Origin of the sequence: Paenibacillus sp. (assembly GCF_035645195.1) — a bacterium.
Taxonomy (GTDB): Bacteria; Bacillota; Bacilli; order Paenibacillales; family YIM-B00363; genus Paenibacillus_AE.
Genome location: NZ_DASQNA010000008.1, coordinates 56,793 through 114,463, shown reverse-complemented (window position 1 = coordinate 114,463; position 57,671 = coordinate 56,793). Strand labels below are relative to the sequence as shown.

The following is a 57,671-nucleotide window of genomic DNA, read 5'->3' as shown; positions in this document are numbered from 1 at the left end:
CTGCCATCACAAGGAAACTCTTTTTCAATTTCATAGGGAACACCTCTCTTAGTAGTAGTTATTGGATCCGTGGATTTTTTTCGTCTATAAAGCGCTTCCATTCCAGTCGATAAAAACCGCCATGGAAGCAATGCCAATACAAGCGGAAGCAGCATCCCCTTTCTTTTTCATGTCGTAACCCCTCCGTATTTACGTATTTAGCGTAACAAAGCCGAAAGAAATGAAGAAGGGAATTCCTTGGCTTGCTTCTAGAATTATTTGTCCGATTTCAACGGAAAACTGCGTTGGAAAAAGCCGGTGTTGTACACTGCTATATCCTACTGCGTGAAGCGATAATAAATGGAAAAAAGTCGAGCTACCTTTATGGTAACCCGACTTTTCCTTTATCCGTTACTGGATGATTTGAACGAGGTCCCTTCCGATAAAGACGCTACCGTCGTTTAAGTAGACAAAGAATTCTACCTCGATGACCCCGTTCGTGCCGGCAAGCGCCGTATTCGCTTGCTGCCGATCAAATTTCGCAGTGATGGATTTTCCAGTGATATTGGCTTCCGTCGCCGAAATGGGTCGGCCATTCACGACCATGGTAATGTTCGCGATGCTATCCTTCATTAAATCGTCAGAAGCGATTTCAATTTTGGCCGTTAATGCTTTGTCGCCTCCTTTGGAGTTTGCATTCCATGTTGTCGGTTGAATGTCTACAACCGCGTTGATGGAATCATCCTTCTCAACAACCAATTCTAATGTTTTATCGGAGTCTGTAATCTCGATATGTCTGGCCGTAGTAAAGATTTCTCCATCATGTATTCCACTGATGATTACGGCGTATTGGCCCGGCACAAATTTTCTCGGGATAAAGTTGTCCACGTCCATGGCCGAACCCCTGTATCCGGTTTCAAATTTGAATCTACCGTCTGTTCTTACCAGTGTTTCAGCAAGCGGGTGATCCCCTATGACGCCATCAGTAATCGTGAAAATCTTAACTACAGTATTGAGAGAAAAAAGGCTAGAGTCGCCGAACGAATAACCTTCGATGTCGACAGTCACCGTCCCGCTCAGCGTGTGGCCGTCGACCACTTCCAATGTTACAGGCACAGACGTCACGCTCCCAACCTGGTTAAATACCTCGACTGTATAGGTGCCCTCATCGGCTTTTGTAACGTCCTGCATACGGAACGAAGGTGCGGACGCCTCAGAGCCCAAAGCGGAGTTGGCGGAGTAGATGATTTCACCGTCCTTCTTCCACTGGTATCCAAGGCCAACGCCATCGGCAATCACATAGAAACCTATGGTATTGCCTTCCGTGACGGTAAGACTCTTGGGCTGAACCTTGATTACCGGGGCAGACAGGGGTTCGGATGATATCCGCATCAAAAATTCTACTCCGGGCCGGTCGACCCATCCGCCCTCGGCCTCATTATATGTTCTGTACAAGCTATTACGTAAGCGGTAACGTTCATTCCCTTCCTTCATGCCGACAGCAACTCCATATCCGCCATTGGTCGCCTCTGTACTCAACGTCAGTGTTGCGCGACCGCTTCCTGTGAATACCTCCGGAAGATTGAGCGCAACCTGCGTAGGCGCCCATTTGACAGTTTGCGGGGCAATCTCCCATTCATAGGTAATGTCCCCCGGCAGCTCGAGTTTTGCAACGAGCGGCGCATTGACAAATGGATCTTGAGCAGGGATATATGCATTTGGTCTTGAAGTCCCTACTTGGCTGTAGTCGGGGGTTCGCTGGAACACTGCGGGCATGATGGCCGCAAGGGGTTCGCCGGCTTGGATATCCCAGGACTGCTCAACGTATCTGATGTTTGACTGAATCGTTTCGTCAAACCAAGCGTCGTATTCGCCGTTATTTTCCGCCTTGTTGCTGTTGCTGTGATAGAAGATGTCATTTGAAGTGATGATCAATTGTGCTTCATAGGCGGGCGGGACGGAGTATTCCACGGCCTTCGCCAGTGGGAATTCCTCAGCGTCCTGGAGGTCTAGATCGTAGATTTTGCCGTCTGCTGTGTATTTGAGCGGGAAATAGAAGTGTCCGGCTAGGGCCATGCTGTTGTCGCCGCTGGCGGTAGGAGCTGCCATATCCCTGCGGTAATGGGTTGCGGGAATGAGAACGTGCATATTGCCATCGCTGTCCGGCAACATTTTGGAGCTGTGTACCTGGGACCGTTCCACATTAGCGGCCAGAGTGTATGGCGTTATTTGCCCTTCTTCTGTAGTCTTTCCGTCTACGGGGCTGATCCACGTTCCCATCGGGTCGTCTTTCGCATAAATGTAATGGAAGCCTGCCGATACGCAATTACCGCAGCCTTCGCTACCAGTGACATACCACCACAGTTGCCCATTTTTGTCGTACCGCCAATGGAGACCGATTCCGCCGGCGATCGTACTGACAGGAATGTTGATTGTCTCCTCGATCCCGGTCATCTCCGGATTGAGTCTGGAGACACTTACGCCATTGTGAGAGTTGACCAGATATCCGGTGCCATCAGGCGCGACGACGATCTCATAGTCGTTGCCAATGGCGTTTCCGGTCGGATCAGTTGCATGGTATGGCCTACCTATATACTTAAAGGGGCCAGTAGGTGAGGTTGACTGGGCGATTCTAGTGCGCTGGCTGGCTATGGGAATTCCAGAGACGCCGACAAGAGCTTCCCTTAGGTGCCACATGGTGTACAGACCCGTCTTTTCGGAATAAACTACACGCGGTTTCTTGATTGTTATGATATCCCCTATATCATCCTGCAGGAAGACAGTCGTCTCGAGCTTCCAGTTCATAAGGTCATCGGAGCTGTAGATGTCCATACCACCATAGCGGTAAAACGACTCCGGGCTAGTTGGAGTAATCGGCCAATTCCGAGTACCTCCCGCATAGTGAAATGTTCCGTGGATAAAAGATTGGCCGTAGAGATAGTATTTGCCTTCGTAATATCTCAGGTCTTGTTCATCTATTGCGGTGAGGGCGTTGCCGTCAATATCTACCCCGATATTGATGGCGCGGTCCATCGAGGCACTCTCAGGAGCTGGAAGCCCGTTGTCCCCTGTCAACTCCCACAAACCGGAGATGAAGTTTCGCAGCACCGCAGTATCAGTAGTGCTCTTTTCTTCAGTTGCTGATGCAACGGCTGGTGTGACAAGGGAAAACGTCATACCAATGGTTAGCGCAAAAGTTAGGATTGTTCGTATATGTCCCGATTTTTTCATTTTCATCCTCCCATTTTCCTGTTAGGCGGCGTTCTGTAAATCAGAAAATGATCATCTCAACAACCTCTAGCCCCTTTATTTGAAGCGTTTTCATTATTCTTTAATAGTAGCTATTGGATCCCTCGGATTTTCTCAATCAGTTCCTCATAGCCTTCACCGTATTTTTTGTACAGGGGTTGGACTGATTCCCACCATTGCTCGGGATCCTCGATTTCCGAAAACTGAACTCCCGCTGCCTTAAGCTCCTCCATAGCCTTCGCATCCTGCTCCGCGGAGATGCGCTTGAAAAATTCGACGCTGGATGCCGTGGCATCGAGAATGAGCCTGCGATCCTCCATGCTGAGCTTGCTCCAGGTCATCTCGGAAATCAAGATGACGCTCGGATCCGCAATATGCTGGTCAACCGTATAATAACCCGCGATCTCGTAATACTTTCCACTGTGATAGCCTTTGATCGGCTGCTCTGCACCGTCCACTTCCCCGGTTTGCAGAGCGCTGTACAATTCATCGAACTCGATCGGGACGGGATCGGCTCCGAATGCATGGACCATGTCATTGTAAATTTGTCCGCTGGGAACACGCACCTTAAGCCCCTTCATGTCGCTCAGCCGAGTCACCTGCTTGCTCCTGAAGAAGAAGTCGCGCGGACTCGTCGCGTAATACCCGATGCCGACAAGGCGGCTGCCTGAAGCCTGAATATCGTTAAGCAATTGGCTGCCGACTTCACCCTCCAGCGTCTTCCACACATGATCGACATCCCGGAACAAATAAGGCAGGGAGTAAATGTGCATTCCCTTGACCCCCGCATCTGCCAAATAGGAAGGCTGCGTCCGGGTCAAATCGACCGCCCCCATCCGAAGCGACTGTATCACTTGCAGATGATCTCCCAATTGCCCGCTCGTGAACACGTCGACAACGATCCGTCCCTCGCTGATTTCCTGGAGAGTGTCTGCGAGATGACGAATCGCGGACACGATCGGATCGGATTCCGAATTTACTTCGGCAAAGCGCAGTACGATCTTGTCCTGAACCTCTTTACCACCCCCGTTTGAAGCGCTTTCATTCCGATCGATACAACCCGTCGTTGGAAATAGAAACAAAGCCACCAGAAGCGGAAGCAGCATCTCCTTTCCGTTCATGTGATAACACCTCCGTATTTGCGTATTTAGCATAACAAGGCCGAAAAAAAAGAAACAGGGAATTCCTTGTCCTGCTTCTGGAATTATTTGTCCGTTATAGACGTAAATTGCGTTGGAGAAAAACCGGTATATTTCTTGAACGCTTTGCTGAAGTAATTCGGATCTTGATAACCGACAGCAAGCGCCGCTTCCTGCACCGTCTTGTTCTGAAACAGGATGAGCGCCTTTGCTCTTTCCATGCGCAGTTGAATAACGTATTCCTTAAAATTAACGCCCGTTGCCCGCTTGAAGTACTTGCTCAAATAAAACGTGCTAAGACCTATCTCTTTGGAAACTGACTCCAGGGACAAATCATCGCTAACATGCTCTTCTAAGTACGCCTTGATGAGACGGATCAATTCGTCACGGTTCGATTTTCGTTTCTCGCCGACGACCGCGATCAGTTCCGGGAGCCATCTTCTCAGCGAAGCTGCCAACTCCTGTGGAAGGGACAAAAGCTCCAACTCAGCTGTCATCTCCTCCACCTCCGAACTCTCGAAGGAACCGAAATGCTGCAGCAGGCTGCGGTGGATTTGCGCGCACAGTTGGCGCACATCCTGTCGCAAAAATTCAGCGCGCTTGGCCGTGAAATGGTGAAAGATATCTGCAACGAGCTCAGCAGAGCCTTGCACATCCTCCAATAAAATTCGGTCGCATAATTGTTCCTCGAGAGCATAGGGATAACCGGCTTCCTCTTTCCGCAACGGAACTGCCGTTCGGCGCTTGTCCAATTCCGCTGCCGCTTCCCGGTATGCATACGGTAAATGGTTCAGATCGCAGAAGACACGACTGAGACCAATATGACAAGCAATACCGGTATTCTTTCGGACCATTGACTCCGTCTCCGTCAATGCAGTTCGGAAAGAATGCGAACCTACCGACTCGTCGGAAAGCTTTCCAAGGAGGAGGAGCACTATTCTTTTCCCAAGCGCAGTACCGATCACATGCTCAGTATGATAAGCCAACCGGGTTCGGATCGCGTTCAGCATCGAGGGAGCTTGCGCTTGGCCCGACTCCAAATCAATCGCCATACAGACAAAGAGACGACTTTCTACTTCCAACCAGGACAGATATTCCTCAAGCTGGCGCTTAGCATGATTGGACGTATATAACGCCTCCAAAAAAAATTCCCGCTCCAGCAAATAGCGCCAATGCGCGAACTGATCCTCCATTTTTTTGCTGCGCTCCGCGGACGCCTTCCTTTTCAGAATTACATCGGATAACCGGTCGATCGCATCGAATAAATTACGGTTGGAAATCGGCTTTAGTAAATAATCTCTTGCTCCGAAGGAGATCGCTTTCTTAGCATACTCGAATTGACCGTACGCCGTAAGAATGAGGATCTCGCACTCGGGCAAATGTTTCCGAATTGTCTCCGAGGCCGTTAAACCGTCCATTTCCGGCATTTGAATATCGATAAGAATCATATCCGGCTTTAACTCCATTGCTTTCTCGACCGCTTCTTTCCCTGTTGCGGCCTCATCGACGATCCGAATGGACGAAGGGTACTGCTGCTGGATCAAGTATCGGAGGGATTCCCTCTCGATCAATTCATCCTCCGCTATAAGCAAGGTTAACATCTCCCTGTTCCCCCTCCTTCGGTATAATGATAGCTACGGTTGTTCCTTGACCGGGGCGGCTCACAACCGTCATCAAGTCAGATCGGTTGAATTGGATTTCCAGCCTCCTCCTTACGTTATCAAGACCAATGCTGTTCTTCCCGGACTCCCCTTGACGTTGGAACAGCTGTTCCAGCTGTTCTTCAGTCATTCCCTTCCCGTTGTCTTCGATACGTATTTCGAAATGGCTACCCTCTTCAGCAACCTCGATCACGATGCGGCCTCCCTGGACGCTATTTTGAAGACCATGGATGATAGCGTTTTCCACAATCGGCTGCAAGGTCATCGGAGGAATGAACGCCAAGCCTTCCTTCAAGGTCTGCCGCAAATCGATAGTCATCCGTCCCTGAAAACGCATCTGCTGGATGGTTAGGTAAGATTTTAGCACTCTAATTTCCTCTCGCAGTTCAACGGGTCTTCCCTCATTATCAAGATTGTATCTTAAGATTTCGGAAATCGATTGGATCAACTCAACAGCGCTGTCCGCTTGCCTGAGCATCGCCTTGCGGGAGATCATGTTCAGGGTATTAAACAGGAAGTGAGGATTCATTTGCATCTGCAACGAACGCAGCTGAGTTTCCTTCAGGAGGCGGTCAATTTCCAGATTCTTCAGTTTCTCCTTGCTCAGTTCAAGCTCGATACTCGCTTTTTCCTGCAAGTCATTAATATACTGACGCATATTCCTTTTCATCAGATTGAAGGCATCGGCCACCACATTCAATTCGATGTACTTGCTCGGCTTCAAGTCCGGTATATGCCATTGGGCGTCGATGGCCAAAAGCTTTGCAAATCGGGCCAGCGTCTTGATCGTTTGAAACAGCCCGCGGGTCAACAAGGCGGCGAATCCGATAGACATCATGGTGATGACCGCAAGCAGTATATAAGTCGTGTTCGTAACTTGCTTTTCTTTCTCCAGAATTTCACTATAACGCAAGCTTCCGTAATTTAAATAAGATGCTGTGAGCGAATGCGATTGTTGCGTCATGTAATCATATAAATCGCGCAAGTAGATGATTTCCGTAAAATTCGGATATTTTAAAGTCTCACCTGCTAAATCCCTATGGTAATCCATCATATTCGTTAAGCTGCGAGAATAAAAGGTGAGATCATCGTCCACCCCGGGTTCGTCCTGAATCAGAGCTATGATAGACTTCATTTGCCGATAAGCCTCTTCGTAATGCGCAAGCGATTCATCGTTCCGCTCCCGAAGGTACAATTCGAAATGGGTCGACGATTTTTCCAGTATGCCGGGCAGCCTGCTGAGGTTGAAGTAGTTTTGAGCGAAATGGTCGTATTCACGGGACACCACATTTTGCCTGTGTAATATTATAATAAAGCTGATCACCATGATCGCAATGATAAATAGTAAAATCCCGGCCATTGTGGCTCTTATTGATCGATGATGGATAAACATCTTGGACAAATCTAATTCACCACCTGTAAGCGCTTATAATTTGACGCGCGGGGATATTCAATTACTCAGACACTTAAGCCATTTCGCATTGCTAATATTATAACAAATATTATATTTACGCTAGATTTGTCCCCTCGATCCAAAAGCCATGTACTCTCTTTACTTTAAAGAGGAATCATCGTTATTGCAGGGAATTTGCCGTTCTACCCCGTGCCGTTAGCCAAAAGAAAACCACAAAGCGACGGCTAGTCGCATTGTGGTTTTCTTTAACGATTCAAATTTCCTGCGGAGCCAACAGCGAGGACAAAAACACTAGGGTTAACCCCTGTCCCCACCCCTGAACTCTTTGACACGGCACGTTTTTGTAGCCTTCCGCGTCGCGCATGACAGCCGTACCCGCAGACACGCCATGAACGGAACCGTCCGAAGCGATCCGTGACAAAATTCCGGAGATCGAGCGATTTACAACCTTATTGTATAACTTCCCCCTCGAGAGCAGCGCGGCAGCGATGCCCGCCGAAGCGGAGGTTTCCGTATAAGCGTCGGAGTCAGTCAAGACGGTTCTCCATAATCCATCCTCAGCTTGCAAACGAACCAAAGCGCTTAATTGATCCCGAAGCGAGCCGTCGATGACCATAAATGAAGGATGCGTAACCTGGATCAACCGTAACGCCCTCGCCATCGTGATGGCCGCCCAAGCGTTCCCTCTTCCCCAAAAAACAGCGGACATGTTCGTCTGCGATACATGATCCCAGCCGTGGTAATATAGATTGGTCCGGGGACATTGTAAGAACTTCTCGTGACCGTGGTACTGAAGAATGCCATCTTCCAAATAATCGTCCCGCTCCAGCAAATGCCCGATGCGCACAAGGAAATAACCGGCCATGAACATCGTGTCGACCCAAGCCTGTTGGGGGAAGTTGTACGCGGCTGAATTGACGGTGTGTTGGAAGATCCCGTCCGCGAACCTTTCGGCATCATGCTTTAGAAACTCCGCCATCTGCACCGCGTAATCCTTATAGACCTCGTCACCGGTAGCTTTGTACAGAGTAAGCAGAGTATGCCCGATGGATACCGCATTGACCGTAAGACGGGGCAAGCCGTCCTCCAACTGCTCGTCCGCCCATTCTTTCAGTCGGGCTGCATACTCCTCTTTGCCGGTAGCTTCGTATGCTTCGGAGACACCATAAAACGCCACTCCTCCGGGCCAATCCCAATCAAAGTCCATCTGGAACGTCCGGTGTACCACTCGATCGATGCGGTCACGGATTTCTTGCTCGTCGAGTTGCAAAGCAGGCATCTCTCTTCTCCTCCCCATGGATGCGGCGCGCGCATTACCCTTTCACCGCGCCGATCATAACGCCTTTCACGAAATACTTTTGCACGAACGGATACACACATAAAATCGGCACCGTCGCCACCATGATCGTTGCGTATTTGATCGTTTCGCCGATCTGGAACTGATCCGCTGTACTAGCCCCGCTCGTCATCGAATCCGTCGAGTTGGCGATCAATATTTCCCGGAGCACCAGTTGCAATGGGAACAGATCGCGATCTTTTAAGAAGATGGAGGCATAAAACCAAGCATTCCATTTTTCCACGGCGTAATACAAAATCATGACGGCTACGACGGGCATCGACAGCGGCAAAATAATCCGAAGCAAAATCGTCAGGTGATTCGCTCCGTCGATTTTCGCGGATTCCTCCAAGCTCTCTGGAATGGCCTGGAAAGCGGTCCGCATGATGATCAGGTTGAAGGTGTTAACCGAGAACGGGATGATCGTCGCCCACAAGGAATCGATCAAACCTACGCCCTTGACGATTAGGTACAGCGGAACTAATCCGCCTTGGAAGAACATTGTGAACACGATGAGGAAAGTAAAGGCGTTATTCCACATGACATTCCTGCGGGAGAGCACATAAGCGGCCACCGCGGTCAACGCCAAATTGACGGTAACCCCCGCAACCAAAATGAACAGCGTATTCCCGTACCCCTTCATGATTGCCGGATTGTTAAACACGCTCTTATACGCCTCGAGACTAAAACCCAGCGGTTTGTAAAGGATCCCTTGATGGGCGACCAAGCGGGAAGCGTCGCTGAACGATGCGAACGTGACATAGAGCAGCGGGTACAACGTAATTAAAACAAGCATGGATAGTAGGGAAACGACCAAAATGTCGAACCCTCGATCCGCAACGTCGGTTTTCGTTTTCATCGTTCCCCTCCTACCACAGACTGTTGTTATTGACTCTACGGCTGAAATAATTGGCCGCAACTAGCAGCATCAGATTAACTAACGAATTGAACAGCCCCACGGCGGAACTGTAACTCCAGCCGAACTCTAGCAGCCCCTTGCGGTATACGAAAGAAGAAATGACGTCGGCCGTTTCGTAAGTAATAGGGTTGTACAACAGAATAATTTTTTCAAAGCCTACGTCGAGCATGTTGCCCATCCGAAGAATGAACATGATCGTGATGGTTGGCAACAGTCCCGGCAGCGTAATATGCAGCATCTGCTTCAGGCGGCTGGCGCCGTCGATGCGGGCGGCCTCGTACTGCTCCTGATCGATGCTCATCAAAGCCGCGATGTATATAATGGATTCCCATCCGACCTTCTGCCAAATTTCCGACAAAATGTAGATAGGACGGAACAGTCCGGGGTTCTGCAGCATGGCGGTCCCGTCGTAGCCGAAATAAGTGAAAAGTATGTTAATGATGCCGTTGCTGCTGGTAAAGTCCGTAATCATGCCGCAAATGACGACGAGCGAGATGAAGTAAGGCATATAGGAAACGGTCTGAACGACGCGCCGAAAGCCTTGATTTCGAACTTCATTAATGAGCAGCGCCAAAATGATCGGAGCCGGAAACACGAACAAAAGCGCAAAAAGGCTGATAATGACGGTATTTTTTAAAATGCGCCAAAAATAGTAGCTGGAGAAAAAATCCTGGAAATGCTGAAATCCTACCCATTCGCTGCCCAGAATCCCCTTCATGGGGGAGAAATCTTTGAAAGCGATGATCGCCCCATACATCGGCAGGTACTGAAATACGACGTAATAAGCGAGCACGGGAATCATCATCAAGTACAACAACTTATTGATCTTGAAATCGCGAATGAACCTGTATCTAAAGCTGTTTCTGTCGACAGAGTTTGTATTTCCGATCATGTGTCTCCACTCCTTCCCGCTGCAGTCGGCGCCTTCTATAATGTGTACCGCCGGGAGGAGTGGCGCTTTTCTCCGCCCGGACGGTCTGTCGACCGATTAACGGCTCATGTAACGATCCAGCGCCGCTTTTTTAATTTCGATCGCGCGGTCGAGCTTTACCGACTTCAGTTTTTCCACATAAGATTCGAAGGCATCCAGCGGCTCGGCCCCAAGGATGATCTTCAGCGTCATTTCGTCCACCAGCGTATTGACGTCCGCCATAATTTTCGCGTATTCCGCGCTCTCCTCCGGCGTCGGAGTGACAGGCGGAAGCTGGTGCTTGGCCATATCCGTTCCTTTCCAAATAGCGACGGCTTCCTGCTGTTCCGGCAAGTTCAAATACTGCTCGATGACGCGTTTGTCGAGAACGAACGGGCCGGTCGTATTGCCCCGAATGTAGAGAGACATCGCTTGCGCGGGAGCGAGTTTTTCAGGATTTTTCATCAAGAGATCGGTAAATTTCGGATAACCGTTTTCCATTGTGTAACTGACGCCTTCAGTACCGAAGTTGAAGAACATATTCCCTTCCTCGCTGTAACCGTAATCCAGCATTCTCACGGCCAACTCAACGTTTTGGGACGTTCCGGAGATCGCCACCATGCCGCCGGGAGAGAACGCATAGTCCCGTTGTCCGAATTTCGGCGTAGTTCCCTTCTCCAACACCGGGTACGGCGCAGCGACGACGGAAGCGTCCGGATTTTGATCCTTAAGAAGCGGCAACCATTTGCCGATCCCGCCGCCTGCATTTCCCCAAGTGGCTCCGGTTGCGCCGGATGCGATGTTGGCATCCATCAACTTCGAATCTACCGTTGCAATGTCCTTGTCCAACAATCCGGCAGCATACCATTCGCGGAATTGCGCCAGGAACTCCTTGTAGCCCGGTTCCGCCGGCCCAAATTTGATCGTTCCGTCTTCGAGATAAAAATCGCGGGTCACTCCGAAGGCGCCGACGAACGCGCCGTTCCCTAATTCGTTGAATACTCTCGGCTTGGCTACGAACGAAAGCGGCGCCGCGGCCCCCTTCTGTTCTCTAAACGCCGTCAACACGGTCGTCCACTCGTCAATTGTTTCCGGAATCGGCAGCCCCAGCTCGTCGAGCCAATCTTTTCTGATCACAGGTCCTTGGAACGTGAGAAGCGACTCATCCCCGCGGATAAAAGGGAATGCGAAATAGCTGCCGCTGTCCGTCTTCACCATTTTGTCGACTTCCGGATGTTCCTCGAGGTATTTCTTTAAATTTGGCGCGTAGTTGTCGATCAAGTCGTTGAGCTTTAAAATGTAGCCGTCCTGGATCGCTTTCTCGGGACCGCCAGGGAAGTTCATAAAGTTGTACTCGATCAGATCCGGTAATTCTCCGGAAGCCAGCATGACGTTAAACGATTCCTCTACCTGGTTGGCAGGCGGGGCCGTGAAATCGACTTTCACGCCGGTACGCTTTTGCCACTCCTGATAAAAAGGTACTTCGGCATGTTCGGATTTCACTCCGGTTAAGCTGTTCGGAAGCGCTCCCCAATAGGTGAGGGTCCTGTCCGTCTGGATGGGATACGTTCCCGTCGTTGGGGCTGCCGCAGGCGGTTCGGACGAAGGAGCCGTTTCCGATTCGTTAGCCCCTCCTCCATTGCTCGTACACGCCGCAAGGGCGCTTCCTGTTAACAGGACTGTCAAGAGCGCGGACATTGTTTTTTTTCTGTTTGTCATTCTCACTCTAGCAACCTCCTTGAATCATTGTTCGTTTGGCACATTCGATGAGGGCGCTTTACGCCGCTCATGTCTTCACTATAGGACGCTTAGGTACGTTAAGTATATCTTCACTTCATCCAATTCGATTGAAAAAGACGCCGTTCGCATCGGCAAAATCTCCAAAGCCATATGCAATTCATGAAAATTCCGCGGAAGTTCAGCGAAAATCAACGAATCAGGGCCGAAAACAAAATAACCTTCAGCGCGTGAAGGTTATGAACAAGAATTCATTTACTTATTGGGTAAGTATATCGATTGGGTTTTGGGATCATACAAAGAAGGCTCTTTCCCTGTAAGGACATGGAAGGCAGCGTTCATCCCCGCCTCGGCGCCGACAATGTTGTACGCCTTTTGCACATAGTGGAATTCGTCCTTCATGAGTCCATCCGCAGCCATGCTTGCGAATTTCGTGGACACAAGCACCGCATGTTTGTATGTTTTGCAAAGCTCAGTCTGCGCATCGATAATGTCGTTATATAGCGATGCGCGATCCCGATGATTGCCGATCCGCACGACATAGCAGGTCTCAAGTCCCTCCTCGATCATCGCATCGATCAATGCCTTCAATTTCTCGGCATACTCCGCCTTCGTCATGCCGCGGTCGCCGTCCGTCTCGCCTTGGCACCATACCATAAACCGATTCCGAACGACGAACCCGTTGCCGGTTAACCAATCGCTGGCAGACCGGTAACGCGCTATCGCATCTCGAAGGAACGTCCCGTTCGGCTGCCAACGGTTGATCGAAGTGCCTCCCTTCGAGCAGGAAACGCCCACGACCGGTCTCCCCGCGAGCCGATGGTATTCGATAGCAAACGCAGACACCATCGATCCGGTTTTCGTCATCTCGGCGATTCCGCTCGCCTCGTTGTTTTCATGGGCGCCGAACGGTTCGGCCAGATGGTAAAGCTTCGTCGGGTCGGAGATCGCGCGAAATTCGTACGCCGCGCCCGGAGGTACGGCAGGAGCATCCTCGGCCGTCCCCCGGCCAGCCATATTCGATTGTCCCATAAACAAAACTAAGTCAACTTCATGGCTTAGGGTATTCGCCATCCTCTACGATCTCCTTGTATTTTCCGGGGGTAATGCCCTCGATTTTCTTGAACGTTCGGATGAACGTGCCGACATCGTTATAACCGGAGCGCTCCGCCGCTTCGTTCACCGTCACGCGCGATTCCGTCATAAGCCGTTTGGCATGCCCGATTCTTCGCTTGTTAATCGCGTCGAGCAGTCCATCACCAGTCTGCTCCTTAAACAATTTGGATAAATACGTAGGCTTCATATCGAACCGGTGTCCCAGCACGGAGACATTTAACCCCGGGTCCGTGTAGTGTTCATCGATGTACGCGATCACCCCGCGGATGAATCCGTCCAGAGCTTGCAGACGGGCCGCTTGGATATTGTGCTGGCGTTTGGCTCCGGCATATTCGCAAGCTTCATGAAGCAGCCCCATCAATTGATCCCGCATCTCCGCAAGCGTCTCCGACGAGGAGAGCTTTTCGATTCGTCTCGGGTTTTGCGTTAACAGGTTTTCCCGTCCAACCCCGAGCTCGCCTATGCTTTTGATTAGTGCGCCGACCAGATCGAACATTAGGCATCTGGCTACCGGGACGGACAACGGATGTTTGGAGAAGTTCATTTCCAGGATTTCTTCCAGAACGGCTTTGCCGGATTCGAAGTCCCCTACTTTCACGAAGTTCATCAGCTGCTGTTCATGCTGCAAAGGAAAGTAATACCCGGTATCGTTCTCCGTCCGCGTATGGTATTTTTCGATTTCTTCGTACGGGAGAATCTCCTGCTTCCCCATAACCAGCTTGTACTCCATCGCGTATAGCGCCTCTTGGTACGCATGGTGAACCTGTTCCAAGCCGCTGCGAATTCCGCTGATGGATACTGTGATATAAATGCTGTACTTGTCTTTCAGGAATTGTTGGGCCGAACGCGCGACGTGCAGCAGCTCGTCCATCCGCGACTCCGGCGACGTCTCGGACAGGGTAACGAGGCACGCCAATGCGTCGCCCGTCTCGGTCATATACCCGCGGTGCCGCCTATTGACGAGCTCTTCCACCACATTCGTTACGATAAAATGCAGCAAACGCAGCTTCTCGCCCTCGGTTTTCCCCTGCACCCGTTCCAAAAAGACGTCATGGTCTTCGATGATAAAAAGCATGACCGCGAAATCGTTCGACAACAGCCGCATATCGAACGTGGCCAACGTTTCTTCCATCGGAAGTTCGTAATCCAGCTTCCCCGTCAGCATCCGCATCAGAAAGTTGGAGCGAAGCGTATAATGCTGCCGTTTCATCTGAAGCATCATGTTGTCCATCTCGCTGAGTGTAGTATCCAGCGCCCGCTGAATGAAATGAAACTCGTTCGCCCCTTTCTCCTTGCTTACGGGTTTGTCTTTGAAAGCGCGCACTAGCTGCCTCACGGGGTTATAATTTTTGCGCAGAAAGAAATACGTCAATCCCCCTCCCCCGAGGAGGCTTGCCGCGATGCTCAACGCCGTCAGCCTGCGGACGAGTTCCGCCTTCCGCCAGTACAGCTCGCTTGGAATCATAGAAATATACTTTAAGCCGGAAACTTCCGATTCCATGCTGAACACCTCGTACCGGTTCCCGTCCGATTCCCAGAAGAAAATGCCGTCGCTTTTCTCCAGTTCCTCGAACGGCAGCCGGGCCGGCAGCTCCGAATTCGAGCTTGAGACGAGCACCCGATTGTCGGCATCCGCAATAAGCACATGTCCTTCGCTGAACACCTCGAAATGGTCGATCGCCGTCAGCATATTCGGTTGGTCGATCATGATGACGTTCGCGCCGGTAGGTTTCCCGTTCTCGTAAGCATATGTGTTGACGTAAGCTAGCGTAGCGACCGGGCTTCCGTTTTCGTCCGTACGCACCATCGGGATAAATCCTTTGAATTTTTCCCTCCGCAGAATATTCATCCAATCCTCGTAGCTGAATTGCACCGACTTATGATGCTCCGCATAAGCGAAGTCCGCGTCCCGGTATACCCCCGGAAGCATGACGACGTCTCTCGAGGCCAAATAAACATAAAACAAGTCCGCACCGGTGTATGCAGATTGGTACATCACCAGATCTTTGGTCGCGTTGTGCAGATCATATAAAAACTCTTCCGGGTAAATCGAATACTTATGTTGGTCGATCAGCTCCCGCACTTTCGGATTCCAGGAAAGCTCGAAGTTTAACCGGTCGACCGCTTCGATTTGCTTGTCGATCATCTCTCTCAGCTGTTTCAGAAGCGAGTCGTTCGCCGCGTGAATTTCGTCGACCAACATTTTGCTGGACTGTATATACACGACCGCGCTTAGGACGGTTGGAAGCAAAAGAACGGCAGCGTAGGAAATCGCCCAGGTAAGTAGAACGCTTCGGCTGTTGAACCATAATGTTCGAGCTTTCCTCATCCGAATTCTCCTGTCGTGGCAATGAATCCCGCTTAGTAGTATTCTTCATTTTACAGAGGAGCACCGACGAGTACAACAAGGAAAGCGGAGCCCGAACATGCCGGCGGCTCCGCTCTGCGCTCCTACGGGTATTAAGCGAATCCTACCCGTTTCAAATTCTCGTAACTGATCCGCAAGCTGTCGAATGCGTCCGTCGGTCCGTTGTCCCGTTCCACCAAATACCATCGGACTCCCGCTTCCTCGCACGCGCGGAACATGTCCGGCCACGGCAGGTTGCCCTCCATCACTTCGGTCATGACTTGACTCTCGCCAATGATCGTCATATCCTTCAAGTGAATGGCTTCGATTCTTCCCGCCAGCTTGCGGATCCATGCGCTCGGGTCGGCTCCCCCCGCCTGCACCCAATACGTGTCCAACGTAAAGAGGAACGTTTCCGGATTCGTGTTTTCCATAAGGATTTCCAACCCGAGCTTGCCGCCGAATTTTTGAAACTCGAAATGATGGTTATGATAGCTGAATTTCAGCCCGTTTTTCCCGAGCTCGTCGGCGATGTTCGAAAACTTTTTGGCGAAAGCGAAATACCCTTCCGCATTCCTGTACTGTTGGGGCAATCCGCCGATCCCCGCTAATCCGCATCCGAGCGTATGATGATCCTGGATCACCCCGTCCAAATCTTCCGTAAATCGCGCGTAAGGCGTATGCGTCAGCACGATCTTCAAGCCGTGAGCGCGCGCGATGGCGGCCAGTTCGTCCGCCGGAATGGGACCGAGTCCCGAAGCTTGAACGGTCGTATACCCGATTTCCTTCAATTTCCGGAACGATTCGTCGATCGCCTCCGGCGTTTTCACGAATTCACGGACCGTGTACAGCTGCGCTCCCGCAATCTTAGCCATAATAGCGTCTCCTCCTTAATGGGTGCCCGCGACGTCGGCGACTTGTTGAACCACGTTCTTCTTCGCCTTGGAATTAGCGATTTTATCCTGCAGCAGTTCGTAAAAACGATCATGGTCGAACTTCTCCACATCCACGAGGCTGTCCGTCCAGCTCGAGTAATGGATGGCGTTCGAAATCAGTAGACCGTTGATGCCTTCTTCTCCCGGCGCCAGCAGCTGTTCCCCGCGGAGAATGGCATTCGTGAAGTTTTTCATGATGCCGATATGCTGCTCGCCGCTGTTTTTGTCCACGGGGATCGCGCATTTCCAGCATTCCACTCTGCCGAAAGGCTTGGTATTAGTCCGATTGTGCTCCCGCTCGGAGATCCGGTTCCGATAGAAGGCGATCTCGTTATGCTCGACGACGATTTTGCCCATGTCTCCGGAAATTTCGAGTCTATTCGTGCCCGGCAGCTCTCCGGTCGATGTAATATAGACGCCGCTCGCTCCGTTCGCGAACTCCATATATGCGGTGACATCGTCTTCGACTTCGATATCGTAGTACTTGCCGTAGCCGACGAAGGAACGGATCGTCTTCGGCATGCCTAAAATCCACTGCCACAAATCCAGATTGTGCGGATTCTGATTGATGAGCGTGCCGCCGCCTTCGCCCGCCCACGTCGACCGCCAAGAGCCTGAGTCGTGATATGCTTGAGAGCGGTACCAATCGGTAACGATCCAAACCGCGCGTTTGATGCCGCCCAATTCTCCGCTATGGACCAAGTCTCTCACCTTTTGGTACACCGGGTTCGTCCGCTGGTTGTACATGATGCCGAATACGGCATCGGACCGCTCGGCGGCGGCGTTCATTTCGAGGACTTGCTTGGTGTACACTCCCGCGGGTTTTTCGACCAAAACGTGAAGTCCGTAGGCGAAGGCCTCGATTGCAAGGGAAGGATGGTCGTAATGCGGTACCGCGATCAAGACGGCATCGATCAACCCGCTCTTGTACATGTCCGTCGCGTTCTCGAAAACCGGAACCCCCGGCAAGCTGCCGGACGCCCACTCCCTGCGTTCCGCGCTCGTGTCGCACACGGCGCCCAGCTCGAGCCCCGGCACCTTCTTATGAATGTGGATTTGTAAGCAATGGCTGGAGCCCATATTGCCGAGCCCGATGACGCCCATTCGTACATGGTCCCTTTGCAATGTAGTCACCTGTATCCCACCTTATGGTTGATGATGTACTATCTTTACATGGTAACAGTAATATTTTCGAAGATCTTCGCGGTATTTGATTGAAAGATTGCAAATCTTGCTTTATTATGGGGGCGAGGTGCTGCGGATGGAACTTGCCGAACAACAAAATATCCGTTACGCGGCTGCGGACGGTTCGTTCCGCTTCAGCCACGTCCGAGACGAAAAACCTAACCCACTGGATTATAAGCCCCATTATGAGAGCGGTTACGAAATCTATATGTTCATTAGCGGCGCCGGAAGCTTCACGATCGAAGGCGGGCGGTACGAGCTGGAGCCATATTCCATTCTCATGTTGAATTCGAGCGAGCTGCATGTCGTCAACATTTCCGACCGACTGCCTTACGAGAGAGCCGTCTTAACGCTAACCGAAACGCTGCTGCCCCCGTTTCTGCTGAACGGAATCGATTTTTACCGCTCCATCAAATACCGCAAACCGGGCCATGACAATCAAATCAAAGCCGAGACGGCCGCAAGCGCCGGCTTGCTCGATTTATTCGATACGCTGCGGCGACATCTTACGCGGCGGAGCGCCGAAGACGAATTTATCGCGAAATGCGTCATTGCCCAAATACTGCACGCGATCAACCGCATCTCCGAAACGGAACGCCCCGCCCCCGCGAAAAAGGTCCACCACCAAATCAACGAGGTGCTGGAATATATCAACTCCAACCTCGCTGACAACCTGGACCTCGATTCGTTGACGCGAAAATTTTATATAAACAAATATCATTTGTGCCGCGCCTTCAAAGAGGCGACAGGCTACTCAATTAACCAATATATTATTTACAAACGGGTACGCCTGGCGGATGAACTCATGCTGCGCGGGCATCCCCCAACGCAGGCTTGCTTCCTGTCGGGGTTCAACAGCTATTCGAATTTTTTCCGCTCCTACCGCAAGCTTACCGGGCGTTCGCCGAAAACCGCGAAGACGCGGTGACGCGATACCCCCTAAACGCAGAAGACCTCGACGAATCATCCGTGCCTGTTCGCGATCCGGTCACGGAATGACGGCTGCTTCACGTATAAAGCCAAAGGGCGGAGATCGAGTTCCTCAATCCCTTGAACGACCAGTTCGGCCATGCGAAGACTGCCCCGCTCCTGAAAATGCGTGTTGTCTTGGATGCCTTCCGGATAATTCGTCCACTCGCCGGGCTCGCCCCAGAGGAAGATAGATTTCGTACCTTCGGGACCGAGTTCCTCGAGAAGCTGCTTGCTCTTCTCGGCGAGGTCGATTAAGGGCACTCCCTCCTCGACCGCTAGTCGTCTCGCCGCGTCGAGATATTCGCCGTGGGTATTCCGCAGCTCTCCCGACGGTTCGAAATAACGCCGGTGTACGGGCGTGACGAGTATGGGTACGCCCCCCTTCGTTCGCGCCGCATCGATGTACTTGCGCAGATGCTCGGGGTACGTCGTGGAAGGTTCCGTACTTCGTTCCTCGTCCTTCTTTTGGTCATTGTGACCGAATTGGACGAACAAGTAATCCCCGGGCTTCATGACTTTCTGTATCTCATCAAGAAGCCCCTCCGCCAGAAAGCTCTTGGAGCTTCGGCCGCTCTTCGCATGGTTCGCGACCGCCACGCGATCCGTGAAGAAGATCGGAAGCACTTGGCCCCATCCCGATTCAGGGTATTTCCCCGCGCTCCAATCCGACACGGTGGAATCCCCGGCGAGGAAAAGCGTCGTCTGATCCTCCCCCTTTGCGATTTCCAGCGCCCGAATACGCGGCGCGGGCCCGCCGAACGTAAGGCGAAGCCTGCCGCCGCGCACGTTCACGGCGAACGATTCGCGGGCGAATTGTCCGGCTTCAGTGCGAAGATTCAAGACGACGAGACGTTCGCCGTTCGTTCGAACCGTGGTGCAGGCCGGCTCCTTCGCGTCGCCGATCGTCGCCGTCACTCGGTAGTTGCCGTCCCCGATATCCACGAGGAACGTACTATCCGACATCCGAGATCGCTCGCTGAAACCGTAGCCCTGCTCTTTGTCGTACACATCCGCATCGGTTACCTTTACGTGCCCGGCTTCCGCGCTTCCTCCGGGACTGAAATCGAAACGCAACGCCATATCCATCTCTCCCATATGAGTAGGTTACGACTGACGCTTCCGAGGGACGCTTGGATCAAACCTGTCCCCTTGCCCGCTCAAGCGTCTCCGGCAATTGGTCGCCGATAAATTCCAAGCACATCATCGCGTTAATGCTCCATTGCGACGCCGCGTTGGTCGAAATCTCCGGAATTTCCCGAGCAATCGGCCTGACGTAATCTCGTTCGTTAACCGCGCTTTCCATCGCGGAAAGCGGCGCGTCCCCGAGCCCAGAACTCAGTAAAATTTGCCATGCCAGCTGTGCCAAGTCGCGGCGCTCCATGCGCTTAGCGGCATAGGCGACAAGACCGCAGGAGAAATAAGGATAGCTCCAATTGCCCTTATTGCCGATCGCTCCGCCGGTTCGCTCCAGCTTCTCTTCCTTCGTCAAGTTGTAGAACTCGCCGACCTCGGCGATCATATCCTCCCACTCCGGATCTTTCAGCATCAGGGAGAGCTCGAGCCAGGTTTGCGGACCGCCCATGCAAATCATCAGCGTTCGTCCCCAGTTATCGTCGCTCAGATGGTGCAGTTCCCCTGTATTCGGATCGTACCCCATTACGGGTCCGGTGTTCATTCGGAAGGGCAGCCGCTTGAGCGAATCGATGCCGACCAGCAGTTTGTCGCGGTATGCGGTATCTTCGAACCGTTCCCAGCGAGTCAACCAGTTGGAGGCGAACGCCGCCCAATCGGGTCCGATCCTTACATGCGTCGGATATTCGTCCTTCGCCAGATACGAACGCATCGGATCGAGATCCCCCGCCGCATAATCGGAATCCTTCACCTCGTCGAGAATGTCGCCGAGACGTTCGTCGCCGGTCAAGTAATAGTAATAACGGTGCAAGCCCGCCATACTGATCCTTGCTTCCTTGCAGCCGCAGCCCCAATGGATCACATTGTGTCTGGAGCCGAGTCCCGCGTATTCGCCGAGATGGTAGACGTCTACCTCGCTCGTGTGCCTCGTCATCGCTTCCGCGAGACGAAAGATGTCTTCGCGGCCGGAACGCAGAAACATGTACCATAGCCAAATGTTCGGCGCCAACTCCGTATTTTGCCAAGCGCAGCCGCCGATATCGTATCTCCATTCATGTCTAGAAGGGTCGTAACTGTGCATGACATCCCCGTAATCCCAGAAGCCATACCATTTGCGCAGTTCGATTTCTTCCTTGTAAAAGGCGATTACGGCATCCAATTGGTCTTCGATCCATGCCTTGGCCGGCGTGCTTCGGTCCGGAAGGCTCCAATAACCGAACGCTCTAGCGCGATGGTAATATCCTGGCTCGCAAACCAACAACGGAGGGCGATCGGCCAGTTCGACCATGCTCAGAAGCGTGTCACTGTTCGGCATGCGATCCGTGCACCAGACAGTCATTTCGCTCGTATTGGCGATGCCGTGCGGGGTGCTGCGCAGCTCTTCGAATCCCTCGTAAGACGATATCAGGTGCGTCTCGGTGTCATAGTGTCGCAAATCCATGGCGCGGACGTCGGGCGACCAGAACCACGCCGTCAAGACAGCGGCATCCTTGCTCGCGCCATGCATCTCCAACGCGGAAGGGTGCTTCCGCCAGAAGTTTCTGCAGCCGAGCGCCAGTCCTCCCCGCTCCCCGCCGAAGTACATCATCCCGCCGGAGCGGCGGCCTTCGGCGGCCTTCAACCAACTGCAGCCCTCTTTCGTCCGTTTCCAGATCGAATAGTGATCCGCGGAATCCTGGACAAGTTTAAAGCTGTCCCATACGGCGGAATCGTCGAGTAGTTCGAGGAAGCGTTCGTCTTCCGCAGGATCGAACGTTACGCTTTCCCCTTCCAACTGACGCTCGAACAGTTCTCGATACTTCCCCTTCGTACGGAATGTCATAAGCGTCTTCGGCGATTCGCGGAACAAGCCGGAATCCCCCGCGAATCGGACATGTCGATGGTAAAGCGGCCCTTCCGTCGGGACCGTGAACTGCAGCCCAAGCCCTTTAATAAAATCCTGATGAGGATCTCCTTCATATACGAAGGTATGTACCGCGCGGAACGATTGTTCGCCGGCGAAGAAATACAGCCGCAGCGTGAACGGGAGGAACGACGACTCCCCATGCTCGCTTCGATGCCAGCCTTCGATTCGCACAACGGCGCGGACCGGGCCGGTCTGCTCTACGAATACGCGAAGCGTTTCCCCTACGAACCGCTCTTCTTTGGTGACGCGGCAGCTCATCGACTCGGTCGATTGTTCGCGCAGGCAGACCAGCTTGCCGTCCGTAACGCTCTCTCTCTCTCCTCTGCGAATCGAACGGATGATCGACGTCCCCGAACGATTCAACGTGCAGCGAATCGCCCCCGTATCGACCGTTACCGAGTCTTCCTGTTCCCGTACGACGATTTCCGGTGCTGCGCCGACCTGCGGAGCTGCGCTCCTACGCAGGAGATACGTTCCTGTCCCCGTTTCGTCCTGCGGCACGACAGCCGCATGCGCGCTCCATTTAACGCTGCCGTCCGGCCAATAAGCGGTTGCCCAGCTTTGTACCGGAATGTCCCGGCCCGACGGCGAGATGAGCGTGAACGTTTCGCCTCGCGGCATTTCGCCTTCCGTCCACGGCACGCCCCACGTGACCCCGACCGACGCCTTAGGCACCTTCCCGCCCAGCCACTGCAGTCGGATCGGCACTTCGTTTGTTTTCATTCGTCTAATTCCTCCCGTAAATATAATGCTTAGCGCCCGCTGCTTTCGTGTCTCCGCTTCCCTTTGCCGCTAATTGTTCCTTGGCCGCATCGCCAGTAACAAGATCAGATCCGCCCCTTCATAAGCCGCAGCCACTTTCGGTCGTCTATCCCTTCGCTCCGTTCCCCCATCTCTTTCCATGCCGCTATTCCACTAGTCCGGTGCGGTCGACCGACTCGACGAACCAACGCTGCGCAAAAATGTAAATCAGCAGCGTCGGCAAAATGATTAGAAACGCCGTCGCCATCTTTAGCGGATCTTGGTAAAGCGAAGGCCCGAACATCTCGGCCTCGGCGGCGAGCGCTTCGTTCATGCGCGTAATGCCGACCGACAAGGGCAGATGCTCGGCTCCGCGCATAAACACCGAAGGGTTGTAGGAATCGTTCCAATTCCAAACGAAGGAGAACAAGAACACGACGATAATGGCCGGTTTCGCCAAGGGCAGCATTACTTTGTAGAACACCTTGAACGCCCCCGCTCCATCCATCTTCGCCGCCTCCTCCAGCTCCTTCGGCTGCGTCGAGAAAAATTGCCGATAAATGATGACGAACAGCGCCCCTTTAAGCCCTAACCCGAACGCCGCGGGCAGCACGAACGGAAGCGCCGTGCCGAAGAGTCCGAACTGGCTGGCGGCCAAAATTTTCGGCAGCACCGTCAATTGCGGGGGAACGATGAACGTAAGCAGCAAACAGAAAAACCAAAAATTTTTGAGCGGTACATTCAGCCTTGCGAACGCATAGCCCGCTACCGCGCAGGAGACGGTTTGCAGCACGGCGATCGTTCCCGAGATCGTTAGGCTCGTAACGAACGCCTTTGGATAATCGAGTTTTTCCCATGCCTCCTGCAGCACACCTACGTAAATCGTTCGCGGAATCCAGTTCACCGCGGGATCCATCAAATCCGCCGCATTTTTCACCATCGTCGTAATCATGTACAGAAGCGGATTCAGATAGATGTACGCCGTGTCGATCAACACGACGTACAGGAAGCATTTGAACAGCAGCCCGCTGTCCGCTTCCAACCCCAGAACCGTTTTCTTCAAATTGTGTAGGGGAGCCCGAATCAAGGGCAGCTTCTCCCGTTTCCCCTTATTGACGATCCATGGCTTTAGCATGAAACGGATTCCTCCTCTAGTTACGCAGCTTCCCTGTAGGTTTTGGTCATGCGCGCAAAAATGAAATACATGGCGAGCAGGAAAAGGAAGATGACGCCGAAATACACCCAAGCGAGGGCGCTGGACGTTCCGTAATCCTCCGTCGTCACCCTGCTGATCACGGGATTCGTCGGGAACGTAAACAAGTCGACGATCGTATAGATCGCGTTCAACAGGATAAACGGGATCATCCCCGGCAGTGTAATTTTCCAGAACGTCTCCCAAGGCGTCGCTCCGTCGATGCGGGCCGCCTCGTAGACGGAATTTGAAATCGTCTGCCTGCCCGCTAGGAACAATAGAATTTGCACCCCGGAATACCATAAAACAAGCACGATCGAATTCATGACCGCCATAATCGAGCTCGCCCATTCGCCCGGAAAGATGTCGTGAATATACGAGGCGATGTTATACCTTTCCAGAAACCCAACGCTGCCTTCGCCTTGGCTAATGAATTCATAGATGACTTCGCCGGTCGTAAAGATGACGGGCAGAAAAAAGACGACCCGGAAAAACAATCGCCCGGCGAACTTGCGGTTCAGCATGATCGCGACAAGCAAAGAAAACACGAGAATGATAGGGATCATAAATAACGCCTGCTGCAGGAACGGGATCAAATTGTCGTAAAACACGCTCCCGTCCGTGAACAAGATAAATTTGTAATTCTCTAACCCCCTGTACTTCACTTCGATGCCCGTCGCCAGCACTCGTACCTGATGAAAGCTCATATAGAAAGAGTACAGAATCGGGAACGCCATAAATAAAAGGAACCCGAGTATCCAAGGCGCGAGGAACAATCCTCCCTCCACCCGGCTGATCGTCTCGGCGCTGAGCCGCGGAAACCGCCTCATCTCGACTTCTCCCCTTCCACGACCGCGAAGTCCTTGGCCGGTACGACGATGTCTCCGACGCGGTAGTCGTTGTCATTATAATTGACCACAATGCGCTTTCCGCCCGAATACGTCGTTTCGCGCACGCCGGGCGCAAGCTCTCGGTGATTGACGATAAATTCGTCCTGCACGTCCCCAAGCGCCTCGTTGTATCTCGAGTACTCCTCCGCGGCTTGCCCTTTCCAATCTTCGAACGTAGTGCTCATAAGCTCCAGCCCGTAGACGGACGTCAATTCCCGGGTCGGCGTATGCGTCAGCAAATACGACGGAGCTGCGCCGTATTCGATATCTTTAAGAAACTCGTTGCGGAATTGCCCCCGTTGGTTCTCGTACCCTGAGGTATACGATTTAAGCCCGTGCAGCGCGATTTGAGCGAACGGAACGGCGCGTTCCGCGAATAAGTCGTACGAATAGTCATCGTAAAGATCATGGATGTGATCGACCGTGTTCACGACATATAGATTCGGGTTGGTCCCGTGAACGGCGCCGACGGTCTCTTTCGCCTCGCGGAACATCGACAGTTGACGCTCCGCCGCCTCGGTTCGGCTAGCGCCGTATGTTTCGTTGAAGTCGCTGTTCAAGAACTGCGCACCCCACTGCAGCAGCAGGCCGTCCGCGCCGAGCGCCTTCAAACGCTGCAAGTCTTCCAGGAAGACGCGCTTCGTAAAACCGTAGCTGACCAACGTGGTATCGCGCGAAGAACGCCAAATATTGGCCTCCAGCAGGGTGCCCGCCAGATCCCGCATGCCGTGATACGCCGGCTTAAAGCCATGGATCCCCGTACTGTTCGCCTCGTAATTTAACGCAAGCTGTACCGGAATGTTCGCGGCGTCGGCGCGTTCGATCAGCGCTTTCAATCCTTCCGTGCCGCCGAGCCGCTCGTCCGGAGGGGCGTATCCGCCAAACGATGTATACCCGTCCTGCTGCCAGCCCAATAACGTAAGATTGATTTCGCGGACGCCTTGCGCCTTGAGCGACTCCACCATCTCGGCCGCTCGATCGAACGGCGTAATGGGGACGAACCGCTCTCCGAGCACACCCTTCTTCTGACCTCCGCCGATCACCGAAACGTACAACGGCAAGTGTTCCGTGGCCGGAACGAGCCGGGTCATCCCCGCCTCATCCATTAAATATTGCCGGTATCGCTTCGCCATGCCGACGTAATCCGCATCCTCCGCACCCAGCAAGAAATACTTCACGGTCCGATCGGTGCCGAACCGCTCCTCCTTGTTGTACGTAATGAAGCCGGCGTTTTTGTTCCGATTCGTCACTTGGTAATACGTGGATCTGTACAGCATCTGTCCCGCGATCCAGTTGTATTGGCTGTAGATCCCCGCCGGAGAAGCATACACCTTGGCGTACTCCGCGCCTTCCTCCATAACCGCGAGGAACGCTTTGGCGCCGGATTTCATGCCGAACACGGGCATCGTGACCGGGAGCCGCGAGCTGGGGTCGTTGTCGAACGACCGATCCGCCCCGAATACGCGCTCTTCGTACACGCGGCGGGACGCGGAAGTGTGAGCATCGAAGGTTATCAACGCGCCGGATCCGTCAGGAACCAACATATACCCTTCCTGCCCCGTCGACTGCTCCGCGCCGAAGAACGGATACAGCCGAAGCCACGTCATGCTGTAACGGCCTTCAGCAAGCCCCTCGTCTAGAATTTTCGTCTCCACGTAATCGTCCACGATGCGAAGTTGCACCGCAATCGACAGCTCCAGCGCAGGCATGTCGTATACCAAACGCACGCCGCCCGGTATTTCAGTTATCTCCTTCACGGTGCCGCCGAGGGCGAGGAAATTCGTCAACTTCGGCTTCGTGTTATAGACATGGAAATCCGTGTATTCGAACATCAGCGGCGACGCCAGATGCTGCTTCCACAGGCCGCCGACCGTCTCGTTCTCCCATTGTTCCGGATTTGGATAAGAACGCCATACGGTCCCTTCCCGTTTATCCTCGACGAGAAAATGCCCGGTTGCGTCGTCCAATTTGAGCCGCAGCGCGTCCGTCTCGGAGACGAGCCGAAAGCGGCTTTCGTCCGGCAGCGCCGGCTCCGCCTTCGGCACGCTCGCGGCGGACGGCGGATCGCTTGAAGCGCCCGCCTCTTGACGAAAGCTAACGTCCACGCGGGACGCCGCCCAAAGAAGGATAAGCAGGAACAGCAGCGCCGCCGCGGATTTTCTGAATTGCCATAGCTTCATCACCGGAGCATCGCCTCCTGATACACTTCATAAACGAAAATCGCGAGTTCATTCGTTAACCCGAATAAAATAAAAAGCAGCGCTCCCAAAGTGGCCATCGTTAGCACAGACATGACGATGCTGTACACCGTTTCGCCGAAGTCGTAATTTTGAACCGAATGCACCTTCCAGAAGAACATGAGGCCGACCCACGCGTACATGGCGTTCTCCAAGTATATATAGATCGTGCCTTCCGACTCCGTCATGAAATTCGAAACAAACGTAAGCGGCATCCCGATGGCGATCAGCGGCGCCAACGCATACGCGCTGCTAATGAAGACGTCCCGAAACCGCGCTTCCCCCCGATAAATCGAACCGACGAGGTAATGGCAAACGACCCAGCCGCACCATATCGCCAGAAACCGAATGAGGGTCGGCAGCGCGTCGATGTCGTCGACCAGCCCTTTGCTAAAAACGAATCCCGTATACAGCTGCGACAGCAACACCGTTGCGTAAGCGCCAAAGAGCAGCAGCACGGCTCCGAAATAACCGCCCTTCCGCTCGGCGCGGAGCGCGCTGAAGCCGTCGATCGGATGCTTCATGACGTATACCGCCTGCTTCAGCTGTACGATCCATGCCCTGCGGGACGCGGGCCGTCTCGCGACGCGGCGGCGGAACGGCGCGTTTTTCGTAAATTTATCGACAAGCAAGAAACCTGCGATCGCCGTCACGGCAGCCGTCGCGACCGTCGAGAAGTGCTTCTGGAACCATTGCAGACGAATTTGCCAGAACGCCTCCGAGTATCCCTTCTTGTTGCCCGCCATGCGGAACAATTCTGCCGCTTCCTCGAAATCGCCCTTCTTATAAGCGGCGCGCGCCAGACCCATGACGGCGGGGTTGTATTGGGCGTTCAGCCGGATCACTTCCCGCCACAGCCCTTCGCTCTCCTCATACCTTCCCGACAGCGTCAATCGGTTCGCCTCGTACACCTTGGCGCCGAATTCCGACATTGCGAACGATTGGAGCACGCCTTCCTCCGAGTCTAAAATGAACAGTTCGTTTCGCGAGTTCAATTCGACCGCGACCGGGTTTTTCACGAGGCCGAGCTGCGTCGCGCCGGAGGAAAAATCGCCGCCCCAGAAAAACAAAAGATTCCCGTTAGCGTCGTAGTGACTGACATAGTTGAAGTTGGTGTCTACCACCGTGAAGTTCCCTGCAGCGTCGACGGCCACGTCCGTCAGTTGGGGAGCGGCTTCCGTTCCAAACCTTCTGTCGAACGGATTGCGCTCGCCGAAGCTTTGATTCGCGCTGCCGAATTTATCGAATTGAGAAAGGATGTTGGCCCCTCGGAAATTCAGCTTTTTGACCTGCTCGCTGGACGCTGTGCTCGTGACGGTGTAAATAAATCCGCGCTCGTCCAACGTCGCATTCGTGATCGGCGGAGGCAGCTTGCTCATCTCGTTTTCGTACATCTCCCGGGTGTAAAGCGCCTTCTTGATCGTGTCGATGAACGTATAGGGCGCTTTGTTCGTGCCGTAAAATTTCTGAAATTCGCCGTCCGGATTTAACTGGAGCATCCCCCAATATCCCCCGAGCGAGACGATATACATGTACCCGCGCTTGTCGACGATGACTTTGACAGGATCATACTTGTAATCGCTCGGAATGAGCGGGTGCTTCGGCTCCGGAAATTCCTTCTCGAGCGTGCCGTCGGGCGCCAGCTTGACGACCCGTTTATTCCCCGTGTCCGCGACGTATAGATACCCTCGCTCGTCGACGAATACGCCGTTCGGAGAGGCGAACGGTCTTTTCGACAGCGTTATGTTGCGCACCCACTCGCCGCGTTCGTTCAGATGCACGATCCGGTTGTTGCCCGTATCCGCGATATAAATGTGATCGTTCCCGTCGACGAATACGTCCTGTGGATCCGACAACGGGGAAATGATAAGGTTGCCTGGTCGTTCCGGATCCTCCGCGTAAATGTCTTTCCCCAGCATGCCGGTAGGATAGTAGGCCGGCTGCGCATCGATCAGCCGTCCGTAGCCGTCTTTCGTGAACGTCCAATACATGACGTCCGCGCGGGCCGTTCCCGGATCGAGCAAGCCGAGCGACAGCAATAACACGATCGCGGTCCCGATCCACCTCGCTCCGTTTCGAAGCATGACGACACCTCCCCGCGCTATTTAATGCCAGAATGCGCCATCGTGGCGATGACCTTGCGTTGGAACACGAGGAACATCACGAGCGTAGGCAGGAACATGAGTAATCCCGCCGCCGCGGCAGCCGTCTGCCTTGCCACCGAATTGGCCAAGTTCTGGGTAATGGTCGATAGAAAAAACGGGAACGTCTTCATCGCATCGTCCTGCATGAACAGGACAGACGTCGACGTATCGTTCCAAATCGTTTGGAACTGCAAAATGGCGACGGTCGCGACGGCCGGCATCGTCACGGGCACGACGATGCTCAGGAATACGCGCAGCTCGCCGGCGCCGTCGATTTTCGCGGCTTCCAGCAAATCGTTCGGCAGTTGGTCGATGAACTGCTTCATGAGAAATACGCCCACAGGCGCCGCCACATGAGGCAGGATGTGCCCCCAATAGGTGTTCATAATCCCGAGTTGCGAGATGACGACGTATCTCGGGATCTCCACCGCTTCCGCAACGAACATCAAAGAGACGACGATCGTAGCGAAGATGGCCTTATGCCCCGGAAACTTGTGTTTCGACAGCGGATACGCGCACAAGGCGCTGACGACGACGACCGCCGCCGTCCCGAGCGCGGCGACGGCCACGCTGTTGAACAAATACCGCGTAGCCGGCACGACCGAGTCCCGCGTGACGACGAACAACTCGACGAAGTTATTCAACGTCGGCTCGCGCACGAAAATATTCGGAGGGAAAATGAACAACTCCGAAAACGGCTTCAGCGCGTGGTTGAAGATATAAATCAAGGGAAGCAGCATCAGCAGCCCGCCGGCGCCCAGCAGCACGATTAACCAGCGCTGCGTCGAGTCCATCCGAAATAGCTTCGGCCTTCTCCGCCGAAACAACGACGACGCCGTCTCAAGCATTCGTCTAGCCATCTTACTCCTCCTTGTTGCCGAACAATCGCCAGCTGAGTCTGTTAAACAGATAGATCATTAGAAGCAGCACCAACGAGACGGCTGCGGCATAGCCCATCTCGAACCGGATCAATCCGTAATCGTCGATGTGGTTCGCGAGCGTATGGCCGGCGTATTGCGGCGTTGGGCTTTGTCCCGACAGCTGCTCCCCGATTTTTCCCGCTTTGAAGGCGCTCACGATCGCCATGACCGAAGCGAACAGCATTTGCGGCTTCATGTAGGGAATGGTAATGTACCAAATTTCCTGCAATCGGCTCTTGATTCCGTCCAGCCGTCCTGCTTCGTACAGGATCGGGTCGACGTTGAGAATGCCCGCGAGAATCGCGAGAAATCCGACGCCCATGCTGGACCAAAGCGTTACCGCGATCATCGAGTTCATTAAATATGCGGGATCGAGCGTCCACAGCTGCGGCGCGTCGATCAAGCCCAAATTGAGCAAGAAACTGTTTAAGTACCCAATTCTGTCCCCCGACAACAGCGGCGTCCAAATGATCTGCATAACGACGCCTCCGGTCAGTGACGGCGCATAAAACGCCAACACGAACCACAGTCGATACCGGTCCGGAATTTGCGCGATCAGCCACGCCAGCAGGAAGGATAACAGCAATCCTCCGGGGCCGACGATGACGGCGAACTTCAGCGTATTCGGCAAGGCGTATTTTAAAAACAATACATCTTGCGAAAATAAATATTGAAAATTGTCCCACCCGGTAAACGCGGGCGGTTGAATCGTGTTGAAATACGTGAAGCTGAGCCCGACCGCCGCGAGGACCGGAACGAGAATGAACAGCGTAAAGCAAATCATGAACGGGGCGATAAACAGGTATGACAGCCGGTATGCCTTCATTCGCCTCCAAAGCTGCTTCGCGCGGTAAGCTCTCGTTGTTCCGATAGACCGACGAACGGTGTTGACGGCGACTTCAGCGTTCCGCATAAGGCTCCACTCCTTCCCATGGCGTTTCGACCTTCGGCGGATTGTATGTTTTCAACACCGAACCGTCGTCCGCCCGAAAACCGAATTCCACCGCTTTCCGTTCGAGCTCGCGGTTGATGCTCGCAACGGCTTCTTCCAGCGATTCGCGGTAATTCATCCCGTCCAACACGGTTCGATTCCAGGCGTTGTTGATTTCGCGCGCGATAAAGTAAGATCCCGGTATATTCGCCATGTCCTTGTACCATTTCCATTGCTCGAGCATGACAGCGAGCTCCTCCCGGGTCCACGGCAATCGCGAGAAGGCTTCCACGTTCGCCGTATTCCAACGGAAAGCCACGCCATAAAACCCTTCCAAGTCGGAACCGAAACGCTGCTGCGTTTCCGCGGAGAGCCACCACTGCAAGAATTTCCAGGCTTCGTCTTTATTGGCGGCCTTTTCGAAAATCATCGCCGCGCTCTGGTTTCCTCCGGTCCAGCGTTCGATCTGCCCGTCATCTCCCGGCACGCCCGGCAGCGGCGCCATGCCCCACCAACCGTGCAGCTCCGGCGCGCCGACGGTCATTTGCAAATACATATTAAAATCCGCAATGCCGATCGGCATCGTGCCGTCGCGGAAATGCTGGTAGAAGCTGCTCACCTGTTGATCGATGCCGTAAATCGTAAACAAGTCGGTCAGCGCCCGGAAAGCTTGGAACGCTTCCGGCATATCCAACGCCGTCTTCATGCCGTCATCGGTATAAAACTCCGCCCCATTCTGGTAGAAGAACGTCTGGAAATCCGGGGGCAAAAAGAAGTTGTAGTTATTCTGCTGCAGCACCGGAAGCATCGCGATGACGTCCTCCCACGTCTCCGGCACCTGCAGACCCAGCGAATCCATGATGTCCTTGCGGTAATAGAGCACGTTGAACCGCTGCGTCTCTGGGAAAGCATAATATCCGCCGTCGTAGTAATAAGGCAGCATCGCTCCTGGCGAGAAGCTTTCGTACAATGAATCGAACCCCGGGTAGACGGAGAGATCCTCCACCGCGCCGCGGATCGCCATCTCGATCGGCCGGCCTTCGGTGATGCCGATCGCTGCATCGGGAGCGCGTCCCGCGGCGTTGGCCAGAACGAGCAGCTGCTCGTTAGGCAGCAGGTCGACTTTGACCTTAATTCCGGTTTCCGGCGTGAAATATTGATCCGCAATGTCCTGCAGCACATTCACGTAATCCCGCCCATAATTCGCCCAGACGTTCACGACCTCGTCGTCGTCGGAAAGCCGATCCCGTTCATTGAAGGATTGGACGAACGATGTTGCGGCGGCGCTCAGCTTTTCCCACATCGTCGCCTCCATACGCGGGAAGGGTTCTCCCGCGGGAACGAAATAAAACTTATCCAACAGGAGCGGGCCGCTCGTGAGCGGGCCGCGGATCGAACTGATTTTGGATTGAATCGTCGTGAGATCGTCGAGCCGATAAGGGATATCGTTCGGATTGGCGAGCAATTCCCGAATATCCCGCGCCGCCGTGGACAATGTCTGCGAGTTGTTGTCCGTCCTGCCGTTCACGCGGAGCAGTTCCTCCGCCATCCATGCGATGTCTTCCGCGACGGCCTCTAGCCCCGTCAGCAGCCCCGGGTAATTTCGCCCGATATCCCAAGTGCGGAATGGATCGGCTTGCCCTCCCGCGATAGCGTTTAGCTCCAGCGACAGCTTCGTAAGCGCCCGCGAGACAGCTTCTTGCTTCTTTACGATCGGATTGAACGGCCCGTAGGTCGTCTCTAACGTCAACGTGTGTTCGCCCTTCTCGAGGTAGATCGAGAACGGCTTGCCATCGGCGTCCGCAAGCGGGACACCCTGCCAACCGTTCGAATACGGGAACGGGTACGCTTGCAGTTCCTCGAACGGAACGCTGCCATCGATTAATATTTTGCGAAACACTAGCTGATTGGACCGGTACCCTTGGTACGCTCTCGCCGCAATATGGTACTTGCCGGATTCGGGAACCGTGAACTTCCATGTAGCGGCAGCCCCGCCGGTCGACCATCGATTGCCTCCGACCGCGTTAAATAAGCGCTTGTTGTTTGCCGGCGGCGTCATGAACGCATCCTGATCGGCTTCGATCTGAAGTGCGACGTCGTTTTTCTCCTTCATAAGTTCCGCTTCTACGACGAACGGCGATCCGCCAGCGGCGTCCGGAATGGTTTCGGCGTATTCCCGATAAGGAACTGCGCGCTCAGGACGTCTTAGCTCGATGCGTTCGATCACGATCGATTCATAGCTTTGTAGGCGCAGCGTGTGCTTGCCTTCGGTGAAATGCCATCGGAAAGGCTCGGCGTACGCCCCATCGGAATCCGTAAAGCTCCGCTCGTACCAGGCTTCGATTTCGATGGGCTTCGGACGGATGTGATCGCCGTTTTCGTCTGTCTTCAGCGGGAACGCATCCTTAAAGTGTCTGGGAAACTTCAAGGCCCTTGCCTCGCGGAACGGGTACCGCCCGTCGATCGATACCGCCAACATCGCAGGGCGGTAGCTCCCCACCTTCGACGAAGCGTCGCGATAGGAATGATAATGAAGCACCATCTCGTATAAACCCGGTTGTTCGATCTCCACTTCGTACTCGATCCAATGGGTCGCTGCGTTCGTCCACACCAGTACGTCGTCCCGGCCGTTATACGGTCCCACTCGGAACGTCGCCCCGTCGGAATGACGAACCGGCCGATCGCCTTCGATGACGACTGCGGCGTTCGCGTCCTGGATGCCCGCTTCCCGCCAGCTTTCCAACACTTCCAAATAGTAAGGCTCGAACTCGCCGGGCGCCCGGTTGTCCGTCGTCTGTTCGGCGGTCTTCGCCGGCTTCGTCGTCTCCCCCGCCGAGGCAGTCGCCTCCGAACCGTCTAATGGCGTCAGGTAGCCGACCGTCGCCGACACCGAGAGCGCAATTGCGATCGTTGCAAGCCCGAACTTCTTTCTCGTCATCTGGAACACACTACGGAACCTCCCTCCCGCTGCTCGAGTTACTGCAGCCGTTCCCCTGTTTTCGGATCGAAGAACATCGCCCGGTTCATATCCATCACGAGTTGGATCCGCTCTTCGTCGTTCGCCTCGTTCCTTGGATTCGTCCGCACGACGATGTCCTGCTGCAGGCCGGCGTCCACGTACAGGTAACGATCCGCTCCCATCAGTTCGTTAAATTTGTGTATGCCGTGGAAGACGGCGTCCGGGAACGCGGCGAATACGATGGGGTCCATGCTGATATTTTCCGGACGAATGCCGAGTATGACGTTTCTCTCGACCATACGATGCTCCCGCAGCGTAATCGCTTGGCCGTCCGGGATCGCCAAGGCGAACCTGCGGGTGTGGAATTCCAACTGCCCGGCGTTCTCCAGCACCTTGCCTTCGATAAAATTAATCGGCGGCGATCCGATAAAGCTGGCCACGAACATGTTTTGCGGCCGGTTATAGATCGCCTCCGGCGTATCGACCTGTTGAATGACACCGTCCTTCATGACGACGATTCGGCTGCCCATCGTCATGGCCTCCGTCTGGTCATGCGTCACATAAATCGTCGTCACGCCGAGCTGCTTATGCAGCTTGATGATCTCCGTCCGCATCTGAACGCGAAGCTTGGCATCCAAGTTGGAGAGGGGCTCATCCATGAGAAACACCTGCGGATTACGGACGATCGCCCGCCCGAGCGCCACGCGCTGACGCTGCCCGCCGGACAGCTGCTTCGGCTTACGCTCCAGGTACGACTCGATTTCGAGCACTCTGGCCGCCCTTTTCACGCTCAGATCGATTTCATGCTTCGGCAGCTTGCGCAGCCGAAGGCCGAAAGCGATATTTTCGTACACCGTCATGTTGGGATACAGCGCATAATTTTGAAACACCATGGCGATATCCCGATCCTTCGGCGGAATATCGTTCACGACCACATCGTCGATCCAAACCCGGCCCTCGGATATTGATTCTAATCCCGCGATCATTCGCAGCGTCGTCGACTTCCCGCAGCCCGACGGTCCGACGAAGACGACGAATTCCTTATCCTTCACTTCAAGCTGGAAATCCTTGACGACAGCCGCCTTGTCTCTCCCGTACCGCTTGTACACGTGGTCGAACAAAATCCTTGCCATGCCCCCGCACCTCCTGGAACCTGGTCTATATGATGAAGGAACGTCCTTGCGCCGAGAAATCGGTTACGCAACGACGTTCCTCCCCGTTGTTCACGATGGATGACGTTATTTCTTCAACGCTTCGTCGATCGCTTTATTGACTTCTTCTTCCGCCATGCGCAGCCCCGTATTAATGTCGTATTCCCCGTTAATAACGCCTCGCAGCATGTTTGTCATCGGCGACAAGGCGTTCACCTTCGTATCGACTTCGGACAGCGGTCGGACCGGAGCAAACTTGTTATAGAAAAATGCTCCGTAATTTTTGTCCTTGAACGCGCTCTCCGACCCCATCGCCTTCATGATTTCTTCGTTAGCGAGCGAGGTCATATTTCCTTTTTTCGAATGCGCGAGCTGGAACTCGTCGGAGACGAGGAATTTGAGCACCTTCATCGCTGCGTCCTTGTTCTCGGCTTGGTTGGTAATGCCGAAGAAGATCGGGTACGATTGATACCCGATGCCCGGCTTATCCGAATACGTCGGCATGGCGACCATATCCCAGTTCATCTGCGACAGTTCTTCATCGAACAGGATCGGCAGCAACTGCCCTTCGGGCCACATCGCAAGCACCTTATCCTTATAGAATTGGTCCAGGTTCTGGAAGTTCCCTTTCCGGTACTGCTGCATTGCCTTCTTTACCGTAGGATTGTTCGCAGTAGAAAGCAGCTCGGTTTCGATAATCTTTTTCCACATCTCGTCGCCGTAGGTCGACCGCTGCGTCTCCGGATCGATCAACGGCATGGAGTAGCTGTTTTGCAGCACCATGGAGTTTACCGGCGGGGAAAATCCGGTATATACCGCACCGTCGCTTTCGACGTTCAATCGGTTGGCCAGTTCGTGAAGCTGCTCCCAGGTCATCCCGTCCGTCGGGTAGTCAACGCCGAACTTGTCGAAAATATCTTTATTGTAAAAAATGACCTTCGTGCTGTTTTCCACCGGTAACCCATAAATCGCGCCGCCTCCAAGCTGTTTCGCGGCGTCGATCAAGGTCGGCTCGAAGCGCGACAAGTCTACGCCGTGCTTCTCGAGCAGCTCGCTCATATCGAACTTCAAATCGTGATTGATCATCGACCCCGGGAAAGAACCCAAAGAATCCCATAGGATATCGATCCGCTGGCCCGAAGCGATCAGCTGTTCCAGATCGGTCGACTCCGGCACGCGCTGAATGTACTTAATGGTGTAATTCGGGAATTGCTCGCGAATCGCGTCGCCGTATCGTTCGTTGAACGCCTCCTCGCTGTCTTTGCTCGTCGAGTAGAAAACAAGCTCGGCCGGACCGTCGTCCCCCGCGGCGGGCGTTTCCGTTTCCGCTTCCTTCTGTCCGCCTGTCGCAGCCGGCTCCTGCGCGGGCGGCTCGGCTTCTCCGCCGCCGACGTCGACGGATGTTCCGGAACTGCAGGCCGCGACAAGCATACATACAAAAATGAATCCTGCCAGCCATACCTTCTTCATCTTTCTTGCTCCCTCTTTTCGTTTAATTTGGTTGAGCTTACATTTGCATTATTGGGCGGCAATTTTTTCCCATCAATCGCACAATGTTGAACCGGAAAAATTGCACTTTCTCGCAAAATTTCTTCCTGCATGCAAAAAAACCGCACGGCGGCGAAATGCGGTCGGTTCCCGCTTGCTCGCTGCCGTACGGTTTACTCATCCCTACCTTTACTCTGTTCCGGTCGAAGGCGACCGGGCTCGCTGCCATTGCTCGTTCATCTCCCGGATGTACTCGTCCCCTCCTTCTTGCCGCCACCGCCGCACTGCCTCTTCCCAACCTTTTTCGTCGATCTGGCCGATAATGTACTGGGTCCGGGCGTCGCTGACGATCGTATCCAGCAACAGTCCCTTCTTCATATACGTGTCCGAAATGAATTCCTCCGCCGGGTTGTTCAGCAGGAGCGATTCATTCGCCTTGATAACCTCCTTCACTTTCCTCCGGATCGGCGAATCGGCCGAGATCAGGTGGCGAGGCCCGGGGATAAACATCAGCATTTGCTTCAAACTATCTATCTCATAGCTAAAGTCCGTCTTCATGGATTCAGGCGATTTCCGATAATGTCTGCCTTCCATTCCGTTGTAAAGCAAAATTTGCATCTGCTCGTCGTTCAGCTTATCCAGAAAACTCAAGACGTGCCGCAGCTCTTGCTCATTTTTCACCGCCGACTTGGAGACGGCCAACATCCCGTCGTAGCCGGACGTCGACGGGAGCTTCATCCCTTGGGGACCTTCCACCCCGGAAAACACGTCGATCACATCTTCCAACCCGTAGGCTTTCCGAATTTCATGCGCTGCGCGCTGCGCTTGATCGGCGACGTCCACCAGTACGCCGGCCTCGCCATGAATAAGCGGCTCCAGCCAAAATTTCGGATCCATCACGGCAAAACCGGGATTCATCAGCCCTTCGTCATAAAGCTTCTTAAGGAAACGAAGCCCATCCTTGTATTCCTTCGTTAGATGAGCCGGCACCAAGTTCCCCGTCTCGTCCACGCCCCAACGGTTCGGAGCGCCGAACCAAGTCTGAATTACATCGAAAGTAGAAGGGTAATACGTAGCGACTAACCCGTAGGTGTCTTCGCGTCCGTCGCGGTCCGGGTCGTCAAAAGTAAAGGCCCTCAGCACCTCATAAAACTCATCTAGCGTGCGCGGCTGTTCGAGCCCTACATGCTGCAGCCAATCCTTGCGGATCGTGACGCCGTACCGCCCCAAATCCCTTGCCCGATAGATCGCGTACACTTTCCCGTCGATCGAGGTGTTCGAGAGCACCGCTTCGTTCGCCTGACTCAAGTTCGGAAACTCCGCTAAATAAGGCCCCAGCTCCCAAAACACGCCGCGCCGCGCCGCGCTGATAAATTCGGGGCTTTTGTCGGGGATTACGATCACGGTCGGAAGCTTTAGCGACGATAACGTGATCTTCGTTTTATCCTTGTAGGTCGAGTAAGGGACCCATACCAGCTCAACATCCGAATTCGTATATTCCTCCAGCTTCTCCAGCACCGGACTCGTATCATCGGGGAGCGGATGATTCGCATACGTGGGCAGCATGACGCTGATTTTGAACGGGGCATGCTGCAGCGCGATCGCGGAGGTTCGATTGCCGCAAGCCGAACAAAGCAGGAACGCGACGAGAACAAGCCAACCTGACATGATAGAAAGAACCGACTTTCGCTGCATTCCGCTTCCCCCTTACGATTTGCGGCATAACTCGCGATACTGTCTCGGAGTGACGCCTTCGAGCTTCTTGAAGATTCGATTGAAATAACTGTTCTGGTAGCCGACTCGCTCGGCGATATCGTACATCTTCAGTCCTGTATCTCGAATTAAATCCTTCGCTTTCTCGATTCTTACTTCCGTCAAGTAGTCGATGAAATTTTTCCCCGCGTACATCTTGAAAGCTCTGCTTAACGTATAATGGTTCGTTCCCGCCACCTCGGCGCAGCTCTCTAACGAAAGATCCTGGCGCATGTAGTTATCGTTCACGTACGCGATGACCTTGTCGACGACTTGCTTCAGATGATCGTTCGAACGATCGGACATCTCCTCGACGAAGGGAGCGATAACCTCCGATTTCATCCACTGCAGCATTTCGTCCGCTTCGCGGAACTGCGACAACCGATCGAACATATTCGCGCCCTTGAACAAGGTATGCGGGTTGACGCCGCTGTGCAGCATCGTATGCATCATTCTTCCCAATAGCTGCAGCAGCGCTTGCTGGACGACCGTCTCCCTCCTGCCCCCGGAGGTCAATTCTTTAAGAAACTCCTCAAGCGTCCGCTCCGCTCCTTCTCGTTGGCCCATGCGCAAATATTGAATCAACTCGCGCTCGAGCGCGAAGGAGTAACTCATCTCGTTATCGGCTTCCGTCAGTTCGAGCTCGTTGATGTCGATGACTTGGTTTCGGTCATCGAAATCCCTGTAGATGGACGCTTCCTTCACCTCCTGAAACAGATGCGGGACATTGCGGAGTGACGAAGCACAGCGGCCGATCGTCAATGTGAGCCTCACGCGCAGCAGCCTGTTGACCGCTTCGGTAATGTCGTCGCAAAGCCGTCGAAGGTCATGCCGATATTCCGCGCCTTCGGGCACTAGCAACAGCAGACCAATCGATAGATCGTGGAAGTTGACGACTTCGGCTTGCGTAAAGCGGGACTGAGCTAACTCTTCGATGACATTCGCCGCCGCGAACGTGACAAGCTCCTCGTCCTTCGAGGAAAATCTTCCTCCGGAATCGGCAAACCCGGTTAACTGAATATGGGCGACTACAAAACTTTGCTTCTCCACATTCCAGCCGAGCAAGCTCATGCGATCGACCAATTCCCGCTCCGAGAAGGCGCCTAGATAACCATGAAGCAATTGAAGCAGGAACCCTTCTTTCATCAAGGGAAGCTGCTCTCGAAGCTTAGATCGCAGTGTCGAGCTCTCCGCCCGCAAAGTACGCCACTGATCCTCCAGAAATTGGAATTCATCACCTTCTTGACTATCCGACTCGCCGCGCAGCAGACCGACCAATCGACCGACCGGCGAATAGATTCGTTTGGAGACAAGGAGCGACAAGCCGATCGCGAGCAACAGCCCGGTCAAGCTTACATACAGAATGGTCTTTGAAATAAATACAACGGGCGACGTAATCGCCGTCATAGGAGCGGCGCTGATAAACATCCACTCGCCGTTGACCCGGTCGAAGGTTCCGAAGGAGACGGAATAATTGTTATTGTTCCATGAATATCTGAACGAACCTCGATCCCGAGCTTCGGCGGATACCTTTTCCCACAGCGCCTGATCCAGTTCCTTGGCATCCTCGGTGTCGCTCGCGGAAGCCATAATCCCCCGATCCCGGTCGACGAGAAGCGAGGTGCCGCCGCCTTGCGTTGTTAACGTTTTCAAAATCCCCTTTGTTTTGTTTTCGTCTAATGTGATGGCCAAGAAGCCGAACGGATTCGAACTGTCCCCAGGAATGGTATGGATGAGCTTCAATGGGTTATGTCCGTCGAGGCTCCTGCTTTCCCAAAACAGAGCCCCCCGGTTATGTATTAACGTATGGAAATACTCAATTTGTTCCCGTTCGTCGATCTCCAATAGCGTATGGCTAGGATTAAAGAGCAGCGGTTGGGTGCCATTAATGTAAAGTTCGACGCTGTAAATCAAGGGGTGGGAGCTCGCCTTGGCAAGCAAATATTGATTCACGTCGCGCGTGGCTTGAAAGTCGTAGGAATAGTCGACGGACCGCATCCGTTCATCGAAATTCGGTTCGAACGCCCAATGGGATAAAGAAATTTCCAAATAAGAGAGTTGTTCGTCCACGTTGCGAGCATGCTGATGAATTTGTTCCTCATGTTGGCTCAGCAGCTCCCGCTCGATCTGTCCGGTCACGAGGAAATGCATTCCCGCTCCTAGGAGCAAGCCCGGAATGCTGGCGATAAAGAGAATATAGATCAAGGTTTTGCGAAAAAACGCCCCGCTCCATGCCCCTCCCGAGAAGCGAGCCTTGCGTAAAAAAGAAACCACTTGATTAGCCATCGGTTTCACTGCCTTATTTCCAGTAGTTAGACTTCTATTATTACAACCGTCCGCGGTTCTTGCAATTACATTCTTTTGATTTACCTCGAACCGTTTTATGGGTATTTTTTGATTTTATTGGACTTTATTGCGTTCAATCGAGATGTTATCGTCATCCTTCTCCTCGTTTGCTAATCTACAAGTAACATGAAGGAGCGAAGGGGTGAGGGCGGATGAATACGAATTTGCCTCGATCATTACGTTATGGAAGGCAGGAGGACCCTTTCCATATGGAATACGACCGACGCGTCGGTCATTACACGATGAACCGATTCCATATCCACCGCTGCTATGAGATGTATTACTTGTTCTCCGGGGAACGAGGCTTTTTTATAAAGGACCGGACCTATCGCCTTCGAGCAGGCGACCTCGTGCTGATCGACTCGAATGAAGTCCACAAATCTCGTGACATCGGCGTCCCGAATCATGAACGCGTCGTATATTACTATGAGATGCCCTTCTTCGAACGCTGCTCCCCGGAGGAGACCGAGCTGCTGTTGGCTCCGCTTCGGGGAAGCCGAGTGCTACGCCTTACCATGAAGGAAAAACTTCAATTCGAAACCCTTATTCACAGCTTCTTCGACGAGCTCTGCGGAGCATTGCCCGGGTACGAGCTGCAGCTGAGACATATCGCCTCGGGGCTGCTGCTTCTGGCATCGCGCTTCGCCGCAAGGCGAAGCGATACGTACGAGGAGGAGCCGACGCCCATCAAGCAGAAGATAACCGAAATGATCCAATACATTAATGCAAACTTCCGCGAAACGATCCGGATTCAAACGCTGTCCGAAAAGTTTTACATCAGTCCCGGCTATGTGAGCCGGATGTTCAAGGAAACGACGGGGTTCAGCCTTACCGAATACATCAACATTGTTAGATGCAGGGAAGCGCAACGACTGCTACGCGAGACGGACTGGAGCATTACGGAAATATCCGAACAGGTCGGATTCGATAACTTCTCGCATTTCGGCAAAATGTTCAAGCGGATCGTGCAAACCTCTCCCAGGGCATACCGCAAGCAAAGCAAAGAGACTTAGGAAGGAGGCCCGAACGGATCGCGCCGAGCGGGCCCCTGTTCTCGATCTACTCTATGATCATTACGACTCTCAAGCCGATGCCGGGGGTCTTGGCGTCGGCTCCGGAAGCGTTACGGTAGGCGGAGCGTACCATAGTAAAGTCGTCTCCCCAAGCCCCTCCGCGCAGCACTCGTGAATCCCCCGAACCTGGACCCTGCGGGTCGGATACGTCTCCCTCGGGATATGGGTTTGCATACCAATCGTTACACCACTCCTGAACGTTCCCGTACATATCGAATAGTCCCCAAGCATTCGGCTTTTTCTGCCCCACCGGATGAGTCTCGTCCCCGGAATTTTCCCCAAACCAAGCATAGTCGCCTAAGATCGATTCGCTATCGCCAAAATCCCATGTCGTCCTTGTCCCCGCGCGCGCGGCATATTCCCATTGCGCTTCCGTAGGCAAACCGAATTTCTGTCCGGTTTTGTCTTGCAGTTTTTTCAAAAAAATCTGTGCTTCCTCCCAACTCACGCTGTCGACCGGACGCCGATCCCCTTTGAATTGACTTGGGTTGTACCCCATAATGTCCTCCCATTGTTCCTGAGTGACCTCGTATTTTCCTAGATAAAACGGTTTCGTGATCGTCACTTTGTGCTCCGGAGCTTCATCCCCGTCTCCTGCATGCAAGGAAGACCCCATTGTAAACGATCCAGAACGAATGAGAACGAATTCCATGTCGATTCCATTCCCAATCTCGATGCTTTCTGTCTTTGGCAGGGTGATTTCATCATTGATGTTATTCATCCCACTATTCGGGTCGGCGAATGGATGATTGATAAACCACGTAAGACCGGCAATTCCAAGACCTAGGACTATTGCTATTGGTAGAGAGGTCTTGAGCTTCATAGGTAACACCATCCTGGTTTCGAAAATAAGAAAGAGATGACTTCCGACAAGTGCAGAAGTCATCTAAAGAAGGGCCTCTGTGGTCCGAGCGATGTTGTTATCGTGTTTGATCGGCAAGGTATCCTAAACCGTATGCGTGTAGAGGACTAGAAGGTATAGGACGCAAAAATGTCACGTCGGGTAAGCTGCCGTCTGCTTTCCTAGGTGCAGATAATTGGCTGATATCCACACTTTCAAAATCTGCATCCGAGATGGTCAGACCGCCGTTAATGGTCCAGGAATTATTCGTTACATTTTCCGGAGGATGATTGTCATTGATGATTGACGTTCCCACGTACGCAATGTTATTATGCAAAACCTCCCTATACCCGGGAATATCGGTTGGATCGGTTGGACTCACTCGCTCTAGCATATCGAAGTTGGCTCTGCCATTGCGGTACGCCGTGTTATTTAACCAATTCGCAGCTTGACCTGGCTGATGATTTGCATAGAAGCCAGCCCCCCCGTTGTTTACAGCTAATGAATATTTGACGGTATGGACTGGGATCGGGTCGGGAAGTCCTTCCGTGCGATAACCATAACCGCCGACTTTAAAGCCGTTTTTGTCACCAATGCCGTTTTGATTTCCCCTATGATTAAAAGCCCAGGAATGATCAAAAACGACCGGCGCGCTGGAACTGATGCTGTCGAATCCATCGTCGCTGTTATTCCATGCACGGGAATTAATGAACCATACGGGACCTGCATGAGCGCCGAAACCGTCTGTATTTCCAGCCGACGTATCCGTTGGTCCAATGTTGTTATAAGCATCGCAATTCAGGACGACTCCCGTACCTCTTGTCGTAAAGTAGAAACCGTTCGCTTCATTATCATGGACGGATACATTCTCGAAATTAGCTTCCCCGACCACTCGAAATGCTTCGGATTGCTTTTGATTGCCGACTTTCACCCCGATGACATCAAACCCTTTGAAATGGATATCGGTTACGCGATCCGCTACGCGAAAAGCGGCCACGCGCAAATTTGTCGGCACATGCTGGAAGTCGAAAACGGGCCTTTCGTCTCCAGGATAAGCCTCATAGGTAATCCCGCTCTTCGTAATATCATGTACATAATTATAGTTACTGTCGGATTTCGCAATTTGGAAATCGTCATACACTCCTCCGCGAATATATATGGTATCCCCGGAGGAGGCGACGGACTGCGCTTTCATAATGCTTTTGAATGGCTTCGTGATCGTACCAGGATTGCTATCGCTGCCGGTTGGAGAAATGTAATAACTTTTAGAGGGTCCCGCATTAGCAGCCTTTGCCATGAACAGGGCTGCCAGTATGATACCTACTACAAGTAAACAAATCGTAAATAACGTAGATTTCTTAGTCAACGCCATACATGCGCTACCTCCTCTAAAGATCTATTCAGACCTTTCACGCCTAGATCATTATTGGTCGGCAAGGTAACCTAAATCCATTTTATAAAGATAGCTGGTTTTTACCGGACGCATAAATGTAACATCGGGCAAGCTGCCGTCCGCTTTTCTTGGTGTAGACAACTGCGAGATATCCAGGCTTTCAAAGTCTTTATCCTTGATTTCCCGGCCGAAATTTTTCATGGGCAGAGTCCACGAATTATTCGTTACATTTTCCGGAGGATTGTTATCGTTCATGATCGGTACACCCTTGTAGGCAATGTTATAATGCAAAACTTCTCTGTACCCGGGGATGTCGATATCCACCGTAGGGCTTACGCGCTCCAGCATGTTGAAATTAGCCCGGCCGTTATTATAGGCCGTGTTGTTGATCCAGTTCGCCGCTTGACCCGGCTGATGATTCGCATAAAATCCGTTCGAGGCGTTATTGGCAGCCAAACAAAATCGAACCGTATGGACCGGTACGGGGTCGGGAATTCCAGATGTTCGATGGCCGTATCCGCCGATTTTAAATCCGTTTTTATCGCCTCGACCGTCCTGATTCCCCCTATGATTGAAAGCCCAGGAATGATCGAAAACGACCGGCGCGCTGGAACTGATGCTGTCAAATCCATCGTCGCTGTTATTCCATGCACGGGAATTAATGAACCAAACCGGACCTGCATGTGCGCCGAAACCGTCAGTATTTCCGGCCGACGTATCCGTTGGACCAATGTTGTTATAAGCATCGCAATTCAGGACGACTCCCGTACCTCTTGTCGTAAAGTAGAAACCGTTCGCTTCATTGTCATGCGCAGACACATTTTCGAAATTCGCCTGACCGATCACTCGAAAAACTTCCGATTGCTTCTGATTCCCGACTTTCACCCCGATGACATCAAACCCTTTAAATGTGATACCGGTTACTTTATCCGCCACGCGAAAAGCGGCCACTCGCAAATTGGTCGGCACATGCTGGAAGTCGAAAACGGGCCTTTCGTCTCCAGGGTAAGCCTCGTAGGTAATCCCGCTCTTCGTAATATCATGCACATAAATATAGTTACTGTCGGTTTTCGCAATTTGGAAATCGTCGTAAACTCCTCCGCGAATATATACGGTATCCCCGGGGGAAGCGACGGACTGCGCCTTCATTATGCTTTTAAACGGCGCTTCTTTCGTTCCTGGATTGCTATCGTTGCCGGTTGGAGAAATATAGTAATAATCCGCGGCTAACACTGACGTCGTGATCGCAAGCAGCGCCGCCAAACCAACGACCGCAGCAACGCAAACTTTAAAAATTTGACTAGTAAAATACATAGATGTCATTGACTTTACCATCCATTTGTTCCTCCCATCGTTTCCTCAACATAAGATCGGCACCGCTCCTGGTTGCGCTTACATAAATGTGTATTGTCAAATCCTGGATACCCCCCCTCCTTTCAACAGCTTTCAAAAACCGTTTATTCATCAACCGAATACATTAAAAAAGTAACAAGAAAATGGGGCGCGATTCTCCGCTTTTGATATGTGTTTTTGAATAAACCCCGCATATTTTGCAATTTGATGGACAAAAAAATGACCCCTGATAAGTTCAGGAGTCATCAACTTGCCGATTAGGCAATCTCACTTTTTTTGTTTATAAAACTCATGATACAGTTTCATCAACGCCCTCTTTTCAATCCTCGACACATAAGATCTCGAGATCCCCAGCTCCTTCGCGATCTCCCGCTGCGTTCGCTCCTCGCCGCCCGTTTCCAGACCGAACCGCGCCTTGATCACCTCTTGCTCCCGCTCGTCTAGAATATCCAGGTGCTTGTAAATCTTTCTCCGCTCGATGGAAAGCTGAACCTGCTCCGCGACCGTATCGGGCTCCGTCCCGAGAATATCAATCAACGTAATTTCGTTGCCTTCTTTATCCGTTCCGATCGGGTCATGCAGCGAGACGTCGTTTTTCTGCTTCTTCAGGGAACGAAGATGCATCAGGATCTCGTTCTCGATGCATCGTGCCGCATAGGTGGCGAGTTTCGTACCCTTCCCTTCGGAATAACTTTCCACGGCCTTGATCAAGCCGATCGTTCCAATCGAAATTAAATCTTCCGTCTCGCCGGCGTTATCGAACTTTTTCACCACATGCGCGACCAAGCGCAGGTTATGCTCAATTAGTTTATTGCGGGCCGTTTCGTCCCCTTGCTTCATTAACCGCAGCTGTTCGGCTTCTTCCTCCTCCGACAGCGGATGCGGAAACACGTTGTTGCGGACGTAACTGACCAACAGGGCGAGTTGCTTGATGAATAAAGCGATAAACGCAAACAATCCCGGCATCGATTGTTCCTCCTTCATACATACGATGAGATCCCATAGGTGCATATCAGTGTATGTTGGCTGGCATTACGATTAGCACGGAAAGTTTGCGTTCGGTAATGTAATGGTTGCTGCGGCTTTATTTAACGAAGGTTCCTTGGCAGACGAAGCGGGTTTCCTCGCGGCGTCGGTTCGCGTTCATATCGTGTTGACGATATGCGCGACGAGACGCAGGTTGTGTTCGATCAACAAGTTGCGCGATTCTTGATTGCCCTCCGCCATCAATTTCAAATGCTTCGCCTCGTCCGCTTCGGAAAGCGGCTGCGGGAACGCATTGTTTTTGACGTAAGACACCAGAAGCATCAGCTGCTTGATGAATAGCGCAATCATAGCGAATATACCAGGCACGATGGAACACCCCCTGAGGTTTTGCACGCCCCTGCCGATGCCGGCTTGGGACGGCGCATCCCTACATTGTATGTGGGCGGCTGCCCATTCGTGCCTGTCAGCTATGTCTTACTTAAAAACCGGGCCGCACGGCATAAAAATAGCCGCCCCACAAAGAGGCGGCTTATTCGATTACCGTTCGAACGATCGGAACAGCTCGGTGATGTAGTTGTAGAAAGCATCGACGTCGACCTCGGCCGCGATCGAAATCGTTCGGCCGGACGGGTCCTCCTCGATGCGGCCTTGGCTGGCGCCTTCCGTATGTACGCGGCAGGCGACTTGGCGGAACTTCGCGATGCCCGCGTTCCCGAGATGGGAGGTCGTCAGCAAATCCCACAGGAAATACGTATCGTTCGCATGGATGTGCACGAGCGGCGGGCACATCGCGTAGCACTGTACCGCGAAGTCGAGCGCCGGATGGCGGCGCAGCTTCGCCCATGCGTTGCGGCGCTCCAGCGTCCACGGCACTTGATCCGTCGCAAGCAGCGGATACGCTACGATGTCGATGCCCGAACGCCATACGTCCGCCACCGCATCCGGGTCCCAGAAGGCGTTCCATTCCGCCGACCCGTCGTGTTCCGGCTCGATAATATTGCCTGTCCCCTTGAACGACCCGCCCATCCAAACGAGCGATTCGATTTTTTCCTCGATGTCGGGCGCCTCCGCAAGGGCGCGGGAGAGATCCGTGAGTGGACCCGTGAACAGCAGCGTCACCTTCCGATCGGCTTCGCGCAGCTTGCGTACCAAGTGTCGATGCGCCGGTTCGGAGGTGAAGGGCGCGAGGATGTCATCCCTCTCGTTCAACATCGGCAGCGCGTCGACGAAGTAGGCGTGCATACGCCACTCCTTCGGGAACGGATGCTTCGGCCGAGAATCCGAAGCCGAAACCTCCACGCTCGCCCGTCCGAATACGTCTATAATTTTTCGCGACGCTAGCACGGCCGGCTCCAAATAGCAATCGCCCGGGATCACGCCGACGCCGATCAACTCCACGTCCTTCATTAACAGCACGGCGAGCAGCGAGACGAGATCGTCCGCGCCGCCGTCATGGTTCATATACACAAGTTTCTGTTCTGTCATTCGTATGACTCCTTCCGCTAGATAAAGGATATGATACAGCAAAACGGCTCCCAATGCATGTCCTGCACCCGTCCAAGCTCTTAACACTCGGTTGCTCGGTTCGCTTATACCGAACGCCTACACCCCATCATACTGCGCCGCCCCGAGCCGCCGCGAACCACCGCTCATCCGTCCCACGCGGCTAAACCGCCATCGCTATCTCGCGGAATCTTATCCTCTCACCGTTGGAACCTTCGCGGCCCTTCGATCCGCGTGCAGCTTAAGCAGCATTCACCGCTCACTTGCTGCCCACTGTAGTTTCGCTGCTCCGTTCTACCACAATGCCGCCGCCAACTTTGCGGTGTGCGCATCCGCCGGCTTCTCCATCATTCTAATATCGTCCTCATCAAAAACTGTTGCAAATCTAAGTTTAGACTATCTGTGGATAACTCAAACTTCCGCATCTGGCGGGCTTCTGCGGGTGTCATATCGTTGTGGACATCTATGCGCTCCCGTTCGCCACGCCTCCCAACTAGTTACATCATTAAGACTTGAACGAGCCCCCTCCACCGCAAATCAGTAGCACCCGGTCTTGAACCAACCTCCCTCGGCTTGGACATTTTTGGACAGCTTCGACGCAGCCGGCAATACCTAACAGACCCTCCGACTTCTACGTACACAAGCCACACCTCCCTAGCAAGCAGTAGCCCACTTTCTTGAACTGCCATCCCACCGTTTGGACAACTTTGGACAGCTTCGGCGCGCCCACCAATACATGACGAACCCTTACTGACCACGTCTAGTCGCTTTTGACCAAAGTCTCCCTCCTTCGCAAATCAGTAGCACCCGGTCTTGAACCAACCTCCCTCGGCTTGGACATTTTTGGACAGCTTCGGCGCGGACGGCAATACCCTGACAGCCCCCTTGACTTCTACGTACTCAAGCCACACCTCCCCAGCAAGCCAGTAGCTCACTTTCTTGAACTGCCATCCCACCGTTTGGACAACTTTGGACGGCTTCGGTGCGCCCCCCAATACATGACGTATCCTTACGTGACCACGCTCTAGTCGCTTTTGACCAAGTCACCCTCCTTCGCAAATCAATTGCACCCGGTCTTGAACCAACCTCCCTCGGCTTGGACATTTTTGGACAGCTTCGGCGCAGACGGCAATACCCTGACAGCCCCTCCGACTTCTACGTTCTCAAGCCTCACCTCCCCAGTAAGCCAGTAGCCATTTCTTGAACTGCCATCCCACCGTTTGGACAACTTTGGACAGCTTCGGCGCGCCCCCCAATACATGACGAACCCTTACTGACCACGTCTAGTCGCTTTTGACCAAAGTCTCCCTCCTTCGCAAATCAGTAGCACCCAGTCTTGAACCAACCTCCCTCGGCTTGGACATTTTTGGACAGCTTCGGTGCAGACGGCAATACCCTGACAGCCCCCCCCGACTTCTACGTACTCAAGCCACACCTCCCCAGTAAGCCAGTAGCCACGTTCTTGAACTGCCATCCCACCGTTTGGACAACTTTGGACAGCTTCGGCGCTTCCCCCAATACATGACGAACCCTTACTGACCCGTCTAGTCGCTATTGACCAAGTTTCTCTCCTTCGCAAATCAGTAGCACCCGGTCTTGAACCAACCTCCCTCGGCTTGGACATTTTTGGACAGCTTCGACGCAGACGGCAACACCCTGACAGTCCCCCCGACTTCTACGTACTCAAGCCACACCTCCCCAGCAAGCCAGTAGCTCACTTTCTTGAACTGCCATCCCACCGTTTGGACAACTTTGGACAAGCTTCGGCGCAGACGGCAATACCCTGACAGCCCCCCGACTTCTACGTACTCAAGCCACACCTCCCCAGCAAGCCAGCAGCCCACGTTCTTGAACTGCCATCCCACCGTTTGGACAACTTTGGACAGCTTCGGCGCGCCCCCCAATACATGACGAACCCTTACTGACCACGTCTAGTTGCTTTTGACCAAGTCTCCCTCCTTCGCAAATCAGTAGCACCCGGTCTTGAACCAACCTCCCTCGGCTTGGACAATTTTGGACAGCTTAAGTGCATCCGCCAATACCGGACCGATCTTCTTGCGACCACGTATTCAAACTTCGCCTCCCTAGCAAGACAGTAGCCCACGTTCTTGAACTGCCATCCCACTGTTTGGACAACTTTGGACAACTTCGGCGCAGCGGCCAATAGCCGGCGATTCCTTCTCCTACTCTATGCCGGCTGGTTTTACCAATCCTAATACAATTTAGACAACGAGAAGAATGTGAGGTTAGGGAGAATTGAATTTGATGGTTAGAGGTTTTAAGGGTGGGCTTAGTTAGTGGGCAGGTTGGATGGATAGGAAAAGCCGGCGGCAGCAGGCACCGAAAAAATAAAGAAACTCCCTGCCGAAGCGAGGGAGTTTGGCTAAAATCGAGCCCCGAACCGCGAGGGATCGACGGCGCCGAACAATTAAGAGGTCAGGCATTTTTCGATGAGCGCCATCCGCAAATACAGCCCGTTCTGCGCTTGACGGAAGTACGCGGCGCGGGGATCCCGGTCGACGCGCGTTTCGATTTCGCCCGCCCGCGGCAGCGGGTGAAGGATGATGGCGTCGGGACGCATGACGTCCAGCAGTGACGCGTCGATTACATACTTGCCCGACGCCTTCTCGTACTCTTCGAGCGACAGGAATCGCTCCTTCTGAATGCGCGTCTGGTACACGACGTCCGCCTCCGCGGCCGCCTTGCGCAGGTCGGTCGATTCTTCGAACGACACGCCGTGCTCGACGAGGTACCGCTTCACTTCGACCGGGATGCGCACGTTATCCGGCGCGACGTATTCGATATGCACATTCTTATAATTGGCAAGCATGTAGCTTAACGAATGAACGGTTCGTCCGTTCGCGAGGTCGCCGATCATCGCGATCCGGATGTCGTCGATCCGCCCGAGCTCCTTCTGGATCGAGTACAGGTCGAGCAGCGCCTGCGTCGGATGCTCCCCGGCGCCGTCGCCTGCGTTAATGACCGGTACGGTTGCGACCGTCGCGGCCAGCTGCGCCGCCCCGATTTCCGTATGACGCATGACGACGAGGTCGCTGTAACCCGATACGATGCGAATGGTATCTTCCAGCGTCTCTCCTTTGATCGCCGACGAAAACTGCGCGGCGTTCTCCGTGCCGATGACCCGGCCGCCAAGCCGATGCATCGCCGCTTCGAACGACAACCGCGTCCGCGTGCTCGCCTCGAAAAACAGCGTGGTCAAAATTTTATTCGAGAAGCGCGTGGAGCCGCCTTCGCGTACGATCCGCTCCATGTCGCCGGACGCGGCGAACAGCGCATCCAACTCCGCACGATCGAATTGTCTTGCGGTCAGCACGTGATACAATGAGCCGCTCATCGTTTTTCCCCCTGTGGGCTTGTTCTATTTCCCTTAGCTTACCCGAGCGCCGATCCGGTTTCAACGGGCGATGGCCGGTTCGCTGTGCTTCGTGCCGATTTCGATAGTCGAATTTGTCGTCGGCGACGAAATCGCGCGTTCGACGAAGCGGACGAGCGCCCTGCTAGGTTATGATGAAGGAATCGTAACCTAGAAAGGCGGACAACAACCTTGGCCACATTGCTCATTAAGAACGCGCGAAACATCATAACGATGGACGCCGAGCGGCGGACGTTCCCCGGCGGCAGCTTGTATGCCCGGGATCAACGCATCGTCGCGATCGGAACGGATGTGCCGTACGAGACGGCCGACGTCGTCATCGACGCCGCGGGGAGAATCGTTTATCCCGGCTTGATTAATACGCATCACCATTTGTATCAAACGTTCACGAGAAACATCCCTCGCGCGCAGGACGTCGAGCTATTCGACTGGCTCCTGACACTATACGACGTATGGCGCGAGCTGCGACCGGAAGATGTTTATTTGAGCGCGATGGTCGGTCTCGGCGAGCTGCTGAAAACAGGCTGCACGACTGCGGCCGATCATTTTTACTGCTTCCCGAACGCCGTCAGCGGCGAGTTGATCGACGAGGAGATACGGGCGGCTCGAGAGCTCGGCATCCGCTTTTATCCAACCCGAGGGTCTATGAATCTGGGCCGGTCCGCAGGGGGACTTCCTCCCGACGAAGTGACGCAGGACATGGAGACGATTCTCCGCGATTCGCGGCGGGTTATCGAAACGTACCACGACGCGTCGCCGTTCGCGATGACGCGGGTCGGCCTTGCGCCTTGCTCCCCGTTCTCGGTGAGCGAAGATCTGCTTCGGGAGACGGCGCGCATGGCGCGCGCGTACGGGGTGCGGCTCCATACGCATCTGGCGGAAACGCACGACGAGGAAGCGTACTGCTTGGAGAAGCTTGGTCTTCGTCCGTTGGAGTATATGGAAAGAACGGAGTGGATCGGCAACGATGTCTGGTACGCCCACGGGATACACTTCCGAGACGATGAAATTCGCCGGCTCGGCGCATGCGGCTGCGGCGTCGCCCACTGTCCGAGCAGCAATATGAAGCTGTCGTCCGGGGTGTTCCCGATGCGGAAAATGCTGGACGCGGGCGTCAAGGTCGGCCTTGGGGTGGACGGCTCGGCGTCCAACGACGCATCCAACTTACTCGGCGAAGTTCGCCAATCGTACCTGCTGCATAAGCTCGCCGCCGGCGCGCAAGCGCCGACCGCGGAAGAGAGCCTCTGGATCGGCACGGTCGGCTCCGCTCGGGCGCTCGGTTGGGAGGATGCGATCGGCTCGCTCGAGATCGGCAAGGCGGCCGATCTGTTCATGATCGACGCGCGGAAGCTCGAGTACGCCGGCGCGCTGTTCGACGACACGGCGCTGCCGGTCGTCGCCGGCATTACGCACAACGTCGAAACGACGATCGTCGGCGGACGCGTCGTCGTGAGGGACGGGCGGCTCGTCGGAGTGGACGAGGGGGCGCTCGCGTTCCGGGCGCAGACGGCGGCGGCGCGCATGGTGGCGGCGGCTGGGCGGCGGACCGGCATCGATTATTTGCGGCGGCGGTAAGCTGCGCTCAAACCAAAAAGGACGGCTCCGAAGCGTCGCTTCGAGCCGTCCTTTTCCTTACGTTCGTTCAGTGCACCGCCGCCGGCGGCCGCAGCAGCGTCTCCATCTGCTGCCTAAATTCGATCAGTTCGTCTTTCGGCATGCACATCAAGCCGAACACGACCTCGTACGCCGCTTCGTCCCCTAACAGATCGCGAAGCTCTCTCAGCATATTCGGGCAAATTTGCGTAACCATTTTTCTCGCCTCTCCCATGTTGTTGTCGCGCCGCGTCCCGGAGGCAAAAAAAATTCCTCTCGTTTCGGCAGCTGGCTGACTTAGGTGTTCCACGATCCGCACCTGTAGTCCCTTTAGCTTTGCGTCCCTGACTTTCGTCAGGTTTGCCATTATCGTATGAAAAGGAATATGAGCATATTTTACCACATGTCAAAGAGGAATACCTTAAAAAATAATGAAGAAGTCAGGGGACGACCGGCGCATCCGCCGTTTACGCCGTCTCGTACGCGCTCAAAGCGGCTTGCAGCGCCGCACCCGCCGGGAGTTTAACCCCGTGCCGAATCAGCGTCGCTTCCAGGGCGCCGAGCAGGTGGAGCACGTTCTTGCGGCTGCAGCTGTAGCCCATCGTGCCGATGCGCCAAATTTTCCCCTTCAGCGGACCGAAGGAGCTCGCGATCTCGATGCCGAACGCGTCGAGCAGCATTGATCGAACGGATTCCCCGTCGACGCCGTCGGGGATGAGGATGCAGGTGACGACCGTCAGCTTGCAGGACGGATCGCCGTACAGCTGCAGTCCCATCGCTTCGAGTCCCGCAAGGAGCGCGCGTTCGTTGCGGCGATGACGCGCGAACCTTTCCTCCAATCCTTCTTCCAGCACGAGCCGCAATCCTTCCCGGAGCGCGTACAGCATCGATGTCATTTCCGTGTGGTGATTGAGCCGCTGCGGACTCCAATAATCCTGAAGCTGACTCAAATCAAGATAATTGCTTTGGATCGGACGAATCGCCGAATTGTCTTCCGCCGCGCCGGTTCGAAGACCTTTCTCGACGCGTTTGCGCGACAGCACCTTCCGCTCCGCCCGCTCGTTGTACGTGATCGGCGCCATGCCGGACGGCACGGACAAACATTTCTGCGTGCCGCCGATGACCGCGTCGAGCGACCAAGCGTCCGTCTCGACCGGCACGCCGCCGATCGTCGCGACGGCGTCGACCGCGAGCAGCACATCCCGCTCGCGGCAGGCGCGCCCGATGTCCGCGAGCGGCTGCACGCGGCCCGTCGACGTTTCCCCGTGCACCATCAGCACGAGATCCGGCCGAGCGGCGTCGATCGCGCCGATCACCTCTTCGGGGTCGAACACGGTGCCCCACTCTTTCTCGATCGCGGTCACCTCCGCGCCGCACCGGTCGGCGATCTCGTGCAGCAAATGCCCGAATCGCCCATAAATCGGGACGAGCACCTTGTCGCCCGGCGCGATCAGCGAGGCGAGCACTGCCTCGATGCCGGACCGGGACGTGCCGTCCACCGGGTACGCCCAGTGATTGTTCGTTTGAAATACGCCGCGGAGCATTTCCATCGTCTCGTTCATCAGCGCGGTAAATTCGGGGTCGAACTGTCCCAAAATCGGGTACGACATCGCGCGCAGGACGCGCGGGTCGACCTCGACCGGCCCCGGCGTCATGATCGTGCGAGGGGACGGGGACAAATCCGCATACCGTTTCATGGCAATCGCTCCTCGTATGCAAGCTCGTACAGTATGGCGATCAATACTTGCAGCCCGTTCTCAAGCGCTTCGGGCGTCGAATATTCGTCCGGCGAATGGCTGACGCCGAGCCGGCTCGGCACGAAAATCATCGCGGACGGGCAAACCTGCTGCAGCATTTGCGCGTCGTGCCCCGCCCCGCTTACCATAAGTCGGGACGAGAGGCCTTGCTCCGAGCAAATGCGCTCTAACGCCGAGTACAGCTTCGGGTGCATCGGCGCCGGGCGCGTATCCACCCACAGCGACAGTTCGACGCCGAGGCCGCGGCGCTCCGCGATTGTATGAATCGTCTCGGCCAGCGCCTCGCCGAAGCGATCCAGCGCCTCGCCGTCCGCATGGCGCACGTCGATCGTGAACGTCACCGCTCCCGGGATGACGTTGGGCGTGTTCGGCGACAGTTCCATTCGGCCGACCGTAGCGACGAGAGGGTCGCCCGCTTCAAGCGCCATACGCTCGAGCGCCGCGATCATTTCCGCCGCGCCCGCGCAAGGGTCTCTGCGCATGCCCATCGGCGTCGTGCCGGCATGATTCGCCTCGCCGATCAGCTTGACGATATAGCGCTTCTGCCCGACGATCGCCGTGACGACGCCGATGTCGAGGTTCATGCGTTCGAGCGTGACGCCCTGCTCGATATGCGCTTCGACGAAGACACCGATGTCGCCGCGCGCGGGCGGCGCTTGGTCGTCGAGACCGCAGCCGGCGCGCCGCATGGCATCTTCCATCGACACGCCGGCGAAATCGATATGGCGAGGCGCCTCCGATACGTCGTACGCGCCGACGACATTGCCGGAGCCCCAATAGGAGAGCGGGAAACGGCTCCCCTCCTCCTCGCAGAACGACACGACCTCGAGCGGCCGCACCGGCGGACCGTACGTGCGCTGCAAGTAATCGAGGGCGGCGACGCCCGCCGCGATGCCGTACGCGCCGTCGTACGCGCCGCCGGAACGGACCGTATCGATATGCGAACCGGTCAGCACCGCCGGAGCGGCCTCCCGCGTCCCTTCGATTCGTCCGTAAACGTTGCCGACCCGGTCGCACCGGACGGCAAGACCGAGCGCGGCCATCCGCTCGCTCAAATATTGCTGGGCGGCCGCCCATTCATCCGCGTACAGCAGTCTCGTTACGCCGGGTCCCCCAGCGCTGTACCGCTGCAGTTCCTCCAGTATACCGTGCATCAATGCCGCGGAGCGCTCCGCTCGCATTGTCGTCATAGGCGTCCTCCTCCGGTCATGGTCGGACGAAACGGCCGCCGCCGGGAACGACGACGCCTTCTTCCTCCGTGTAAACGGCGATGCCTCGAACGTAGGTCGCCTTCACTTTGCAGCCGAACGTGCGGCCGATATACGGGCTGTGACGGTGCCGATACTGCAGTTGCTCCGCCTGCAGCGTATAAGAGCGCGCCGGATCGAGCAGCACGAAATCCGCGTCGAGCCCGGGCGCGATTCTCCCTTTGCGGCTCGAGAGGCCGAATCGGCGGGCCGGTCCTGCAGCCGTCAATTCTGCGATGAGCGTCGCGGGGAGGCCGCGGCGCAGCACGGCTTCGTCGAACAGCAGCTCGAGGCTGCTCTGCGCGCCCGAGATGCCGCCCCACGCCGCGAAGAACGGTCCATCCTTCAGCGCCGTCGGGCAAGGGGAATGGTCGGACGCAACAAGATCGATCCGTCCGGATGCGAGCTCCGCCCACAGCTTCGCCTGCTCAGCGGCGCTTCGCAGCGGCGGCGCGCATTTGGCGACGGGACCCAGCCGGTCCATGTCGTCTTCCGTCAACGCGAGGTAATGCGGACACGTCTCGACGGAGACGTCCAGCCCGCGCCGCTTCGCCGCGTCGATCAGCGCGACGGCGTCCGCGCTGCTGATGTGCACGAAGTGCAGCCGGCAGCCGGTCCGCTCCGCGTACAACAGCGCTCTGGCGACGGCCTCCGTCTCCGCCGCGATCGGGCGGGCGGCAACGAAGTCGCGCGCGGACGTCCGCCCGGCGGCCGCCGCGGCCGAAGCGAGCGTCGACGTCATCGCGTCGCTCTCCGCGTGCAGCGCCAGCAGTCCGCCGAAGGACGCGATGCGCTGCATGCCCTCGTATAGCGTCGCATCGTCCGCCTCTCGAAATCGTCCCTCGCCTTCGCCCCCGGGGTTCGACATGAACGCCTTGAACCCGACGACGCCGAGGGCGTGGAGCGGCTCGAGCGAGTCGAGGAAGCCCGGCATCAGGCCGCCCCAGAAGGCGTAATCGACCGCCGACGCGCCCTCCGCGAGCGCCGCTTTCGCGGCGAACGCGTCCGGCGTCACCGTCGGCGGATTGCCGTTGAGCGGCATATCGATATACGTCGTGATGCCGCCGGCGGCGAGCGAGGCGGAGCCGGTCGCGAAGCCTTCCCAATGGCCGAAGTTCGGCTCGTTGAAATGAACGTGGGCGTCGATCATGCCCGGCAGCACGTAGCAGCCGCCCGCGTCGATCGCCGCGGCGCCCGACAGCCCTTCGCCTATTGCGGCGATGCGCCCTTCGCTGATGCCGATGTCCTGCGCCGACACGCCGCTAGGCCCGACGACCAACCCGTTTTTGACGACCAATTCATAGGTTCCCACCGTTATTCCCCCTTAGCTGCCTCGATACGTGCTGTACCCTCCGGGAGCGATCAGCAGCGGTACGTGGTAATGCTCCCCCGGCGAGGCGATCGTAAACCGGATCGGCACCGCATCCAGGAACATCGCCGGCGACGTCTGCGTCCGAAGGAAGTAGTCGCGGACGAAAAATACGAGCTCGTACGTACCGGCGGCCATGGCATCGCCGGCAAGCAGCGGCGCGTCGAGCCGGCCGTCCGCGTTCGTCGCCGCCTCCGCCAGCAGCTCGCCCGCCGCATCCGCGCCTGCTTGGCGCCACAGCTGCACCTTCACCCCGGCGGCCGGCTTACCGAGCGCCGTATCGAGCACATGCGTCGTCAGCCGCCCGCTCATGGCGCGGCTCCCGCGCCGTCGTCGATCAGGTCGCGCAGCCGAAAACCGGTGATGCGCTCGATTTCGAGCAGCGCCTGCTCCCGCTCCTCCGCGAACGTACGAGGAATGCGCCGGCGCATCGCTACCAAAATATCGTCCTTCGTCTTCCCGCGCACCGCGAAC

42 protein-coding genes and 1 riboswitch (2 of these 43 cut by a window edge) are annotated in these 57,671 nt (G+C 54.6%); of the genes, 3 read left to right on the top strand and 39 right to left on the bottom strand.

Annotation, left to right across the window (positions count from 1 at the left end; translation table 11 throughout):
• The 13 genes from VE009_RS03690 to VE009_RS03630 all read right to left on the bottom strand — a co-directional run.
• A protein-coding gene (locus VE009_RS03690; protein ID WP_325006045.1) for an ABC transporter substrate-binding protein crosses the window boundary here: on the bottom strand, positions 1 to 34 show its start. 1,379 nt of this gene lie to the left of the window's left edge; the window shows 34 of its 1,413 coding nt (coding positions 1–34); the start codon lies at positions 32 to 34; the stop codon falls past the left edge of the window.
• A 356-nt stretch (positions 35 to 390) separates the two neighbouring features.
• Positions 391 to 3,216, bottom strand: a complete 2,826-nt coding sequence (locus tag VE009_RS03685; protein WP_325006044.1) for a hypothetical protein — start codon at positions 3,214 to 3,216, stop codon at positions 391 to 393.
• Between the two features lie 104 nt (positions 3,217 to 3,320).
• A complete protein-coding gene (locus VE009_RS03680; protein WP_325006043.1) occupies positions 3,321 to 4,349 on the bottom strand; it encodes a DctP family TRAP transporter solute-binding subunit in 1,029 nt (342 codons plus the stop codon).
• A gap of 83 nt (positions 4,350 to 4,432) precedes the next feature.
• Positions 4,433 to 5,968 carry a response regulator gene (locus VE009_RS03675; protein ID WP_325006042.1) on the bottom strand — a complete coding sequence of 512 codons (1,536 nt, stop codon included), beginning with the start codon at positions 5,966 to 5,968 and terminating at the stop codon, positions 4,433 to 4,435.
• Positions 5,940 to 7,421, bottom strand: coding sequence for a sensor histidine kinase (locus VE009_RS03670; RefSeq protein ID WP_325006183.1), 1,482 nt, complete (start codon positions 7,419 to 7,421; stop codon positions 5,940 to 5,942). The genes VE009_RS03675 and VE009_RS03670 overlap by 29 nt, the downstream gene beginning before the upstream one ends.
• A 274-nt stretch (positions 7,422 to 7,695) precedes the next feature.
• Positions 7,696 to 8,721 carry a glycoside hydrolase family 88 protein gene (locus VE009_RS03665; protein ID WP_325006041.1) on the bottom strand — a complete coding sequence of 342 codons (1,026 nt, stop codon included), beginning with the start codon at positions 8,719 to 8,721 and terminating at the stop codon, positions 7,696 to 7,698.
• 34 nt (positions 8,722 to 8,755) lie between these two features.
• Complete coding sequence (locus tag VE009_RS03660) at positions 8,756 to 9,637, bottom strand: carbohydrate ABC transporter permease (RefSeq protein WP_325006040.1); 882 nt, start codon at positions 9,635 to 9,637, stop codon at positions 8,756 to 8,758.
• Between the two features lie 10 nt (positions 9,638 to 9,647).
• Positions 9,648 to 10,589, bottom strand: coding sequence for an ABC transporter permease (locus tag VE009_RS03655; protein ID WP_325006039.1), 942 nt, complete (start codon positions 10,587 to 10,589; stop codon positions 9,648 to 9,650).
• 96 nt (positions 10,590 to 10,685) lie between these two features.
• On the bottom strand, positions 10,686 to 12,053 hold the full coding sequence (locus VE009_RS03650; RefSeq protein WP_325006038.1) for an ABC transporter substrate-binding protein: 1,368 nt from the start codon (positions 12,051 to 12,053) through the stop codon (positions 10,686 to 10,688).
• 546 nt (positions 12,054 to 12,599) lie between these two features.
• The gene (locus tag VE009_RS03645; protein WP_325006037.1) at positions 12,600 to 13,418 is read right to left on the bottom strand and encodes a sialate O-acetylesterase; all 819 of its coding nucleotides are present in this window, start codon (positions 13,416 to 13,418) and stop codon (positions 12,600 to 12,602) included.
• Positions 13,396 to 15,789, bottom strand: coding sequence for a helix-turn-helix domain-containing protein (locus VE009_RS03640; RefSeq protein WP_325006036.1), 2,394 nt, complete (start codon positions 15,787 to 15,789; stop codon positions 13,396 to 13,398). Before VE009_RS03640 ends, VE009_RS03645 begins: the two co-directional genes overlap by 23 nt.
• 131 nt (positions 15,790 to 15,920) lie before the next feature.
• Positions 15,921 to 16,682: a sugar phosphate isomerase/epimerase gene (locus VE009_RS03635; protein ID WP_325006035.1), complete on the bottom strand. Its 762-nt coding sequence runs from the start codon at positions 16,680 to 16,682 to the stop codon at positions 15,921 to 15,923.
• A 15-nt stretch (positions 16,683 to 16,697) separates the two neighbouring features.
• On the bottom strand, positions 16,698 to 17,846 hold the full coding sequence (locus VE009_RS03630) for a Gfo/Idh/MocA family oxidoreductase (protein WP_325006182.1): 1,149 nt from the start codon (positions 17,844 to 17,846) through the stop codon (positions 16,698 to 16,700).
• Positions 17,847 to 18,003: 157 nt separating this feature from the next.
• Here VE009_RS03630 and VE009_RS03625 point away from each other — a divergent pair, with 157 nt between their 5' ends.
• A complete protein-coding gene (locus VE009_RS03625) occupies positions 18,004 to 18,855 on the top strand; it encodes an AraC family transcriptional regulator (RefSeq protein ID WP_325006034.1) in 852 nt (283 codons plus the stop codon).
• A 35-nt stretch (positions 18,856 to 18,890) separates the two neighbouring features.
• Here VE009_RS03625 and VE009_RS03620 read toward each other — a convergent pair whose 3' ends face one another.
• The 13 genes from VE009_RS03620 to VE009_RS03560 form a co-directional block, all read right to left on the bottom strand.
• Positions 18,891 to 19,979: a rhamnogalacturonan acetylesterase gene (locus VE009_RS03620; RefSeq protein WP_325006033.1), complete on the bottom strand. Its 1,089-nt coding sequence runs from the start codon at positions 19,977 to 19,979 to the stop codon at positions 18,891 to 18,893.
• A 55-nt stretch (positions 19,980 to 20,034) separates the two neighbouring features.
• Entirely contained in the window at positions 20,035 to 22,659 is a 2,625-nt protein-coding gene (locus VE009_RS03615; protein ID WP_325006032.1) for a hypothetical protein, read from the bottom strand.
• A 184-nt stretch (positions 22,660 to 22,843) separates the two neighbouring features.
• A complete protein-coding gene (locus VE009_RS03610; protein ID WP_325006031.1) occupies positions 22,844 to 23,812 on the bottom strand; it encodes a carbohydrate ABC transporter permease in 969 nt (322 codons plus the stop codon).
• Between the two features lie 20 nt (positions 23,813 to 23,832).
• The gene (locus tag VE009_RS03605) at positions 23,833 to 24,699 is read right to left on the bottom strand and encodes a sugar ABC transporter permease (RefSeq protein WP_325006030.1); all 867 of its coding nucleotides are present in this window, start codon (positions 24,697 to 24,699) and stop codon (positions 23,833 to 23,835) included.
• Positions 24,696 to 26,939 carry a DUF5696 domain-containing protein gene (locus tag VE009_RS03600; RefSeq protein WP_325006181.1) on the bottom strand — a complete coding sequence of 748 codons (2,244 nt, stop codon included), beginning with the start codon at positions 26,937 to 26,939 and terminating at the stop codon, positions 24,696 to 24,698. The genes VE009_RS03605 and VE009_RS03600 overlap by 4 nt, the downstream gene beginning before the upstream one ends.
• On the bottom strand, positions 26,939 to 29,080 hold the full coding sequence (locus VE009_RS03595; RefSeq protein WP_325006029.1) for a YIP1 family protein: 2,142 nt from the start codon (positions 29,078 to 29,080) through the stop codon (positions 26,939 to 26,941). The genes VE009_RS03600 and VE009_RS03595 overlap by 1 nt, the downstream gene beginning before the upstream one ends.
• 17 nt (positions 29,081 to 29,097) lie before the next feature.
• The gene (locus tag VE009_RS03590; protein WP_325006028.1) at positions 29,098 to 30,000 is read right to left on the bottom strand and encodes a carbohydrate ABC transporter permease; all 903 of its coding nucleotides are present in this window, start codon (positions 29,998 to 30,000) and stop codon (positions 29,098 to 29,100) included.
• A 1-nt stretch (position 30,001) separates the two neighbouring features.
• Positions 30,002 to 30,973: a sugar ABC transporter permease gene (locus tag VE009_RS03585; RefSeq protein WP_325006027.1), complete on the bottom strand. Its 972-nt coding sequence runs from the start codon at positions 30,971 to 30,973 to the stop codon at positions 30,002 to 30,004.
• Positions 30,960 to 33,929: an extracellular solute-binding protein gene (locus VE009_RS03580; protein ID WP_325006180.1), complete on the bottom strand. Its 2,970-nt coding sequence runs from the start codon at positions 33,927 to 33,929 to the stop codon at positions 30,960 to 30,962. The genes VE009_RS03585 and VE009_RS03580 overlap by 14 nt, the downstream gene beginning before the upstream one ends.
• Before the next feature lie 38 nt (positions 33,930 to 33,967).
• The gene (locus VE009_RS03575) at positions 33,968 to 35,083 is read right to left on the bottom strand and encodes a sn-glycerol-3-phosphate ABC transporter ATP-binding protein UgpC (protein WP_325006026.1); all 1,116 of its coding nucleotides are present in this window, start codon (positions 35,081 to 35,083) and stop codon (positions 33,968 to 33,970) included.
• 105 nt (positions 35,084 to 35,188) lie between these two features.
• Positions 35,189 to 36,571: an ABC transporter substrate-binding protein gene (locus VE009_RS03570; RefSeq protein ID WP_325006025.1), complete on the bottom strand. Its 1,383-nt coding sequence runs from the start codon at positions 36,569 to 36,571 to the stop codon at positions 35,189 to 35,191.
• A gap of 207 nt (positions 36,572 to 36,778) precedes the next feature.
• Positions 36,779 to 38,284: an extracellular solute-binding protein gene (locus VE009_RS03565; RefSeq protein ID WP_325006024.1), complete on the bottom strand. Its 1,506-nt coding sequence runs from the start codon at positions 38,282 to 38,284 to the stop codon at positions 36,779 to 36,781.
• 12 nt (positions 38,285 to 38,296) lie between these two features.
• Positions 38,297 to 40,492 (bottom strand): helix-turn-helix domain-containing protein, encoded by a 2,196-nt coding sequence (locus VE009_RS03560; RefSeq protein WP_325006023.1) that lies wholly within the window; start codon positions 40,490 to 40,492, stop codon positions 38,297 to 38,299.
• Between the two features lie 404 nt (positions 40,493 to 40,896).
• Here VE009_RS03560 and VE009_RS03555 point away from each other — a divergent pair, with 404 nt between their 5' ends.
• Positions 40,897 to 41,700 carry an AraC family transcriptional regulator gene (locus tag VE009_RS03555; RefSeq protein WP_325006022.1) on the top strand — a complete coding sequence of 268 codons (804 nt, stop codon included), beginning with the start codon at positions 40,897 to 40,899 and terminating at the stop codon, positions 41,698 to 41,700.
• Between the two features lie 46 nt (positions 41,701 to 41,746).
• Here the strand turns inward: VE009_RS03555 and VE009_RS03550 are convergent, their stop codons facing one another.
• From VE009_RS03550 to pyrB, 7 genes are all read right to left on the bottom strand, one after another.
• The gene (locus VE009_RS03550; RefSeq protein WP_325006021.1) at positions 41,747 to 42,583 is read right to left on the bottom strand and encodes a formylglycine-generating enzyme family protein; all 837 of its coding nucleotides are present in this window, start codon (positions 42,581 to 42,583) and stop codon (positions 41,747 to 41,749) included.
• 97 nt (positions 42,584 to 42,680) lie between these two features.
• Positions 42,681 to 43,973 (bottom strand): right-handed parallel beta-helix repeat-containing protein, encoded by a 1,293-nt coding sequence (locus tag VE009_RS03545; RefSeq protein ID WP_325006020.1) that lies wholly within the window; start codon positions 43,971 to 43,973, stop codon positions 42,681 to 42,683.
• Positions 43,974 to 44,024: 51 nt separating this feature from the next.
• Positions 44,025 to 45,329 carry a right-handed parallel beta-helix repeat-containing protein gene (locus VE009_RS03540; protein WP_325006019.1) on the bottom strand — a complete coding sequence of 435 codons (1,305 nt, stop codon included), beginning with the start codon at positions 45,327 to 45,329 and terminating at the stop codon, positions 44,025 to 44,027.
• Between the two features lie 285 nt (positions 45,330 to 45,614).
• Positions 45,615 to 46,313 (bottom strand): RNA polymerase sporulation sigma factor SigK, encoded by a 699-nt coding sequence (sigK, locus tag VE009_RS03535; RefSeq protein WP_325006018.1) that lies wholly within the window; start codon positions 46,311 to 46,313, stop codon positions 45,615 to 45,617.
• Between the two features lie 177 nt (positions 46,314 to 46,490).
• The gene (locus VE009_RS03530; RefSeq protein ID WP_414694767.1) at positions 46,491 to 46,700 is read right to left on the bottom strand and encodes a hypothetical protein; all 210 of its coding nucleotides are present in this window, start codon (positions 46,698 to 46,700) and stop codon (positions 46,491 to 46,493) included.
• Between the two features lie 171 nt (positions 46,701 to 46,871).
• Positions 46,872 to 47,819, bottom strand: a complete 948-nt coding sequence (locus VE009_RS03525; RefSeq protein ID WP_325006017.1) for a nucleoside hydrolase — start codon at positions 47,817 to 47,819, stop codon at positions 46,872 to 46,874.
• Between the two features lie 2,446 nt (positions 47,820 to 50,265).
• Complete coding sequence (gene pyrB, locus VE009_RS03520; protein ID WP_325006016.1) at positions 50,266 to 51,192, bottom strand: aspartate carbamoyltransferase; 927 nt, start codon at positions 51,190 to 51,192, stop codon at positions 50,266 to 50,268.
• A 210-nt stretch (positions 51,193 to 51,402) separates the two neighbouring features.
• Between pyrB and VE009_RS03515 the strand changes: the two genes are divergently transcribed.
• The gene (locus VE009_RS03515; RefSeq protein WP_325006015.1) at positions 51,403 to 52,806 is read left to right on the top strand and encodes an 8-oxoguanine deaminase; all 1,404 of its coding nucleotides are present in this window, start codon (positions 51,403 to 51,405) and stop codon (positions 52,804 to 52,806) included.
• 67 nt (positions 52,807 to 52,873) lie between these two features.
• On the opposite strand, the gene VE009_RS03510 is transcribed toward VE009_RS03515, so the two are convergent.
• The 6 genes from VE009_RS03510 to uraD form a co-directional block, all read right to left on the bottom strand.
• On the bottom strand, positions 52,874 to 53,041 hold the full coding sequence (locus VE009_RS03510; protein ID WP_325006014.1) for a hypothetical protein: 168 nt from the start codon (positions 53,039 to 53,041) through the stop codon (positions 52,874 to 52,876).
• Positions 53,042 to 53,104: 63 nt separating this feature from the next.
• Positions 53,105 to 53,199, bottom strand: a riboswitch (cyclic di-GMP riboswitch).
• A 92-nt stretch (positions 53,200 to 53,291) separates the two neighbouring features.
• A complete protein-coding gene (locus VE009_RS03505; protein ID WP_325006013.1) occupies positions 53,292 to 54,521 on the bottom strand; it encodes an alanine--glyoxylate aminotransferase family protein in 1,230 nt (409 codons plus the stop codon).
• Positions 54,518 to 55,771, bottom strand: a complete 1,254-nt coding sequence (locus VE009_RS03500) for a Zn-dependent hydrolase (RefSeq protein ID WP_325006012.1) — start codon at positions 55,769 to 55,771, stop codon at positions 54,518 to 54,520. The genes VE009_RS03505 and VE009_RS03500 overlap by 4 nt, the downstream gene beginning before the upstream one ends.
• A 16-nt stretch (positions 55,772 to 55,787) precedes the next feature.
• A complete protein-coding gene (locus VE009_RS03495; RefSeq protein WP_325006011.1) occupies positions 55,788 to 57,140 on the bottom strand; it encodes an allantoinase in 1,353 nt (450 codons plus the stop codon).
• Between the two features lie 12 nt (positions 57,141 to 57,152).
• On the bottom strand, positions 57,153 to 57,509 hold the full coding sequence (gene uraH, locus VE009_RS03490) for a hydroxyisourate hydrolase (protein WP_325006010.1): 357 nt from the start codon (positions 57,507 to 57,509) through the stop codon (positions 57,153 to 57,155).
• Positions 57,506 to 57,671, bottom strand: the end of a protein-coding gene (gene uraD / locus VE009_RS03485) for a 2-oxo-4-hydroxy-4-carboxy-5-ureidoimidazoline decarboxylase (RefSeq protein WP_325006009.1). 350 nt of this gene lie beyond the right edge of the window; 166 of the gene's 516 nt are visible here — the last part of the coding sequence; its start codon lies off the right edge, out of view; its stop codon occupies positions 57,506 to 57,508. Before uraD ends, uraH begins: the two co-directional genes overlap by 4 nt.

Excerpts from the sequence above, each read along its gene's own strand:
- VE009_RS03655 (WP_325006039.1), bottom strand. The coding sequence starts at position 10,589 with ATGATCGGAAATACAAACTCTGTCGACAGAAACAGCTTTAGATACAGG.
- VE009_RS03590 (WP_325006028.1), bottom strand. The coding sequence starts at position 30,000 with ATGGCTAGACGAATGCTTGAGACGGCGTCGTCGTTGTTTCGGCGGAGA.
- VE009_RS03580 (WP_325006180.1), bottom strand. The coding sequence starts at position 33,929 with ATGACGAGAAAGAAGTTCGGGCTTGCAACGATCGCAATTGCGCTCTCG.
- VE009_RS03560 (WP_325006023.1), bottom strand. The coding sequence starts at position 40,492 with ATGCATTTCCTCGTGACCGGACAGATCGAGCGGGAGCTGCTGAGCCAA.
- pyrB (WP_325006016.1), bottom strand. The coding sequence starts at position 51,192 with ATGAGCGGCTCATTGTATCACGTGCTGACCGCAAGACAATTCGATCGT.
- VE009_RS03625 (WP_325006034.1), top strand. The coding sequence starts at position 18,004 with ATGGAACTTGCCGAACAACAAAATATCCGTTACGCGGCTGCGGACGGT.
- VE009_RS03525 (WP_325006017.1), bottom strand. The coding sequence starts at position 47,819 with ATGACAGAACAGAAACTTGTGTATATGAACCATGACGGCGGCGCGGAC.
- VE009_RS03500 (WP_325006012.1), bottom strand. The coding sequence starts at position 55,771 with ATGACGACAATGCGAGCGGAGCGCTCCGCGGCATTGATGCACGGTATA.
- VE009_RS03680 (WP_325006043.1), bottom strand. The coding sequence starts at position 4,349 with ATGAACGGAAAGGAGATGCTGCTTCCGCTTCTGGTGGCTTTGTTTCTA.
- VE009_RS03675 (WP_325006042.1), bottom strand. The coding sequence starts at position 5,968 with ATGTTAACCTTGCTTATAGCGGAGGATGAATTGATCGAGAGGGAATCC.
- VE009_RS03610 (WP_325006031.1), bottom strand. The coding sequence starts at position 23,812 with ATGCTAAAGCCATGGATCGTCAATAAGGGGAAACGGGAGAAGCTGCCC.
- VE009_RS03575 (WP_325006026.1), bottom strand. The coding sequence starts at position 35,083 with ATGGCAAGGATTTTGTTCGACCACGTGTACAAGCGGTACGGGAGAGAC.
- VE009_RS03510 (WP_325006014.1), bottom strand. The coding sequence starts at position 53,041 with ATGGTTACGCAAATTTGCCCGAATATGCTGAGAGAGCTTCGCGATCTG.
- VE009_RS03630 (WP_325006182.1), bottom strand. The coding sequence starts at position 17,846 with ATGGGCGTCATCGGGCTCGGCAATATGGGCTCCAGCCATTGCTTACAA.
- sigK (WP_325006018.1), bottom strand. The coding sequence starts at position 46,313 with ATGCCGGGATTGTTTGCGTTTATCGCTTTATTCATCAAGCAACTCGCC.
- uraH (WP_325006010.1), bottom strand. The coding sequence starts at position 57,509 with ATGAGCGGGCGGCTGACGACGCATGTGCTCGATACGGCGCTCGGTAAG.
- VE009_RS03555 (WP_325006022.1), top strand. The coding sequence starts at position 40,897 with ATGGAATACGACCGACGCGTCGGTCATTACACGATGAACCGATTCCAT.
- VE009_RS03570 (WP_325006025.1), bottom strand. The coding sequence starts at position 36,571 with ATGAAGAAGGTATGGCTGGCAGGATTCATTTTTGTATGTATGCTTGTC.
- VE009_RS03550 (WP_325006021.1), bottom strand. The coding sequence starts at position 42,583 with ATGAAGCTCAAGACCTCTCTACCAATAGCAATAGTCCTAGGTCTTGGA.
- VE009_RS03645 (WP_325006037.1), bottom strand. The coding sequence starts at position 13,418 with ATGGCGAATACCCTAAGCCATGAAGTTGACTTAGTTTTGTTTATGGGA.
- VE009_RS03505 (WP_325006013.1), bottom strand. The coding sequence starts at position 54,521 with ATGAAACGGTATGCGGATTTGTCCCCGTCCCCTCGCACGATCATGACG.
- VE009_RS03615 (WP_325006032.1), bottom strand. The coding sequence starts at position 22,659 with ATGAAAACAAACGAAGTGCCGATCCGACTGCAGTGGCTGGGCGGGAAG.
- VE009_RS03670 (WP_325006183.1), bottom strand. The coding sequence starts at position 7,421 with ATGTTTATCCATCATCGATCAATAAGAGCCACAATGGCCGGGATTTTA.
- VE009_RS03660 (WP_325006040.1), bottom strand. The coding sequence starts at position 9,637 with ATGAAAACGAAAACCGACGTTGCGGATCGAGGGTTCGACATTTTGGTC.
- VE009_RS03600 (WP_325006181.1), bottom strand. The coding sequence starts at position 26,939 with ATGAAGCTATGGCAATTCAGAAAATCCGCGGCGGCGCTGCTGTTCCTG.
- VE009_RS03545 (WP_325006020.1), bottom strand. The coding sequence starts at position 43,973 with ATGGCGTTGACTAAGAAATCTACGTTATTTACGATTTGTTTACTTGTA.
- VE009_RS03635 (WP_325006035.1), bottom strand. The coding sequence starts at position 16,682 with ATGGCTAAGATTGCGGGAGCGCAGCTGTACACGGTCCGTGAATTCGTG.
- VE009_RS03565 (WP_325006024.1), bottom strand. The coding sequence starts at position 38,284 with ATGCAGCGAAAGTCGGTTCTTTCTATCATGTCAGGTTGGCTTGTTCTC.
- VE009_RS03685 (WP_325006044.1), bottom strand. The coding sequence starts at position 3,216 with ATGAAAATGAAAAAATCGGGACATATACGAACAATCCTAACTTTTGCG.
- VE009_RS03540 (WP_325006019.1), bottom strand. The coding sequence starts at position 45,329 with ATGGTAAAGTCAATGACATCTATGTATTTTACTAGTCAAATTTTTAAA.
- VE009_RS03585 (WP_325006027.1), bottom strand. The coding sequence starts at position 30,973 with ATGCGGAACGCTGAAGTCGCCGTCAACACCGTTCGTCGGTCTATCGGA.
- VE009_RS03620 (WP_325006033.1), bottom strand. The coding sequence starts at position 19,979 with ATGGCGTTGCGTTTCGATTTCAGTCCCGGAGGAAGCGCGGAAGCCGGG.
- VE009_RS03665 (WP_325006041.1), bottom strand. The coding sequence starts at position 8,721 with ATGCCTGCTTTGCAACTCGACGAGCAAGAAATCCGTGACCGCATCGAT.
- VE009_RS03595 (WP_325006029.1), bottom strand. The coding sequence starts at position 29,080 with ATGCTTCGAAACGGAGCGAGGTGGATCGGGACCGCGATCGTGTTATTG.
- VE009_RS03605 (WP_325006030.1), bottom strand. The coding sequence starts at position 24,699 with ATGAGGCGGTTTCCGCGGCTCAGCGCCGAGACGATCAGCCGGGTGGAG.
- VE009_RS03640 (WP_325006036.1), bottom strand. The coding sequence starts at position 15,789 with ATGAGGAAAGCTCGAACATTATGGTTCAACAGCCGAAGCGTTCTACTT.